Raw genomic sequence first — 52,993 nt, forward strand, 5'->3', positions numbered from 1 at the left:
TGCTGCCCTCGCATTGCTTTACTGATGCGACAACGCTAAGGAAGACCCGGCAGCAACCCCAGCACCGCCGGCGGCTATGTGGACAAGTAACGTGCAAAGGCACGCTTAAGGAGCCGCCGGAGTTCGTGAAAGAATCAGCACATGCCTGAAACTGCCGCCACAGCTGATACACGTACGCCCTCAGGACGCCTGGCCCTTGCCGCGTCACCGGAAAAAATCGCGCTCGGTCCCCTGGACGGCCGGTACCAGTCCGCCGTCGCGCCGCTGGTTGATTACCTGTCCGAAGCTGCGCTGAACCGTGACCGTGTGGCTGTGGAAGTGGAATGGCTCATCCACCTGACCAGCAACAACGTCCTCCCGGGCGCCGGGCGGCTCACCCCGGAACAGGAGGAGCAGCTCCGCGCCATCGTCACCGAATTCGACGCCGCGTCCGTCGCTGAACTGGCCGAAATCGAAGCCGTCACGGTTCACGACGTCAAAGCCGTGGAGTACTACATCGGACGCCGCCTCCCCGGCATCGGCATTGAAAACCTGACGGCCATGGTCCACTTCGGCTGCACATCCGAGGACATCAACAACCTCTCCTACGCCCTGGGAGTCAAGGGCGCTGTGGAGGACGTGTGGCTGCCCGCCGCCCGCGCGCTCGTGGACCAGATCAGCAGGATGGCTGAGGACAATCGCGCCGTTCCCATGCTGTCCCGGACCCACGGGCAGCCGGCCACGCCCACTACCCTGGGCAAGGAACTGGCGGTCATCGCACACCGCCTCACACGCCAGCTGGAGCGGATCGCCCGGACGGAGTACCTCGGCAAGATCAACGGTGCCACCGGCACCTACGCCGCCCACGTTGCGTCGGTTCCCGGCGCAGACTGGCAGCACGTCGCAAAGTCCTTCGTGGAAGGGCTGGGGCTGACCTGGAACCCCCTCACCACGCAGATTGAAAGCCACGACTGGCAGGCAGAACTGTACGCCGACGTCGCGCGTTTCAACCGCATCCTGCACAACGTCTGCACGGACATCTGGAGCTACATCTCCATCGGCTACTTCGCCCAGATCCCCGTGGCCGGAGCCACCGGTTCCTCCACCATGCCGCACAAGGTCAACCCGATCCGCTTCGAGAACGCCGAGGCCAACCTCGAAATCTCCAACGGCCTGCTGGACACCCTGGCCGCCACCCTGGTGACCTCCCGCTGGCAGCGCGACCTCACGGACTCCTCCAGCCAGCGCAACATCGGCGTGGCCTTTGGCCACTCACTGCTCGCCATCTCCAACGTCGCCAAAGGCCTGGAACGCCTGGACGTAGCTGAGGACGTGCTGGCCGGGGATCTCGACACCAACTGGGAAGTCCTGGGCGAGGCCATCCAAATGGTCATGCGCGCGGAGGCGATTGCCGGCGTCGAAGGCATGGAAAACCCGTACGAGCGGCTCAAGGACCTCACCCGGGGCCAGCGCGTGGACGCCGCCCGCATGCAGGAATTCGTGCAGAGCCTGGGCCTTTCAGCCGACGCTGAGGCCCGCCTGCTCGCTCTGACGCCCGGGAAGTACACGGGCATCGCCGACCAGCTGGTGGACCACCTCAAGTAGGCCGGCCGGCAAACATCAAAGGAAGTACGACGGCGGCGCCGGGCTCTGGCGGGCCCGGCGCCTTCGCGTTGCCAGGCCCTGCACGGCGCCGGTCCACGGTCCTGTTGCCGGGGTGCGAAACTGGAGAGCATGAAGCTGCTGCTCATCCGTCATGGACAAACCCCCGGCAACGTCCTTGGCCAGCTGGATACCGCCCATCCGGGGCCCGGGCTCACCGAACTTGGCGAACGGCAGGCCGAGGCCATGGCCAGGTCGCTGGCCAACGAGCCGATCGGCGCGCTGTATGCCTCCACCCTGATCCGCACACAGATCACCGCGGCGCCGCTGGGCAAGCTGCACAGCCTGGACGTGACCGTGCTGGATGGCCTTCATGAGATCGAGGCCGGCGCCTTGGAAAAACTGACAGACCACGAGTCCCACAAGCGGTACATGGGGACGGTGTTCGCCTGGGCGGCCGGGGATCTTGATGTCCGCATGCCGGCGGGGCCGGACGGCCACGCGTTCTTCGACCGCTTCGACGCTGCCATCACCCGGGTGGTGGACCAGGCGGCTCAAGGAAAGCATGAAACTGCAGCGGTAGTCAGCCATGGTGCCGCGATCCGCACCTGGGCCGGGCGCCGGGCGGAGGACGCTGACCACGAGTTCGCCGCACGCCACGTACTGGCGAACACCGGAATCGTCGCCCTGGAAGGCGACCCCGACGCGGGCTGGAAACTGCTCCATTGGGACGGCAGCCCTGTCGGCGGGCTGGCCCTCGCAGATCCCACGGCAGAAGATCCTACCGGTGGGAACGTAGCGGGCCCTTAGCCGTCACGGCTCAGTGCTGCGGGACAAGCCGTGCGGCAAACGCCGCAGCCTCTTCCGCCGTCGGACGTTCCCGGCTGTCCATGGCCGTCAGGGACCGCAGGAACGGCCTCCAGCGGGGCGCCACGACATCAGGAACATCAGGGCTGCGAAGCGTCCTGGCCACCAGGGATTCGATGGCAGTCCCGGGAAACGCCTTGGTCCCGGTCAGCAGTTCCAGGAGGACCAGCCCCAGGGAGTAGACATCCCACGATGGCCGGGCGGCCCCTCCTGCTGCCTGTTCCGGGCTCATGTAGTGCACTGTTCCGGAGGAGATGCCCGGCTCGGGTGCTGAGGCGGCTGCCGCTGTGATTCCGAAGTCGATGATCCGGACAGGACTTCTCCGCAGGCCGCTCAGCATCAGGTTGGCAGGCTTGATGTCGCGGTGGACCAGGCCCTTGGAGTGAAGGTGGGCGAGCGCACTGAACAGCCCGTGGGCCCAGACTGCCACGTCGCCGGGGTTGTGGCTGTTGATCCGGACTGCCTCGGACATGCTGGATCCCAGCGCCAGCTCCTGCACCAGGAACGGCCGCCCGCCGTGCGGTCCGTGGTCCGGCAGGGAACCGTGGGCAATGAACCTGATGATGGAGGGATGATCCAGCGCCGCCAGGATGCCGGCTTCGTTGCGGATCCGCTCGTGCTGCTTGGCTGAGTGCACCGAAGCCATCTTGACGGCCACATCCGGTCCGCCTGCGAGGTCCACGGCCCGGAAGACTTCTGCTGCGGAACCGCGCCCAAGGCGTTCCTTGAGGTAAAAGCGCCCCGCGACGACGACGCTTCCGTCAGGGTTCTCGGCGCGGCGAGGCCGGTGCGCACGTCCCCGTTCCGGGTGTCCCTGTTCGCTGGGTGCGTGTTTTGCGGGAGCCAGGGCGGGCGCGGTCATGGGTGCCGTGGCGGGGCGCAGGCTTCGGCCAGGACTGCCGCTTCATCGGCGGAGTCAGCGGGCAGCCAGGCATCGAGCTGGAATCCGCAGCGGCAACGCCATACCGGCGGCAGTTCGATGAGGACGGCATCGTCCGGCGGAAAGCTGTAACCAGCGCCCACCCGCCCGATGGCAGGAGTGGCAAGTTCCATGGGCGTCCCGCAATGGACTTCGGTAAAAGTGGTCAACGCGCTCACGACTCCCTAAGGAAGAAACTTCAAGGTTGATCGTAAGCTTACATATTACTAGCTAGACTAGCTAGTCCGACTAGTTACTTTTTTGGTGCCCGTCCCTGACGGAGAGGGCATCCGTCATCTGCTGCAGGAAGTCGACCACGACGTGGGCCTGGTCCGCCGTCAGACCTTCGGCAACAGTCATCATCCGGCGGTGCATCGCACCCAGCGTTTCGCGCACCTCCGTGTCGGATTCCACGGTGGGAATGACGACGATGGAGCGGCGGTCGGAGGGGTGGGCCTCGCGGCGGACGTGCCCGCTGGCGACCAGCCTGTCGATCAGCGAGGTGGTGGACGCGCTGGTGATGCCGAGGAATTGGCTCAAATCCTTGGGAACAACCGCCTTCCCGGAAGCCTGCGCGCGGAGGAGGAAGCGTAGCGCCAGGATGTCCGTTTCGCCCATGCCCATGGAGTCCCTGGTGGAACGGCGGACGGCAGTCTCCGCGGCCCGGTAATCGCGCAGTGACTTCAGCACGGCAGCACCGTAATCCAACCGCCCGTCCGGACCGTACCAGTAGCCGGAGCCTTCGTTACCCGTGGAACCCATGGATTGATCTTAGACCAACTGATAAGTAGGCAAGCTAGCAATACAGGCTAAGCGGCCCGTCCACGTTATCCAACCGCTTACGCAGAAGAAACACCCGCGTAACCGCCGGCTTCTAGCCTTTTAATGCATATCCCTTCGGCGAATCGAGGCAGACATGCAGACCAATCCGCGGCTGAACATCCGGCAGGTATCCTGGTCCAACCCTGTGGGCGCCGACCTGCGCCGAGCGCAGCAGGCTGAACTCGATGCGCGCTTTGGTACCCCTGACCACGAACCCGGCACACCGCCGTCGGGCGCTGACTGCGCCGTGTTCCTGGTGGCGTATGACAAGGGATCGGGCCAGCCCGTGGGCTGCGGCGGCCTCCGGCTCCTGGATTCCACCACCGCCGAGATCAAGCGCCTGTACGTCCTTCCCTACACCCGAGGCTCGGGCGTGGCCAGCTCCATCCTGGCCGCACTGGAGGCAGAGGCACACAAACAGGGGATCACCAGGATCAAGGCCGAAGCCGGTTCCGCACAGCCGGACGGCCGCAATTTCTACCAGAACTCCGGGTTTGAGCCGGTCCCGAATTATGGTCCCTATATCGGGGTGGAACACTCCTACTGCTACGCCAAGAGCATTGATGCACGAAGCGCTGCCCACACGGCCATGGCATAAGGGCCGGCGTCACAAGTGCGTAGGGATTCCGCGCCTCGGCTAATCTCGGCCTATGGAAACAGCAGACATCACCTTCCGCACCCGCAAGTGGGTACGTCCTGAGGACCTCAACGCCAACGGGACCCTGTTCGGTGGAAGCCTGCTGAAGTGGATTGACGAGGAAGCCGCGATCTACGCCATCCTCCAGCTGGGCAACGGCAGGGCGGTGACAAAGTACATCTCGGAAATCAACTTCGTCAGCTCGGCCGTCCAGGGCGACCTGATCGAGATGGGCCTGACGGCCACGCGGTTCGGCAGGACATCGCTGACCATGCGCGCCGAAGTCCGCAACATGATCACCCGGCAGAGCATCCTCACCATCGAGGAGATCGTCTTCGTTAACCTGAATCCCTCCGGAAAGCCCGAACCGCATGGCTACACGGAGATCACCTATGACCGCGACCGCATTCCCACCCACCACCTGACCGAAACAGTGACCCAGGACTGACGTTTCACCCGGCGTTCACCCGGACGCCGCCCATCATTCCCTCCACTGGACCACAGTGAACAGCCGGGCTGTTTATCGAATCGATAGCAAAACGGCCCCACATTCCGCCTGCCCGGCTATAGGCTGTGCGGACATGCTCCGGTTCCAGTGCAGAAATGAGTCCTGATCGTGCGTAAATTGCAGTCCTTGGTTGCCGCCGCCGTCGCCGCCGCCCTTCTTGCCGGATGCGGCGGTGCCGCATCTCCGCCCGCTTCCTCCGCAGACGCGTCCTCCGCTCCCGCCGGGGGTTCCGGCGAAACGCTGGTGGTGTACACCAACTCCAACGGCGAAGGCCGCGGCGAATGGCTGACCGCCAAGGCAGCAGAAGCCGGCTTCACCATCGAGATCGTGGGCGCCGGCGGTGCGGATGCCACCAACAAGCTGATTGCCGAGAAGAACAACCCGATCGCGGACGTGGCCTTCGGGTTGAACAACATGTACTTCTCGCAGATCAAGGCCGAAGACGCCCTGGAACCGTACACCCCCTCCTGGGCAGGCGAGGTGGACAAGGAACTGGGCGACGGCGAAACCTACTGGCCCCTGGTGAAACAGGCCATCCTCTTGGGCTACAACTCAGACAAGATCTCCAAGGACTCCGCCCCGCAGGACTGGACGGACCTGTGGACCAAGGATGAATTCAAGGACCGCTACGAGCGCGTGACCGGACTGGGCACCGCCACCGCCCAGCTCGTGTTCGCCGGCATCCTCAGCCGCTACCGGGACGACTCCGGCGACCTGGGCATTTCCGATGAGGGCTGGCAGCAGGTCGAGCAGTACTTCCAGAACGGCAGCCCGGCCGTTGCCAAGACCGACCTTTTCGCACGCATCGCTTCCGGCGAGGTGGACATGGGACAGATGCCGTCCTCGATCATCGCCGAACGGGAAAAGTCCTTCAAGGTGAACGTTGACACGGTCATTCCCTCCGTGGGCGTCCCGCTCGCGGTGGAGCAGATCGCCCTGGTGAAGGGGACCGGGAAGAAGGAGCAGGCGCAGAAGTTCATCGACTGGTTCGGCAGTGCGGATGTCCAGGGTGCGTTTGCCCAGCAGTTCAACTCCATGCCGGTGAACAAGTCCGCCGAAGCGAAGGCCAACCCCGAGGTGGTGGACTTCTTCGCGGACCTCAAGCAGCAGGACATCGACTGGGAGTTCGTGCAGGAGAACATGGGCGCCTGGGTGGAGAAGATCGAGCTCGAGTACATGACGTAGTCCGGTTTCCCGCCGCCAGCTTTCCCGCTCCACCAGACAGGTTTTGCCATGATCCGCTTGGACAACATTGAAGTTTCCTTTGGTGACTTCACCGCCATACCGCACCTGGACCTGCACGTCCGGCCGGGCGAATTCTTCACCCTGCTGGGCCCGTCAGGCTGCGGAAAGACGACGGCGCTGCGCACCCTGGCCGGTTTCATCCAGCCGTCCGCGGGCACTGTCCACGTGGACGGCAAGGACGTCACCCGGCTGCCGAGCGATAAGCGGCAGGTGGGCATGGTGTTCCAGAACTATGCCCTGTTTCCGAGCATGAGCGTGTGGGAGAACATAGCCTTCGGCCTGCGGGTCCGGAAGGAGAAGCAGGCCGACAGTGACCGGCTTGTCCGGGACATTGCCCGCCGGGTGGAACTCAGTGATGAGCAGCTGGCCAAGAACGTGGCCGAGCTGTCCGGCGGGCAGCAGCAGCGGGTGGCCGTGGCGCGGGCACTGGTGCTGCGGCCCAAGATCCTGCTGCTGGACGAGCCGCTGTCCAACCTGGACGCCAAGCTCCGCCACCAGCTCCGGCAGCAGCTCAAGGACCTGCAGAGCGAGTTCGGCATTACCACCGTGTACGTCACCCATGACCAGGACGAAGCCCTGGCCATGAGCGACCGGGTGGCCGTGTTCAACAAGGGAGTGGTGGAGCAGGTGGGCACCCCGCAGGAAATCTACGACCATGCCGGGACGGAGTTCGTCTGCAACTTCATCGGTGACAGCTCCACCCTGACACCGGAGTTCGTGGCCGAAGTGAACCGTCTTTCCGGCGCGCAGCTCAGCACGGAAGCCACCTCGTACCTGCGGGTGGAGAAGGCGTCACTTGCCGCACCTGCCGGCGGCAGCCCCGCCGTCGGACTTCCCGGTACCGTGGTATCCCGCACCTACCACGGCCTGCACAGCCGGTATGTGGTGCGCAGCCACGGCGCGGAGATCCGGCTGCTGGTCAAGGAGGATGGCGGAGCCCACCCGGAACCGGGAACGGAAACCACTGTCTACCTCCAGCCTGCCCATATCCTGCAGTACCACCGGGAAACGGGCGTCGCCCTGAGGCAGCAGGAACGGGCGGTCGTCCTGCCATGAGCAGCGCGTCCGTCCGCGGGATGGTCCGCTCCCCGTTCGTCCTGGTGGTGGGTGTGGTGCTCACCTGGTTCATCGCCGCGTTCCTGGTATGGCCCAACGTCAACGTCCTGATGGCCACGTTCTTTCCGGACGGCAGCTTTTCCGGGCGGGCGGCCGAAAAGCTCTTCTCGTCCCAGCGGGCCATGAAGGCGCTGGGCAACAGCTTCCTGCTGGCAGTGGCCCTGTCCATCACGGTCAACCTGGTGGGCATCTTCATCGTCCTGGTGACGCATTACTTCCGGATCCGGGGCTCGCGGATCCTGTTCCTCGGCTACGCCTCCACCTTCATCTACGGCGGCATCGTGCTGGCCGCGGGGTACAAGTTCATCTATGGGGACAAGGGAATTGTCACCTCGCTGTTGGTGAAGGTGTTTCCCGGCATGGATCCGGGCTGGTTCTCCGGATTTTTCGCGGTCCTGGTGGTGATGACCTTTGCCACCACCACCAACCACATGCTCTTCGTGGCGAACGCGCTCAAGGGCATTGATTACCAGACCATCGAGGCCGCCCGGAACCTGGGCGCCTCCACCTGGACCATCCTGCGCCGGATTGTGCTTCCCATGCTCAAGCCCACGCTGTTCGCCGTGACCATCCTGTCCTTCCTTACTGGGCTGGGGGCACTGAGCGCCCCGCAGGTGCTGGGCGGGCGCGATTTCCAGACCATCACCCCGATGATCCTGACGTTCACCAACAGCCCCACCTCACGGGACCTCGCTGCGCTGCTGGCCGTGATCCTTGGCCTGGCCACCATCCTGATGCTCGCGGTGATGTCCCGGCTGGAGAAGGGCGGTACCTACTTCTCGGTGTCCAAGGTGTCCTCCGAGCTGCAGAAGCAGGAGATCACCAACCCCGCAGCCAACATTGCCGTCCATGTGCTGGCATACCTGCTGTTCGCGGTGTACACGCTGCCCGTGGTGCTGATCGTGCTGTATTCATTCGCGGACGGCGCCGCGATCCAGACCGGCCAGCTCGCCCTGGGCAACCTGACCCTGGACAACTACGTGCGGGTCCTGACCCAGCAGTCCGGGCTGCGGCCGTTCATCGTCAGCGTGGTGTACAGCGCACTGGCCGCGCTCATCGCCGTGGGCGGGCTGCTGTTCGTGGCCCGGCTGCTGCAGAAATACAAAAACTGGGTGGCAACAGCTTTCGAATACCTGCTGCACATTCCCTGGATCCTGCCTTCGGCACTGCTGGCCCTTGGCCTGATCATCAGCTACGACCACCCCAATCCGCTGGTAGGCGGTGCGGTGCTCACCGGCACCACGGTGATCCTGCTGATCGCCTTTGTCACCGTCAAGATCCCGTTCACGCTCCGCATGCTCAAGGCTTCCTTCGCCTCGGTGAACTCCTCGTTGGAGGAAGCGGCGGCCATCATGGGTGCCAGGACGCTGTATGTGTTCCGGCGGATCCTGCTGCCGTTGGTGCTTCCGGCGGCCGCCGCCATCACCGCCCTGAACTTCAACAGCCTGCTGGACGACTACGACACCGCCATCTTCCTGGCCCACCCCCTGGTCCAGCCGCTGGGCCTGGTCATCAAAGCCAACACCGACGGCGCCGAAGGCGTGGCGGGGGTTGCCAACACCTTCGTCTACACAGTGCTCCTGATGGTGATCACCGGCGTCACCATGTATCTCGTCTACGGCCGCTCGAGCAGGGGCAAGTCACGGAAGAAGCGGCTGCCGGCCGTTCCGCCCGCCTCCCCGGTCCCCGGTCCGGGTCTTCCCGGAACCCCGGTATCCACAGAGGATGCCGCACAGCCGGCAGCTCCCGTCCGGTGATCAGTCCGCGGAACCGGTGACGACGGCGGAACGTCGGTTCCGCCGTCGGGCGAGGCTGAGGAGGCGGTCACGCAGGGGCTGGCCACCGTCGGCGAGGGCGACGCGCCCCAGCGCCGAGGATGCCAGGCTCAGGACGCGGGTCCGCAGCCGCCGCTGCCGGTCGTAGGCACGCAGTGCCTGGTCTTCGGGCAGCGTGTTGAGAAGGTCAGCCAGTGTCACCGCGTCCACAAGCGACTCGCAGGCGCCGCGACCCAGGGTGGGGAGCATGGCGTGGGCGGCATCGCCGACGAGCGCGGTCCGCCCGCGGACATAAGAGCCCAGGCGCGGAACTGTCCAGATCCGCTGGACCAGGCATGCTTCGGGAGTGGCTGCGGCCAGCGTACGGCGGATGGCGGGCGCGTGGGTGGCATAGCGTTCCCGGGCCTGTTCCAATGCCGATGCTGTGTCAATCCCGTACGGGCCCAGCCCGGACCGGTAGCTGGCGTACCAGAAGGATCCTCCCCGGGCGGCAGCCATCCCGAACAGGTCGCCGCGGCCCCAGTACTCTCCCACCTCGTCCGGACTGACCGGGGCAGGGAGAGTCCCGCGGAGGGCGAGGTACGGGGTGAGGCGGGCATCCGTTGCGGCGCCCCAGGCCTCCCGGCGAACTGCGCTGTGCACGCCGTCGGCACCGACCACAAGGCTGCCGTCGGCGGGAAGTGACCGGACGTTGCTGGTGATCCGCTGGACGGTTCCCGGGACGGCGCCGTCCAGCAACCGGAGAAGGTCAACCCGGGATATGCCGAACATATCCCCCACGCTGACGGTGACCCACGGCTCACCCTGGGCGTCACGGACGGATCCGCTGCCGATCACCGGGCTGACCGCCCGCGCCTCTTCAAGGATTCCCAGCCGCTCCAGCGCACGCTGGGCGTTCGGCCACATGCCCAGCGCGTTTCCGACAGCGGGCAGTTCGGGGCGCTTCTCATACACCGTCACCTGGAACCGGGCCGGGTCCAGGCAGGCGGCCAGTGCCAGTCCGGCGATTCCGCCGCCAATGATCGAGATGGTTTCCATGCCCGTGATTCTACTACTTTTGTAGTGGATTGCTAGGGGGCAATTAGACTGTGGCCATGCCCGACAGACGCACCGAATTGATGGACGCCGCCCTCGCCGTGGTGGCGGAGAAGGGCATGAAGGGCCTCACCCACCGGGCAGTGGATGCCGCCGCACACCTGCCCGAGGGCACCACCTCCAACTACTACCGGAACCGCGCGGCCCTCGTGGAAGCGGTGCTTGACCGCATGCTGGAGCTGGACGCCGCACTCCTGCAGGACCAGGGCCCCGCCGGTCCGCCGCAGGACATTGAGGAACTGGCAGACCAGCTGGCCACCCTGATGCTGGCGCTGGCCGGGCGGCACGCGGGGCTCAGCCGCGCCCGCCTGGCCATCTCCCTCGACAGGCCCGAGTCAGTGACAGCGGGACATTTCCGGCTGGTGGGCGGCCTGGAGCAGGCCCTCGCAGCGCTGGGAGTGGCGGATGCGCCGGCCCGGGCACGGGACCTGGCGGACTACGGCGACGGCGTGCTGCTGCACCTGCTCACAGTCAGGCGCGGTGAGCGACCGGACGCGGGAGCCATCGCCGCAGCAGTCCGGCGGCTGCTGGCTTAGCGGGCGCCGGGCCAGCCGGTGTAGGCCTCGGCGAGGTAGGCCAGTCCGTGCCGTGAGGAGACGACGGAGTTGAGTTCGCCGAGCTGGCGTGCACGGGAGAAATCGTCGGCGTCGGCGGGGGTGTGGAGCATGGTGGTCATCCAGTAGGAGAACTGCTGCGCCTTCCAGACCCGTTCCAGGGCGCGGTCGCTGTACGCCTCAAGCAGGCGGTCCGATCCGGAGTTGTAATGGGTGTCAAGTCCTTCGAAGAGGACCTTGACGTCATGGATGGCAAGGTTCAGGCCCTTGGCGCCGGTGGGCGGGACCGTGTGGGCGGCGTCGCCCACGAGGAAGAGGTTGCCGTGGCGCATCGGGGTGTGGACGAAGCTGCGGAACGGCAGGACCATTTTCTCGATGACCGGCCCTTCCTTGAGCTCGAAGCCGTTGCCGTTCACGCGGCTGCGGAACTCGGCCCAGATGCGGTCGTCGTCCCAGTTGGCGACGTTTTCCTTGGGGTCGCACTGGAAGTACATCCGCTGCACGGTCTCGGTGCGCTGGCTGATCAGTGCGAAGCCGTTGGACGAGTTGGCGTAGATCAGTTCGTCGGAGCTGCGCGGAGCCTCGGCCAGGATGCCGAACCAGGCGAAGGGGTATTCGTGGAAGTACCACTTGCGGTGCGCCTCGGGGATCTGGAACCGGCAGTGGCTGCGGGATCCGTCGGCGCCCACCAGGAAGTCTGCCTGGATTTCGTATTCCACGCCGTCGGAGTCGGTGAACCAGACCTTCGGCTTGCCTTCGAGGTCGTGGACGGTGGTGTCCGTGACGCTGTACCGGACGTCGCCGCCGTCGGCCGTCCTGCGCGCGGCGAGGTCCAGGAAAACGTCCGTCTGCGGGTACAGCCAGACGGACTCCCCCACCAGGTCCTTGAAGTCGACGCGGTGGCTTTCACCGTTGAAGCGCAACTCAATGCCGTCGTGCCGGTCCCCGTCACGCAGCACCCGGTCCGAGACGCCGCTGTCCACCAGCAGGTTGACCGTCCCGTGCTCCAGGATTCCGGCCCGGACCGTCTCGGAGATCTCCTTGTGGCTGCGGACTTCAATGACGGTGGACTCGATGCCGGCCTTGGCCAGCAGGTGGGACAGCATCAGCCCGGCGGGGCCGGCGCCCATGATGGCCACCTGGGTGGTGATGATCTTGCGTGCTGCCATGATTCTCTCGCTTCGTTGCGGGGCCGCTGGGGCCGGTTCGGTGCGTCTGGCTAACAGTGTGCGCCGCCAGGGGTGACTGTCGTTACATCAATTCCGTTGAATGGTTCCTGGTCAGGAGTCGGCAAGGTTCCGGGCAATGCCGCGGGCGGCTGTCTGCAGGGCGGGCACCAACGCCTGCAGACGCATCTCGCGCAGGGGAACCACGACGCCGAGGGATGCCACCGCGCGTTGCTTGCGGTTCAGCACGGGGACGGCGATGCCCCACGTGTCCGGGTCCACGACGCCGGCCAGCTGGGCGAAGCCCTGATGGGACGTTTCGCTGAGCAGCGCGCGGATGGCGTCCCTGGTGACCTTTCCGTCGGGATCGACGAACTGCTCCAGGTATTGCGCCTGGAGTGCCTTGTCCTGGTGCGCCATCAGCGCCAGCCCCGCAGAAGAGATGTGGACGGGCATCCGCCCGGCCACCTGGGCACGGTTGGCCACGGAGCCCCGCCGGGACAGCCGCTCCACGAAGAGCGCCTCCCAGCCGTCCAGCACGGCGAGGTTCACGTTCTGGTTGAGCACCTGCTGGATGTCCTCCATGAACGGCATGGCCGCCTGGCGCAGGGCAAGGGTTGGGGACGTGCGGTTCACCAGCTCCCACAGCCGCAGCCCCGGACGCACCATGCCCTCAGGCCCCGTCTCCAGGAGTCCATGCCCCGCCAGCTGCCGGACCAGCCGGTGCGTGGTGGTGAGCGGCAGGTCCGCCCGGACCGCAAGGTCGGACAGCTGGAGCGTGCTGACTTCCGGCGGAAAGGCAGAGATGAGCCGGACGATCCGGTCCACCACCGAATCGCCGGACCTCGAATTCGCCACGCAGCACCAGCTTCCGATGAATGGTAGAAGCCTCAGGGTACCGCCCGCCGCTGCAGGCGGCTAGGCCGTCGTCGTGCGTTGACGCACCCGGCGCCACGCTCCCGGGGCAAGCACCACGGCAATCCCGACGGCGGCCCCGATCACCGTTTCGATGATGCGGTCCCGGAGCAGGATGCCGGGCGCCGAAGGCACCACCAGCAGCGTGGAGATCAGTGCCAGCGGGGTGACGAACACCTGGGCCAGCAGGTACTGCCGGATGATGAACATCTCCGCGCCGAACTGGCACAGCGCCATCACGAGCACCGTCTGCCATGGTTGCAGCCCCAGCAGCACGATGCCGGCCAGGATCACCAGGCCCAGCACCGTGCCGATGATCCTTTGGATTCCGCGGCGCACCCGGTGGCGGGTGGTGTGCCCCACGAGCGGAACCACGGCAGCCACCATGGCCCAGTAGTTGTGGCCGAATCCAAGCCGTTCCCCTGCCCAGGTGGCCAGTGCCCCGGCGAGCCCGGCGGCCACCAGGTAGCCAAAGCCTTCCAGCCATGCCGCCCGTTTCTCGTCCGGGGTGCGCCGGATGGGCCGGGGCCTGGCCCACGGCGTGCGGTGGCTGGGGAGCACCCGCGAGGAGAACCCGATCAGCAGGCAGAAGCCGGTGGTGAGGACCGAAACCAGCATGCCCTGCCACAAGGCCGGCTGATTGGGGATGGAGGCAATGGCGGCGAAGGCAAAGATGTGGAACAGCGAACCCGCCGGGCGCAGCCGCAGCCACGAGATGGCAACCGAGCAGGCCCCGGCAACCACGGTGGTGGCGAGGACCAGGAGCCAGGTGGTGGTGGGGACGTCCAGGCCCCAGGCCGCCTCCATCCTCGCCGCGAGGGCAGCCAGGAGGATCACCAGCAACATCAGCAGCCCGGCGCGCAGCTGCAGCGCGAAGCGGATGCCGTGCGGCTCGCCGCGGCCGTAGATTCCGGTGAACGCGCCGAAGGACGCGAAGATGGCGAGGTCCAGCCTCCCCAGGAGGACCAGGATGAAGAGCGGAACGAAAACTCCCACGGCGCATCTCAGGGCAGGGTGGTGGTCCTTGTTGGCGGGAGCAATGCTGAACATCTCAGCGAGCATCTTCACGTGGCAATAGCGCCTTTCCTGCGATACCTGGTTGGACGGGCGGCCGCGCTGACGTTCCTTCACGATCTTACGGCGCCGGCTCCGGAAACTGCCCGCCGCGTTCCCTTGAATGGAATCAGGAGGCAACGCTGCCGAAACAGCACCCGGCGATGCTTATGCCATGACGCCACGCGCACAGCATTCCCCAGCCGCCGAACTGAGCTGTGAAGTCTGCGGCCTGATGCCCGAGCCTCCCAAAACCCGCCTGACCCTGGCCAACGTGGCCGTGATGCTGCCCATCGAACTCCTGGTCCACGCCCTGGTGGTGGATACCCAGCTCCCCTACGTGGCCAAAGTCCTCGTACTGGCCGTCACCGCCACGGTCCTGGTGATCTGGGTGGCGGAGCCGTCCGCTGCCCGGATCCTGCGCGGCTGGCTGCACGCCCCCGCACTCCGCCACCGCCGGAAGCTTGGTACGGCACCGGCTCTGTGGCGGGCACGGACAGTCCTGCGCGACGAGCCGGGGTCGCTGCAGAAAGTCACCAAGGCACTGGCCCGCCTGGACACGAACATCCTGAGCATCCACGTCCATCCGGTGCCGGGCGGGGTGCTGGACGAGTTTGTCCTTGCTGCTCCCGGCTCCGTCAGCGAGCGCGAGTTGCTGGAGGCCCTGCACGAATCCGGCGGCACCCGGGCGCACGTCTGGCCCACCACCGCGCTGGCAATGGCCGACGGCCAGACCAGGGCGCTGAGCCTGGCCGCCCGGATTGCCGACGCCCCGGAGGAGCTTCCCCTGGCCGTGGCGGAACTGCTGCGGGCCCGGATCCTCAGCCCGGCAGAGGCCGTCCTGGAAAAGCACGACGCCGGCACACGCCTGAAGATCCCCACCGCCTGGCACGGGCCCATCATCTTCGTCCGGCCCGGCGAACCGTTCACGCCCGCGGAGTCCGCCCGCGCCCACCGGCTCGCAGAGCTCGCCGAGATCCTGGCGCACCGCCCCGCTGCCTCCCGTCCCAACTAAGTAGCGCCAACTGCCGTTTTGAGGCTCCAAAACGGCAGTTCGCGCTACCCAGTCGAGTGCTACATCCGCAGGGTGAGGGCGGAGGGGACCATGGTCATCAGGACGTGCTTGCCCTGGCCCTCATGGTCGCCGTCCAGCTGGTAGTCGTCGTTGTGCTCCAGGCTGATCTCTACTGACTTGCCCTGGAAGTACTCCACCGCGGTGTCCTTGCCCCGTCCCTTGCCGATGATGCCTGCAAGTACGGAGAGCCAGCCCAGCCGGCCGTGGTGCGGCGCGAGGACCGCGATGTCCAGCAGCCCGTCATCCATCTTGGCGTCCGGGAAGATCTCCAGGCCGCCCTGGACCTTGCCGCAGTTGCCCACCATGACGCTGCGGACGCCCCGGCGCACCACGGTTTGGCCGTCGATCACCACGGTGGCCTTCACGGGTTTGCCGGGAAGGTTGCGGATACCCGCGTCAACGTAGGCGAGCCAGCCCACCTTGTCCTTGAGGTCCTCGTTGGTGTCCGCCATGATGGTGGCGTCGTACCCCACCCCGGCCATGACAAGGAACAGCTGCTCCTCGTCGGGGTCGCTGCGGCGGGCGCGGACCACGTCGATCTTCCGCTCCGTACCGATCAGCGCACCGGCCATGGCGCCGTCGTAATCCGTGACGTCCATGCCAAGATTGCGGGCCAGCAGGTTGCCGGTACCCAGCGGCAGCAGGCCCATCGGGACGTCGCCGCCGGCAAGGACCTCGGCGACGCACCGCACGGTCCCGTCGCCGCCCGCGGCGATGACGATGTCCGCTCCCGCGGCTAGGGCGTCCTTCGCCTGGCCGACGCCCGGGTCTTCCTTGGTGGTCTCGTACCAGAGCGTCTCGCCCCAGCCGTTTTCGACGCAGTGCTTGGCCACCAGGCCCCGCACGTCGATGTCCACCGGCTTGGCGGGGTTCACGATGATGGCGGCGCGCTGAAGCGCGTTGGAGCTGTGGGCGGTCATGGTGTCCTTCGGGCGTTGATCCGGGCGGAGCGGATGATGGTGAAGATCCCCAGGGCCTCAACCGCGGCGATGACAGCAATCATCCAGTACAAACCCTGTGCCGCCACCAGAACCATGCCGAGCAGGCTGGTGGCAATGCTCACGATGACCGGCAGCAGCCAGGCGGGCCGGGACGAACGGCCCGCGGGAGGCGCGTCGGAGATGGTCTGGGGGTCGCTCATGCGGTACGGCTCCTTGGGCTGTTTCCGGTGAATCCTGTTCCTTGCAGGCTACAGCGCCTTGACCGCCCCCAGCACCTGGGCCAGCGAGTCCTTTGCGTCTCCGAACAGCAGTGACGTCTGGGGTTCGTACAGCAGGTCGTTTTCGATCCCGGCAAATCCCGGACGCATAGAACGCTTCAGGAACACCACCTGCCGGGCATCCGCCACCTCCAGGATGGGCATGCCGTAAATCGGCGAGCCGGTGGAGGTCTTCGCCGCCGGGTTCACAACATCGTTGGCGCCCACCACCAGCGCCACGTCCGCGGTCTTGAACTCCGGGTTGATCTCACCCATCTCCTTGAGCGACTCGTACGGCACATTCGCCTCGGCCAGGAGCACGTTCATGTGCCCCGGCATCCGCCCTGCCACCGGGTGGATGGCAAAATCGACGTCGATGCCGCGGGCCTCCAGGGCCTGCGCCAGTTCCGCCGCGGTGTGCTGCCCCTGCGCCACGGCCAGGCCGTATCCCGGGACAATGATCACGCGCTGCGCATAGCCCAGCAGCACGGCCACGTCCTCGGCGCTGGACGACCGGACAGGACGCTCGCTCACGGCGGTGGACCCCGCCGTCGAACCTCCCCGGAAGGCGCCGAAGAGGATGCCTGCCACGCTCCGGCCCATGGCCGCTGCCATGGCCCGGGTGAGGATGGTGCCCGAAGCGCCTACCAGGGTGCCGGCGACCACCAGGAGGACGTTGCCCAGGACCACGCCGGACGCGGCGACGGCCAGCCCGGTGAACGCGTTCAGGAGCGAGATGACGATGGGAACGTCGGCCCCGCCCACGGGCAGCACCAGCAGGACGCCGGCCGCCAGGCCCAGGAGCAGCAGCACCACCGCGAGCGCCGCCGAACCGGTCAGGATGACGCCGACGGCGGTGCCCACGGCGGCGAGCAGCACGGCAGCCATCACCACGGGGAGCCCGGGGAACACCACCGGGCGGGTGGTCATCAGTTCCTGCAGTTTGGCGAAGGTCACCGCGGAACCGGCAAAGGAGACGGCACCCACGAGGAGGGTGAACACGATGGCCAGCCGAACCCAGGGATCGGCCGTGTGGCTGAGTTCCAGAAGCGCCACCAAGGCAGCGGCCCCGCCGCCCACGCCGTTGAAGGCCGCCACCAACTGCGGCATCTGCGTCATTTTCACGCCCCGGGCCACGGGCGCAGCCACCACAGTACCCACCGCAATGGAACCGAGGATCCATGGGATGTTGTCCAGGCGCATGGACAGGAACACCGTGATGACGCCGATCAGCGCGCCGAGCGCGCCGATGAGGTTTCCCCGCCGGGCTGTCCGCGGGGAACTGAGGCCACGCAGCGCCAGGATGAAGAAGACCGCTGCGACGAGGTACAGCAGCGAGGTCCAGACGGGATCGAGGATGCTCACTTGCTGTCCGCCTTCGCCGCGCTCCGGGCAACCTCTTTCTTGGCGTGGAACATGTGGAGCATCCGGTCGGTGACCACGAACCCGCCCACCAGGTTGGCGGTGGCCAGCACCACCGCGAGGAGGGCCACGGCCAGGACCAGGGGATCGGCGGCCTGCCCGGCCACGATGATGGCCCCCACCAGGATGATGCCGTGGATCGCGTTGGCGCCGGACATCAGCGGTGTGTGCAGGGTGCTGGACACCTTGGACACCACCTCGAAGCCAACGAACACGGCCAGGACCGTAATGGTCAGCAGGCTCATTCCGTCCATCAGAGCACCCCTTCCTGCCCAGCCCGGGTTCTGGCGCCGAGGAGTTCCGCCGTGGGCAAGTGCCGGACAGCGCCGTCGTGGGTGAGGCAGGCCCCGGCCACCACCTCATCATCGAAGTCCGGGGTCACCACGCCCTCACGGATCATGAGTGCCAGGAGGTTGGCCACGTTCTTTGCGTAGAGGCGGGAAGCGTCCGAAGCCATCGCCGAGGCGGGGTCCTTCAGGCCCACCAGCGTGACGTGCCCGGCGCCGTCGGCGGTGGGGACGGCGATGTCCTGGCCTGGTACCACGCCCTCCACGTTGCCGCCTGACTCCGCGGCGAGGTCGACGACGACCGAACCGGGGCGCATGCCCTGCACCATCTCGCGGGTCACCAGGAGCGGGGCGCGCCTGCCGGGGACTGCCGCCGTCGTAATCAGCACGTCCGACTGTGCGACGTGCGGTGCCAGCAGTTGCCGCTGTCGCGTGCCGGCATCGGAGCTGAGCTGGCGGGCGTACCCGCCCGCAGCCTCCGCTGTTTCGAGGTCCAGCCGGATGAAAGTGCCGCCCATGGAGGCCACCTCGTCCGCGGAGGCGGGGCGGATGTCGTTGGCGAAGACGCGGGCGCCCAGGCGTTTGGCGGTGCCGATGGCCTGCAGGCCGGCCACGCCGGCACCGAGCACCAGGACGCGGGCCGGCGGAACAGTGCCGGCGGCGGTCATGTACAGGGGAAAGAACCTGGGCAGCCGGATGGCTGCTTCCAGGACGCAGCGGTAGCCGGCCACCAGGGCCTGCGAGCTGAGCGCGTCCATGGACTGGGCGCGGGAGATGCGGGGCACGAGTTCGAGGGCGAACGCCGTGACGCCTGCCTCGGCGAGCGCCTCCACCGTGGGCAGTTCGGACGACGGCGATGCGAGCCCCACAGTCACCGCTCCCCGTTTCAGGGACTTGGCTGTGTCCGGGTCGAGGGGGCGGACGTGGGCCAGGGCGTCCATCCGGGCAAGGTCCAGCTCCGGGACCACCTGCGCCCCGGCCTGGCGGTAGTCGTGGTCAGGATGCCCGGCGGCGGAACCGGCGCCTTCCTCCAGCAGGACTTCCGCGCCCAGGGCGGTCAGTTGCTTCACGGTTTCCGGCGTGGCTGCAACACGCCATTCACCGTCCCGGCGTTCCCGCGGAATGCCCAGTTTCACCCGCTGACTCCCCTCGCAGACAAGTGCGGCGGCGGCCTGCGAAGCCGGGTCCCGGAATTTGTCCGGAGACGGGACCTTCGCGGAGCGGCGCTGCTGCACGTAGTTGGCTAGAGTCTATGGCCCGCACTGCTGCGGCGGGAGTAGGTCAGCGGGCTTGGATGGGAAACAGTTACATTAGGCGCTTCGCCGCTGATGCGGGCGGGACGGCCCGCCGCCAGCCAGCCGGTAGGAATCCTGGAGCAGTTCCCCGAGGAGCCGGGCGTCGATGCGGTCAAGCCGCACCAGCACTAATTGGGGTGAACGCTCGTGGTGGGGTGTCCAGAAGTAGGTGTCCGGCTCGGTCCCGGCCAAGGCTTCGCGCTCCTCCGTCTTGACCGTGAGGACACCGGGTTCCCAGATCCGGGCCATCAGGGTCCTCGCAAACCACGCCGGCTGGCCCCAGCTCAGCCGTTCGGTGACACCCGGCAGCGCGAGCGCGGCTTCCCGGACATCATCTTCCGTGACCACCCTTTACCCCCGGGCGCTGAGATCTGCGGACACAAGTTTGGCCGTGGCCACGATCTCGCGGGCAATCGAGGCCAGGTAGGCATCCCTGTCCGGCTGGGCGGCGACGGACTGCGCCTGCAGGGAGACGTTGACGGCGGCCACTACCTTCGTGGGTCCGTCGTAGACCGGGGCCGCAACGGACATCAGCCCCAGTTCCAGCTCCTGGTCCAGCAGGCACCAGCCCTGGGCCCGGACCGTCTCCAGCTCTGCCAGCAGTTCCGGAACGGTTCCCAGGCCCCGCGGGGTCAGGGGTTTGATGTCAGCCGCGGCCAGGTAGGCGTCCAGTTCTGCCGGCGGAAGATGTGCGAGCAGGACCCTGCCCATCGAGGTGGCGTAGGCCGGGAAGCGGGTGCCCACGGTGATGCCGATGGTCATGATCCGGCGGGTGGTCACCCGGGCGACGTAGGCGATGTCGGTGCCGTCCAGCACGGCCGCGGAGGTGGATTCGCCGAGCTTCAGCGAGAGCTCCTCCAGGTGCGGCTGTGCGAGCTGGGGCAGCGAGAGCCCGGAGAGGTATGCGTAACCGAGCTGCAGGACCTTGGCGGTGAGCGCGAACGTCTTGCCGTCGGTCCGCACGTAGCCCAGCTCCACCAGGGTGTGCAGGAACCGCCGCGCCGTGGCCCGGGTCAGGTCAGTCCTGCCGGCCACTTCCGTCAGGGTCATCACCGGATGGTCGGTGTCGAACGCGCGGATCACGGCCAGCCCCCGCGCCAGCGACTGTACGTACTGGTCGCTGGCTTGCGGGGCGCCCGCTACTGCTGCTTCGGTCATGGTTACCAATCCTAGGGCCGCCGGGTTTCGACGGGCTCAACCACCGGCTGGAGCGGCCTTGAGCGGGACGGGGACGAGTTCCTGGAGTTCCTCGAGGGTGCAGCCGAAGGTTTCGCGGACGCTGACGCCCTCGGGTCCGGTGAGGAACACTGCCTTGTCCGTGTAGACCCGGGTCACGCAGCCCACGCCGGTGAGCGGGTAGGTGCAGGAGTCCACGATCTTGGACGCGCCCTCGCGGGTCAGCAAGGTCATCATGACGAACACATCCTTGGCCCCGGTCGCCAGGTCCATGGCACCGCCGACAGCGGGGATCGCGCCAGGGGCGCCGGTGTGCCAGTTGGCGAGGTCACCGGTGACGGAGACCTGGAATGCGCCCAGGACGCAGATGTCCAGGTGCCCGCCACGCATCATCGCGAAGGAGTCGGCGTGGTGGAAGTACGACGCTCCGGGGAGTTCGGTGACGGGGATCTTGCCGGCGTTGATCAGGTCGCCGTCGATTTCGTCGCCCTGCGCTTCGGGTCCCATGCCGAGCATCCCGTTCTCCGTGTGGAGGGTGATGTCCTGTTCAGCGGTGAGGTAGTTGGACACCAGGGTGGGCTGGCCGATCCCGAGGTTCACGAAGGACCCGGGGGCAATGTCGCGGGCCACCAGGCGGGCCAGGTCGTCGCGGCCCAACGGGGTGGCGGAGGTCTGGAGGGACGTTGCGATGCTCATGTCAGGCCGCCTTCTCGGTGGTGCCCGCCGGGATGCGGACAATGGTGTTGACGTAGATGCCGGGGGTGACCACGGTCTCCGGGTCCAACGCCCCGGTGGGGACGATCTCGGACACCTGCACGATGGTCTGCTTCGCCGCGGCGGCCATGATGGGGCCGAAATTGCGGGCGGTCTTGCGGTAGACGAGGTTGCCCTTGCCGTCCGCCTTGAGTGCTTTGATCAGGGCGACGTCGGCGTGGATTGGTGTTTCGAAGACCTGGCCGCGGCCGTCGATAATGCGGGTTTCCTTGCCTTCGGCCAGCATGGTGCCGTACCCGGTGGGGGTGAAGAACCCGCCGATCCCGGCCCCGGCGGCTCGTATCCGCTCGGCCAGGTTCCCCTGCGGGACGAGCTCCAGCTCGATTTCGCCGGCCTTGTACTTGGCGTCGAAGTGCCAGGAGTCGGACTGCCGCGGGAAGGAACAGATCATTTTCCGCACCCGGCCTTCCTTGATCAGCAGGGCCAGGCCCTGGTCGCCCTGGCCGGCGTTGTTGTTCACCACGGTCAGGTCCGTGGCGCCGCAGTCCATCAGCGCATCGATCAGTTCGAACGGCTGCCCGGCGTTGCCGAAGCCGCCGATCATCACCGTGGAGCCGTCCTTGATGCCGGCCACGGCCTCGTTTACGGAGTCAACAAATGTCAGCATTGCCTAGCCCTTCACGCCAGTAGTTACGTTTTCGAGCACCACGGCCAGGCCCTGCCCGACGCCGATGCAGATCGCCGCGACGCCCCAGCGCTCCCCGGAGGCCTGCAGCGACCGGGCAAGGGTGCCCAGGATCCGGGTTCCCGAAGCACCCAGCGGGTGGCCCATGGCGATGGCGCCGCCATGCCTGTTCACAATCGAGGGGTCGATGCCCCAGGCGTTAATGCAGGCCAGGGACTGCGCGGCGAATGCTTCGTTAAGTTCGACGGCGCCCACCTGCTCCCAGCCGATGCCCGCCTTCGCCAGGGCCTTGTTCGCCGCCTCCACCGGGGCGAACCCGAAGTACTGCGGATCGTTGCCGTGCGCGCCGCGCCCGGCGATGCGGGCCAAAGGCTCCAGCCCCAGCAGCCCCGCGGCACTTTCACTTCCCACCCAGGCCGCGGAGGCGCCGTCGGACAGCGGGGACGCGTTGCCCGCGGTGACGGTGCCGCCCACCTCTGCGCCCTCGGGCTCTGAACGGAACACCGTCTTCAGGGCCGCCAGCTTCTCGGCGGTGGAACCGGGGCGGATGCCCTCGTCCCGCACCAGGTCCGTGCCCGGAACCGGGGCCACCAGGTTGTCGTAGAAACCCTCGTCCCACGCGGCGGCGGACAGGTTGTGCGAGTCCGCGGCGAACTCATCCTGCGCCTGCCGGGTCACCCCGTACTTTTCACGGAGCCGCTCGGTGGCCTCACCCAGGGAAATGGTCCACTCCTTGGGCATCGCCTTGTTCACCAGGCGCCAGCCCAGCGTGGTGGAAGCCAGCGTCATGTCCCCGGCCGGGTAAGGCTTCTCCGTCTTCGGCAGCACCCACGGCGCACGGGACATCGACTCGGCGCCGCCCACCAGCACCAGATCCGCATCACCGGCATTGATCTGGCACGAGGCGATAATCGCAGCATCCAGGGACGAGCCGCAGAGCCGGTTCACCGTGGTGCCCGGGATCGAAACGGGCAGCCCGGCCAGCAAAGTGCCCATCCGGGCGATGTTGCGGTTTTCCTCGCCGGCGCCGTTGGCATTGCCAAACACCACCTCGTCAATCCGCTCCGGATCCAGTCCCGGAGCCCGCTTCACGGACTCCCGGATCACGTGCGCTGCAAGGTCATCAGGGCGGACGGCGGCGAGGCCGGAGCCGAACTTGCCGAAAGGGGTGCGCACGGCGTCGTACACAAAAGCCTGGTTCATGACTGTTCCTCTGATTCTGTCCGGTTCCCCAACCAGGTCGCAGTAAGCGTCGTTATGAGGGCTCAAAACGACACTTAGTGCTACCTAGTTGGGTGGGGTGTGGGTGTCTGTGGCCGCGGGTGCGGTGTCCATGTCGCGGAACACCTGCTGGGCCGTTTTGAAGGCGGTGTTGGCGGAGGGGACCCCGCAGTAAATGGCGGTCTGGAGCAGGATTTCCTTGATCTCATCCCGGCTCAGGCCGTTGGTGAGGGCAGCGCGGATGTGCATGGCGAGCTCTTCCCAGTGCCCGTGCGCCACCATGGCGGTGATGGTGACGGCGGACCGCATCTGCCGGGAAAGGCCGGGCCGGGTCCAGATGCCGCCCCACGCGATCCGGGTGATCATGTCCTGGAAGTCGTCGGTGAATTCGTCCTTGTTGGCGTTGGCGCGGTCCACGTGCGCATCGCCCAGGACTTCGCGGCGGACCACCATGCCGCCGTCGTAGATCTCCTGGCCGGTAGCATCCGGCTGGACAACACCATGCCGCTCCATGCCGCTCATTTCGCTGCCGCCCGGGACTCGGTCCAGGAGATGAGGTTGCGGAGCAGGTCGGCCACGTGCCCGGGGGCCTCGAACGGGGCCAGGTGGGCCACGCCGCTCAGGGTCGCGGCGTTGGCGGTGCCCCCGCCGGCGGTGATGCCCGCGGCAATTTCCTCCGCGAACGACGGCGGCGCAACAGTATCGTCCGCACCGGCCAGGGCCTGCGTGGGGACGCGGATGCTGCCGAGGTCTGCGCGGACATCAAAGGCGGCCAGGGCTTCGCAGCAGAACGCGTAGCTGAAGCGGTCGGCGTCGCGCAGGGCGTGCAGGAGGCGGCTGCTCCGGGCCGGTTCGCGGTCCATGAACCCCTTCGCGAACCAGCGCTCGGCCGAGCCCTGGATCATCACGGGGGTACCCTGGGTGCGGACCGTTTCGGCGCGTTCCAGCCAGCCTTCGGGAGTGCCGAGCTTGGCTCCGGAGCACTGCACGGAGAGGCTCTTGAGACGCTCGCCGTGCTTGATGCCGAGCTGCAGCCCGGTGGCACCGCCCAGGGAAACCCCGGCGTAGTGGAAGGCGGCGCCGGGGGCGATGGAGTCCACGAGGTCCACCACAGCGTCCGCGAGGTCGGCTACGGTGAAGGTTTCGGTTGCGGCCGGCGAGACGCCGTGGCCGGGAAGGTCCCAGGCCACCACGTCGTAATCGGTACCGAGCAGGGTGGCCGCCTCGGTCCACAGGAGGGTGGAGGTGCCGAGGGATGGTCCCGCGACCAGCAGCGGCCTCTCGCCCAGCGCGCGTTGCGGGGACAGCAGCACTGCCTTCAGGGTGGGTTTAGCCACGGTTGGCTCCGTTCGGGGTAGCGGTTGCAAAATCGGCGTAGGCGGCCAGGATGCGGCGTGAAATCCCGCCGGCCTCGCCCAGGTAGCTGGCGGGATCCAGGAGTTCGTCCAGCCGGAGGTCGGGAAGCAGCCCGGCGGGCACGGCCTCGCGGAGCAGTTTGCGGTAGGTGGCGCCCTGTTCCGCCGAGGGTGCCTGGAGGGTCCGGTCCACCACGTCCTGGAGCTGCTGCTTGCCGGTGCGGCCGTCCTTCTCCTCGAGCAGGGGTGAGACCGCGGCGCTGACGCCCTCGGCCAGCAGCAGCGGACCGGCGAGGTCCAGATTGCGGCGCATGGCTTCCGGGAAGACCTGCAGCCCTTCGGTGAGCTCCCGGAGGTGGCCGGCAGCGCCGAGGGTGAGGGCGAGGAGCTGCCGGAGTGCGGGCCATTCGGTGTGCCACGCACCGTCGGGGCGTTCGTCGTTGAAGTTTGCGGCGGCGAGGTGCAGCTGTGCCACCAGCTGCGGTCCCTGCAGCGCCGCGCTGCGAACCAGCACGGACAGCACGGGGTTCTGCTTCTGCGGCATGGCGGAGGAGACGCCGCGGCCCGCAGCCCGCGGCTCGGCCAGCTCGGCCACCTCCGGCCTGCTCAGGAACAGCACGTCCGCCGCGATCTTGCCGAAGGCGTCCAGCACCGACGCCAGGGCATGTCCCAGTGAGGTGACGGCCAGCCGGTTGGTGTGCCACGGCGCGGGAGCGGCGGCGAGGCCCAGCTGGGAGGCAAGCGATTCGGCGAGGGTGAACGGTGTGGCGGGGGAATCGGCGGTCAGGACGGTGCCGGCGGCCAGCGTTCCCGCCGCGCCGCCGAATTGGACCGGCAGCTCCAGGTTTTCCAGCTGGCGGCCGGCCGCGGCCACGCCCTGGAACCATTGGGCGGCCCGGAGCCCGAACGTGAACGGCAGCGAGTGCTGCGTCAGGCTCCTGCCCACGCACAGCGTGTCCGCATGCTGTTCCGCCAGGGCGGCGAGCGCCGCCGTCGTCCGCTTCACGTCGGCGAGCACCGCCCCCACGGTGGTGTGGGCCATCAGCATCAGCGCGGTGTCCAGCACGTCCTGGCTGGTCAGCGAGGTGTGCACAGCCTTCCCCGCACCGATGCCCTCCGTGTCCAGCGCCGTTACGTGCTTGCGGAGGTCGGACAGCAGGGGGATCACGGGGTTCCCGCCGCCCTGGGCGCGGAGCGCCACATCGGCCAGGTCGTAGCGTCCCGCCTCAGCAGCGGAGGCCACGACGGCGGCGGATCCGGCGGGCGCCAGTCCCGCCTTCTCCAGCACCGCGGCCCAGCCGGACTCGACGGCGAGAATCGCCGCCAGCACCGCGCGGTCCCCGGTCAGCGCAGCCACCAGGGGCGACGCCGAGACAGGGCTCAGCAGTCCGGCGTCGCCACCGGCGCCGCTTCCGAAGCTGGCAGGGACGCCGCTGGTCACTGGAAGTCCAGGAAGACTGTTTCGCCCTCACCCTGGAGGCGGATGTCAAAGGTCAGTCCGCCGTCGGGATCCCGCCGGGCGATCAGCGTCTCCCGGCGCTCCGGCTCAAGCGAGGCCAGCAGCGGGTCCTTGGCCAGCGCTTCCTGCTCCTCCGGCAAGTAGATGCGGGTGAAGAGCCGGTTGGTGAGGCCGCGGGCAAAGATGGCCACCGAGATGAACGGCGCGGCGCCCGGCGAGGTGGGGCCGGGGTTGACCGTGGTGAACGTGTACACGCCGGAGTAACCTACGGCGCCGCGGCCCCAGCCCGTGAAGGAGTAGCCGTCACGGTGGAACGAACCGGTCTTCTGGACGATGTTGCCCTGAGCGTCGGGCTGCCAGATCTCCAGGATGGCGTCCGGCACTGTCTCCCCGGCGCCGTCGTAAACGGTGCCCTGGAGGCGGATGGAGCCGGGCGAGCCGGGGGCGAGGAGTTCGTTGTCCTTTTCGAACGGCAGGGCGTACCCATAGAACGGGCCCACGGTCTGGCCGGGCGTGGGGACAAGCTGCGTGGTCTGGTTGCTCATGTTCCTATTCCTCGTCACCCTCTGCGCCCAGCGCTTCGTTCTCGGTCCAGGTCCGCTTGGGCCCGGTCAGGACGATGTCCCAGTTGTAGCCCAGCGCCCATTCGGGCTCGGTGAGGCTGTGGTCATAGTTGGCCACCAGCCGGTCGCGGGCGTCCTGGTCCACGATGGTCTGGTAGATGGGGTCCAGCGGGAACAGCTGGTCCCCGGGGAAGTACATCTGGGTGATGATGCGCTGGGTGAACTCGGTGCCGAACAGCGAGAAGTGGATGTGCGCGGGACGCCAGGCGTTCAGGTGGTTCTTCCACGGGTAGGCGCCGGGCTTGATGGTGGTGAACCGGTAGGAGCCGTCCGGGCCGGTGATGCAGCGCCCGATGCCGGTGAAGTTGGGGTCGATCGGCGCGGGGTGCTGGTCGCGCTTGTGGATGTAGCGGCCGGAGGCGTTGGCCTGCCATATCTCCACCAGTTGCCCGGCTACCGGGCGGCCGTCGCCGTCCAGGACCTTGCCGGCGACGATGATCCGCTCGCCCTGGGGTTCGCCGTTGTGCTGGATGGTGAGGTCCGATTCCAGCGCGTGCACGTCCTGGTGCCCAAAGGCCGGCGAGTACAGCTCGATGGTTTCCGGGTCCGCGTGGTGCAGGCTCTTGGTGGGGTGGCGCAGGATGCTGCTGCGGTACGGCGGGTAGTCCAAGCGGGGCTGGGTCTCGGCCGGGGCACCGTCTTTGAGTGCCCGCTTGTAGGCGTCGGCCAGGCCGTTGATCTCGTCGCTGAGGTCCTGCTGTGTTTCCACGGCGCGGTCCAGCTGCGCGTGTCCTGCCTTGGGTTCGGCAGCCGGTACAAGCTCGTCCGTCTGCGCGGTTGTTTCGTGCGGCATGGCTGGCTCCTTTCTGGTGTTCTGTCTCGTTGGGGAAGGTGTGCGGGTCTGGTGGTCAGTGCCGCTGGAGGGACGCGTGCTGGCGGTGGTCGTACTGGACGGCATGCCGGACCGGGGCGTTGGGGGCCCCGTACCCGTCGTAGTTGCCGCGGCGTTCCACCATCTCGAAGAACACGCTGCCCACGGTGGCGGTGTAGAAGTGCAGGAATTCCCCGCTGGCATCGCGGTCGTACAGGAGGTTGAGTTCCTGCAGGGTGGCCAGGAACCCGGGTTCCAGGTCGAACCGGGCATCGAGGTCCTCGTAATAGTTGGCCGGGATCTGCAGGAACTCCAGGCCCCGCTCCCGGGCGGCACGGGCGGTGGCGACGAGGTTGTCCACGGCGAAGGCGATGTGTTCCTGGTAGGTTTTCCGGACTTCGCTCTGCGCCTGCTGCGCCGGTGCCAGGTTCAGCACCAGCCGCACGGCGCCGTCGGTGGTCTGCATGACCTGTGAGCGGACCAGCCCGCTGGGGCTGGGAACCTCGGCGAAGGGCTGCGGCTCCAGGGCCAGGGCGCTGGTGTAGAAGAGCACGGCTTCGTCAAAGTGCTGCCACGGCTGCGCCAGGTTTACGTGGTCGATGACGGCGCCGGCTCCGCTCGAGGAGCGCTCCAGACCCTCGCCGAGCTCACCGGCCTGCCCGAATTCCGCAGTCCAGGCGGCGGTGCCGTCCGGGCTGCCCTGGCACAGGAAGATTTCGGTGGAGTCCGGGGCCGAGATGCCCTGGAACACTTCCTCGTCGGCCTGGACCTTGCGGGCCACCACCGGCGCCTTGAGCTGCTGGGCCCGGGCGGAGGCAATGACCGGCGAATCGACGTCGAAGCCCAGCGCGGCGATGGCGGGTTCGGCATGCGAGGCCGCCTGCTCGTTGATGATCACGCGGGCCTGGCCCATGGTCCAGAGCTGGACGTCCTTGGTGCGGTGCCGGCCCTCGAATGCGAAGCCGAGCTGGCCCAGGAGCTTTTCGAGCTGCGCGGTATCGTCCGCCTTCACCTCGGCGAAGTTGAAGCCGGCCGGTTCGTTCACCTTGGGCAGGGTGGCCAGTTCCATGGGATACCGACGGCGGATGGCGGCACTGCCGCCCCCTTCGGCTTCCGCCGCGGCGGCGAGCCATTTGGCGCTTTGTTCCTCCAGCCAGATCAGCGAGCGCATGGCGTCCACGGCGGTACGTTCGACATCGGACTGGCGGAAGACGTCGTTGAAGACCTCCAGGGAGACCGGGCCGGTGTAGCCGGCGCGGACCACGTGGCCCATGAATTTGGCGAGCTCGAACTGGCCCTCGCCCGGAAACACGCGGTAGTGGCGGCTCCAGGAGAGAACGTCCATGGTGAGTTTCGGGGCATCTGCCACCTGGACGAAGAAGATCTTGTCCGCGTTGATGTCCTCGATGGGCGCCGTATCCCAGTCGCGGGACAGGATGTGGAAGGAGTCCAGGCAGGTCCCAAGGTTGGGATGGTCCACCATCTCCACCAGGCGGTAGGCGTGCTCGTAGTCGTTGACGTACTTGCCCCAGGCCAATGCTTCGTAGGCCACCTTGATGCCGTGGTCGCCGGCCAGCTCGGCAAGCTGCGCCAACTGTGAGGCCCTGAGTCCGTCGTCGTCAATGGTTGCCGTGGCAACGTTGGAGCAGACCAGGATGGTGTCCATGCCAAGGCGGGACATCAGCCCGAATTTTGCCTCGGCCCGCCGGAGGTTGGCCTTGAGCAGGTCCGGGGTGACGCCGTCGAAATCGCGGAACGGCTGGTAGAGGTCAAGGCCAAGGCCCAGGTCCGCGGCCATCTTGCGGACGTCCTCGGGGCTGAGGGTGGAGGTGACCAGGTCCTGCTCAAAGATCTCGATGCCGTCGAACCCTGCAATGGCGCAGGCCTGCATCTTTTCCTTCAGCGTGCCGGAGAGGCAGACGGTGGCGATTCCGGTGCGCATCAGGCTGCCACCTCCTCGGCGGCCACGAGTTCCAGGAAATGCGAGCGCATGCGTTCCGGATCCGGTTCCAGTCCGGTGAAGATCCGGAAGGCGTCGGCGGCCTGGCCCACTGCCATCCGGCCTCCGTCCAGCACGGCGCAGCCCTTGGCCCGGGCGCCCCGGACCAGTTCGGTGTCGATGGGGCGGTAGACGATGTCCGCAACCCAGTGCCTTGCTTCCAGCAGGCCAAGGTCCAGCGGGACGCCGGGGTGCGCGGCCATGCCCACGGGGGTGCAGTGCACCAGGCCGTCGGTGAGCGGCATCAGCTGCGGCAGCTCCGCCGTCGTATGGGCTGTGACGGTGCTGTCCGGGAAGAAACCGGCGAGTTCGGCGGCGCGCTCGGCGGCGCGCTCAGGAGCCACGTCCACCAGGTCGAGTGCCTTGACGCCGGCGGAGAGCAGGGCGTAGGCGACGGCTGAACCGGCACCGCCGGCACCGAGCTGGACCACGCGGTCCAGCTTCGCGCCGGGCAGGCCGGAGGCGAGGGCGGCTCCGAAGCCGGAGAAGTCGGTGTTGTGGCCGATGAAGCGGCCGTCCTCGATCACCACGGTGTTGACGGCGCCAAGTTTCAGGGCGTCCGGGGAGATGACATCCAGGTACTGCAGGACCAGCTGCTTGCAGGGGTGGGTGATGTTCAGTCCGTTGAAGCCGAGGGTGCGGGCGTTCTGGAGCAGCTGGCCGACGGATTCGCCCGGCAGGCGGAGTTCCAGGAGGTCGATGGGGCGGTAAAGGTAGCGCAGGCCCTGCACATCACCTTCGCGTTCGTGCATGTAGGGGGTGAGTGACGGCGTCACGCCATCGCCGACCAGTCCCACGAGGTAGGACTCAGTTCGATTACTCATCCGTGCAGCTCCTTTGATAACGGCACCGGAAGCGGACGTCCGCGCGTGGCGGAAGGTGCGGTTCCGGTGTTGGAAATAACAGTACAACAATTGTTCATCTATCGCACTAGCGTTCGTAATGCGAACAGTTAGCGTTGCGGCAGCCGTGCGGCCAGCTCCGCGGCAGCGTCCTGCAGCAGCGGCACGTGCGCTTCCAGTGCCTCCAGGCTCAGGCGGAAGACCGGAACCGCAGTGGCCAGGGAGGCAAAAGCATGGCCCTGGCCATTCAGCAGGGGCACGGCAACGGCGCGCATGCCGGCCTCGTTCTCCTCGTCCATCACCGCGTAGCCCCGGCGGCGCGTGCGTTCAATCTCGTCGCGGAACAGCTGCCTGTCGGTGATGGATTTGTCGGTCAGTGCCTCGAGCGGCAGCTCCGCCAGCAGCCGCTCGCGCTCCGCATCCTCCGCGAAAGCCACCAGGGCCTTGCCCACGGCGGTGGTGGAGAGGGAGCCCAGATGCCCGGGGTCGGAGGTGACGCGGAAGATCTGCGGGCCGTCCACCTTGTTGACGGTGAGGTGATGGTTCCCGTCGCGGACGCTCAGAATGGTCGCCTCGCCCGTCTGCTCGGTCACGCGCCGCAGCACGGGCATGGCCGTGCCGGCAAAGCCGTGGTGGTTTGAAACCCGCTGGCCCAGCTGGAAGATCCGCAGCCCAAGATGGTAGCGGCGGCCATCGGGTTCATAATCCACGAACCCGTCCCGGGCCAGCGAGCCAAGGAGCCGGTAGGTGGTGCTGAAAGGCAGCTCCGCGCGGCGTGAGATCTCCGCCGCGCTGGCGCCCCGGGGCTCATCCCCCAGGAGGACCAGGAGGCTCAGCGCCTTGCCCACCATGTCAGTACGGTCGGCCTTTTTCCCTGCCGCCCCGGACTCGCCGGCTTCAGCGGGAACATCATCGGCCACTGTGGTTTGGTTCACACTCATAACTCGATGTTGCCACAATGTGAGAGCTATTTCTAGATCGTGATTATTTTCTTGACAGGTGACAGTCCTCACAGCCATCATTGCTGTATCGCACAAGCAGCTCTCACCATGCGGCTACTTGTCCCGGATCTACTGTTCGATCCAGCGCATAGCGCCCCCCGCCCGCACCCAGGCGGCTGCGACCAAGTTTTAAATTCGCGACAATGTCGTCACACAAAGGAACTCCATGAGCCAGACACTTCCGTCCGCCGGAGCGGGCACCGCCACCCATGGCGGGACGCCCAAGAAGGCGGCCCTCGCCAGCTTCCTGGGCAGCGCCGTCGAATACTACGACTTCTTCATCTTCGGCTCCGCAGCCGCGCTGATCTTCCCCACCGTCTTCTTCCCGGACGCTGATGCCAACGCCGCCATCATGTCCTTTGCAACCTTTGGTTTCGCCTACGTGGCGCGCCCCGTGGGCGCCGTGATCCTGGGCCACTTCGGCGACCGGGTGGGCCGGCGGAAAGTCCTGATGTTCACCCTGCTGCTCATGGGTGCCTCCACGTTCCTCATCGGCTGCCTGCCCGACTTCAACACCGTGGGCTGGTGGGCTCCGGCACTGCTGGTGCTGGCGCGGCTCTGCCAGGGCCTTTCCGCCGCCGGCGAGCAGGCCGGCGCGTCCTCCATGACCCTTGAGCACGCCCCGGACAACCGCCGCTCCTTCTTCACCTCCTGGACCCTCACCGGCACCCAGGGCGGCCAGATCCTCGCAGCCCTGGTCTTCATCCCCGTCCTCGCCCTCCCGGACGAGATCAAGTACGGCATCGGCTGGCGCATCCCGTTCTGGCTCAGCGCCGTCGTGGTGGTTGTTGCCTTCTTCATCCGCCGCACCCTGCACGAGCCCCCCGCGTTCGAGGAAGCCCAGAAGTCCGCCCAGATCTCAAAGCTCCCCGTGGCCGACCTCCTCAAGGCCCACTGGCGCGACGTCCTGCGCGTTATCTGCTGCGCCTTCATCGCCGCCGTTTCCACCGTGTTCGGCACCCTCGCCATCAGCTACGCCAAGACCGTTGCCGGCGTTGACGGCACCACCACCCTCTGGCTCGTGGTGGGCGCCAACCTGGTGGCCCTGGGCACCCAGCCACTGTTCGGCATGCTGGCGGACAAGATCGGACGCAAGCCGGTGTTCATCTACGGCGCGCTCTCCAGCGCCGCCCTCACCCCGCTATTCCTGCTCAGCCTCGAATCCGGCAGCGTCCCCCTGATGTTCCTCGCCGCCATCGGCTTCTTCTCCTGCGGTTACGCCGCCTCCAACGCCGTCTGGCCGTCCTTCTACGCCGAGATGTTCAGCACCAAGGTCCGCTTCTCCGGCCTGGCCATCGGCACCCAGCTGGGCTTCCTGATGGCAGGCTTCGCACCGGCCATCGTTGCAGCCATGGGCGGCATCAAGCCCGGCGGCTGGGTCCAGATCAGCGTCTTCACCGCCGTCATCTGCTCCATCGCGGCCATCTCGGCCCTTACTGCCAAGGAAACCTTCAAGGTTCCCACCCAGCAGCTCGGCCTGAAGTAGGCCGCCGGCGCGTACCTTCCCGCCCGGTTGCTTTCCGAAAGCCCGCCGTTCCGCCTGCACTGGCCCAGGAACGGCGGGCTTTCGCGTGTCCGGGCCGCCGGCCGGGTGGGTACCAACCGGGCAGGAAGGTACGACGACGGGTGGCAGGCGGAGCCGCGGCCTCACCTTCCCGCCGCTGAACAGGCACGTCATCAGATTCTCCAATTAGAGGCAGGGAAGGCTACCCTAAGTAGTCCCCTCTTTTTCCTGCCCTTCCCCGGGGCGGCCCTGCTAGGCGGTTTCTGTGCGTTCCTTCCTTCGTCCCCGCGTCCTCGTGGCAGCCCTGGCCACCCTTACGCTGGCCGGCTGCGGCTTCAGCGGCAACCAGGCCCAGCCTGCGCAGAGCACTGCAGCCGCGGACACCAGCCAGCGGATTGTGGTGGACAACTTCCGGGCACCGGTAGCCAACTGGGCCGTCGAATCCGACGCCGCCTACATCCTTTCCCTCTCCGGCTGCCTCGAAACCCTTACCAAATACGACCAGGCCGAGGGCAAAGTAGTTCCCTTCCTGGCCACAGAATGGAAGCAGAGCTCCCCGCTGGACTGGGACTTCAGCATCCGGCAGGACGTTTCCTTCCAGGACGGCACCGCACTCACAGCGGAGTCCGTAGTGGCCGCACTGAACCACGTCCTGGACGCCAAGGTGCCCGCCCGCGCCTTCAACCGCACCATGATCAGCAGCGTCACCGCGCTGGACGCCACCACCGTCCGGGTGAGCACCCCCGCCGAGAACCCCCTGGTCCCGTACCGCCTGGCCAGCGTCAACACCGGCATCCTGGCCCCCGCTGCCTACAAGGACGCCGAAGTGAACCCGTTCGGCCACTGCACCGGCCCCTTCACCCCGGTGTCGGAAAAGGCCAAGCAGTCGCTGACGCTGGACCGCAATGAAAACTACTGGGGCGGCGACGTCCAGCTGGCCGGCGCAGAAATCAGGTTCATCACCAACGGTGCCACCCGCGCCGCGCAGGTGCAGACGGGTGAAGCGGACATCTCCCTGTCCATTCCCGTGGCCAGCCTCGCCGCCCTGAAGAGCGCTCCGGGCGTCACCGTGCTGGGTGCCGATTCGCCGCGCACCGCCACGCTGTACATGAACAACGGCCGCGCACCGCTGGACAACGTCGATGTCCGCAAGGCGATCCGGGACTCCCTGGACCTGGATGCCCTGGCTGCAAGCGTCTACGAAGGCGCTGCCCTTCCCGCCACCGGTCCGTTCGCGCCGTCCGAGCCCTGGGCCGGCGAAGGCCAGGAGAAGCACAAGCAGGATCTCGACGAAGCCCGCAAGCTGCTGGCGTCCGCCGGCTACACCGCGGATCGTCCATTGGAAATCATCGCCATCGTGGAGCGCGCGGAATTCGCCGACGTTGCCGCAGTCATCCAGGAGAACCTGAAGAACATTGGCATCCCGTTGTCCATCCAGGCCAAGGAATACGCCTCGGCGGAACCGGACGTCATGGCCGGCAACTACGACATGCTTCTCAGCCAGCGGAACCGGCTGATCGACATCGCGGACCCCATCGGTTTCCTCACCGCGGACTACACCTGCAAGGGCACCTACAACCTGAGCCACTTCTGCGATGGGGAGTACGACAGGATCATCGCCGAAGCTGCCACAACCATTGATGCCAACGAACGCTACAAGCTGTACGCGGAAGCAGGCCGGATCCTCAAGGACAAGGCGGTCAACGCCTGGCTCGTGAACGAACAGGCCACCGACGCGGTCCGCACCAACGTCCTCTCCTACGTCCAGGACCCGCTGTCCCGCTACGTCCTGACGGCGAACACGGCAAAGTCCGCCTCCTAGTCCTCCGGGATACACCGCATGCTGCAGTTCATCACCAAACGGACCGCCACCCTGCTGGCCGCCGTTGCCGTGTCCTCCTTTGCGGTGTTCCTGATCCCCTACGTCACCCCGGGCGATCCTGTCCGGAAGATCATCCGCTCGCGGGTGGCGGGGGATGCGGTGGATGAGTCGGCTGTCCGGGGCCTCGCCGAGAGCCTGGGCCTGAACGACCCCCTGGCCGCGCAGTACCTCCGCTGGCTGGGCGATTTCTTCACCGGCGACATGGGGCTGTCCTTTGTCAGCCGGACTCCCGTGGCGGAGCAGGTGCTGCCGGCACTGACCGTCACGTTGAGCCTGGTGGCCATGTCGCTGGCGCTGGCCGCGGCGGTGGCCCTTCCGCTCGGCATCATCTCCGGGCTCCGGCCGGGCAGCATGGCGGACAAGGCAATTACCGCCGTCACGCAGGCCTTCATTGCGATGCCGGAATACTGGGTGGCGCCCGTCCTGGTCCTGGTGTTCGCCCTCAAGCTGTCCGTGCTGCCCACCGCCGGCTGGAACGACCTCTCATCGGCTGTGCTTCCGGCCCTGACCCTGGCCCTGCGGCCCATCAGCTTCTTCACCTCCGCGGTCCGTGCCGGAATCATCGACGCCGCCGGTGCCGACCACGTCGCGGCGGCCCGGGCGCGCGGCCTGAGCCATGCACAATCCATCCTGCGGCACGTCATTCCGAACGGACTGGTGCCCCTGTCCACCCTCTTCGCCGTGTGGTTCGCCGGGCTGTTGGGCGGTTCGGTGATCGTGGAGGTGATCTTCGCCGTGCCGGGCATGGGAAGGCTGCTCTTTGACTCCGTGATCAACAGCGATATCCCGCTCGCCCAGGGCGGGGTGGTAGTGGTTGTGGCCCTCGCCGTCGGCGTGACCACCCTGGCGGACTTCGTCCACCGCTTCCTCAGCCCCACAGTGGGAGACTCCCTTGCGTAGCCGGAGCATAGTCACCACCCTCGCCGCGGCAGTCCTTGCCCTGATCGTCCTGGCGGTGCTGCTGGCGCCGTGGATCTCGCCCTACCCGCCGGCGCAGCAGAACCTGGCGCAGCGCCTGGCTGCGCCCTCGGCCGCGCACTGGCTGGGCACGGACAACCTGGGACGGGACACCCTGAGCCGGATCCTGGAGGGCGGCCGGTTCTCCATGTCGGTGGCCGCACTGGCCACCGTGCTGACCTGCCTGCTGGGGGTGGCGGTCGGAATCGTCAGTGCGCGGCGGCGCGGCTGGGTGGATGAATTCCTGACCCGCACCAATGACGTCCTGCTCGCACTGCCGGAAATGGTGGTGGCGCTGTTCATCGTGGCTGCGCTCGGCACCGGGTTCGGTCCCCTGCTGCTGGCGCTCACGGTCACAGGCTGGACGCCCTTCGCCCGGCTGGCCAGGACCCTGGCCTATGACATCTCCGCCCGCGGCTTCGTGGACGCCGCACGCGTGGTGGGCTGCACGCCGTCGTTCATCATTTTCCGCCATGTCCTGCCCCACCTCGCCGCCCCCGTCCTGGGCCAGGCGACGCTGCGGTTCGGGCACCTGCTGATCAGCGTGGGCGCCCTCTCCTACCTGGGGCTCGGTGTCCAGCCGCCGCAGTCCGACTGGGGCTCCATGCTGGCCGCCGCCCAGCCCTTCGCCGACCGCGCGCCGCTCGGCATCCTTGCCCCGGGCCTTGTCATCTTCACCGTGGCCCTCTGCGTCACGCTGCTGGGCCAGCGCGCGGCGCGCATGGCAGCCGCTCCCCTGCTGATTCCGGCGGCGGCAGACGCATGAGCACGCCGCTGGTCCTCGAGGACCTGGAAGTCAGCCTGACAAGGGACGACGGCGGGCGGCAGGGAAGGCCGCTGCTGTCCAGCGTCTCGCTGTCCGTGGATCCGGGCGAGTTCGTGGCGCTGGTGGGCAGTTCAGGATCGGGCAAGACCCTGACCGCCATGTCCTGCCTCCGCCTGCTCCCGCCGCAGCTGGAGATCACGGTCGGTTCCATCCGGCTTGACGGCCTTGACCTGGTACGGGCCACGGAACCGGAGCTCAATACGGTCCGCGGGGGCCGGCTGGGAATGCTGTTCCAGCAGCCCAAGCGGATGTTCAACCCGAACCGGACCATCGGCCACCACCTTCGGGAGCCCCTGCGCCTTCATGGCGGGCTCCGCGGGCCGAAGGCCAGGGCCAAGGCAGTGGAGCTGCTCGAGGAGGTGGGCTTTTCCGATCCCGTCAGGGGGTTCCGCGCCTACCCCCACCAGCTCTCCGGCGGCATGGCACAGCGCGCCATGACGGCCCTGGCACTGGCCGGGCAGCCGGAGATGCTGCTGGCCGATGAGCCGACGTCCGCCCTGGACAAGGTGCTGGAACGCCAGGTCCTGCAGCTGCTGGACCGCGAACGCCGGGAACGCGGGCTGGGAATCCTGTACATCACCCACAACCTCGCCTCGGTGGCCGCCTACGCGGACAGGGTCCTGGTCATGAATGCGGGCAGCATTGTGGAGGCAGGCCCGGCCCACGAGCTGCTCATCCGGCCGAAAACCGCGTACGCCCGGGATCTCCTGGCGGCAGCGCAGCTTGCCCCGGAGTCCCGGCGCCGTCCGTCCTCGGCGGAGCGTGATGTCCTGGTCCTGGACGGCGTGGGCAAGCGCTTTGGTCCGCGGCGGAAGCCGGGCGGCGCCGCGCTGGACGACGTCTCCCTGTCCCTCCGCCACGGCGAAATCCTGGGCGTGCTGGGCCAGTCAGGTTCGGGAAAAAGCACGCTGGCGAAAGCCATTGTCGGCCTCGACGCTGCCAGCGCCGGGACCATTACCCGGCAGCTGGACGGCGCCGAAGCCCAGCGGCCCACGGCCGTCCAGCTGGTGTTCCAGGAACCGCACAGTGCCTTTGACCCCAGGATGACGCTGCGGGCCAGCCTGCGGGCGCCACTGCTGCCGCGCCGCGGGCTGACACCCGCCCAGCGGGAGGAGCGGATCGCCGCCGCCCTGGCCGAGGTGGAGCTGGACGCCGGGCTGCTGGACAAACGCCCCGGCCAATGTTCCGGCGGACAGCTTCAACGGGCCACCATTGCGCGCGCCCTGCTGCTGGAGCCGCAGGTCCTGATCTGCGACGAAGCCACCTCGGCACTGGACGCACTCACGCAGCGGACCATCCTGAACCTGCTGCTGCGGCTGCAGCGGGAGCGCAACCTGTCCCTGATCGTGATCTCCCACGACATGGATGTGGTGCGGTACATGTGCGACAGGGTTGCCGTCCTGCTCGAAGGCCGGGTGGTGGAGGTGGCCGAAACGCGTGACTTCTTCGCGGCACCCCGGCACCCGCACAGCCGGTCCCTGGTGGCAGCCTCCATCCCCTGCCGTGCGGACGGCCTGTGGACCATGCTGGACGCCCGGAACCATGCCGCACGGGCGGGGCTGGAGCGGCAGGCCGCGGAAGGCTAGGACCGGCCGGTCGCCAGCACCGACGCCAGGTCAAAGTTGACGGGCTCCTCCAGCTGCGCGTATGTGCAGGACTCCGGGTCCCGGTCCGGCCGCCAGCGGTTGAACTGCGCCGTGTGGCGGAACCGGTCACCCTCCATGTGGTCGTACCGGACCTCCACCACGAGCTCGGGACGCAGCGGCACAAAGGACAGGTCCTTGCCGGCGCTCCAACGGCTGCCCTCGGCGTTGCGCGGCGTCCGCTCACCCTCTTCCTGCTTGCCCCACGCCCAGGGGTGGCCCTCGAAATCCGTGACCAGCGGCTGGAGCTGTTCGTACAGTTCCTTGCGCCGCTTCATGGGGAAGGCGCCGATGACGCCCACACTGGCCAGGCCGCCGTCGTCCTTGTACAGGCCCAGCAGCAGCGAACCGATGCTGTCCGGGCCACTCTTGTGCACCCGGTAGCCTGCCACCACGCAGTCCGCGGTGCGCTCGTGCTTGATCTTGAACATCACGCGCTTGTCCGGCTGGTAGGTGCCGCCCAGGGGCTTGGCCACAATGCCGTCCAGGCCTGCCCCCTCGAACTGGCTGAACCATTGCCCCGCGATGTCCTTGTCAGTCGTCGCGGCGGTGAGGTGGACCGGGGCCTTGCTGCCCGCGAGCGCCTTCTCCAGCGCCGCCCGCCGTTCAGCGAATGGCCTGCCCGTGTAGTCGTCGTCCCCCAGCGCCAGGAGGTCGAACGCCACGAAGGAGGCCGGTGTCTGCCCGGCCAGGAGCTTGACCCGGCTGGCCGCGGGATGGATGCGCTGCTGCAGGGCGTCGAAATCCAGCCGGTCCCCTGAGGCGCCCACCAGCACGATCTCGCCGTCGATCACGCACCGTGGCGGGAGGTTCTCCTTCAGCGCCGCCACCAGCTCGGGAAAGTAGCGGGTCATGGGCTTTTCGTTGCGGCTGCCGATCTCCAGGTCGTCACCGTCACGGAAAATGATGGACCGGAAGCCGTCCCATTTGGGCTCGTAGCTGAGGTCGCCCTCCGGGATGCCGCTGACGGACTTGGCGAGCATGGGCGGGACGGGCGGCATCACGGGAAGTTCCATGCTGCCCATTCTTGCCCGGCGACCGCCCTTCACGGAACCCCGCAGGTGGCCGTGTCAGCGGCTCAGCCGGCCAGCAGCCAGACGATCAGGACCAGCGCCGGCGCGGCGGCCGCCGTCGAGAGGAGGATGGTCTCCCGTGCCACCGCCCCTCCCCGGCCGTACTTGCTGGCGAAGAGGAACGCGTTCTGGGCGGTGGGCAGCGCGGCCATGAGCACCACGCCCAGGAGCATCTGCTGGTCCAGGTTGAACAGGAAGCGCCCGACGACGAACGCCACCGCCGGCATCACCAAGGACTTGAGTGCCGTGGCTGTAAGGATCTCCGCCGTATGCCCGCCGCTTTTCAGCATGCGCGTGCCGCGCAGCGACATTCCGAATGCCAGCAGCACCACCGGCACGGCGGCTCCGCCCAGGAGGGTCAGCGGTGCCATCACCGGCTCGGGAAGCTCCACGTTGAAGGCAGCGAGGACCACACCCAGGAGGGAGGCGATGATCATGGGGTTCCGGAACGGCTGGGTGAGCAACAGCCGCGGCGAGAAGCGGCCCGCGGCAGAAAGATCCAGCAGCGTCAGGACCAGCGGGGCCAGCAGGAGCAGCTGGACCAGCAGCACCGGTGCCACCGGGGTTGCGTCGCCCAGGGCGTAAAGCGTGATGGGAATGCCGATGTTGTTGGCGTTGACATAGGAACTCGCCATGGCGCCAATGGCCGTTTCCGCCAACGAACGGCGGAACCACAGGCGGCTGACGATGACGTACAGCAGGGCGGTGGCCGCGGCCGTGATCAGCGCGAGCGGCACGTAGGCGGAAAAGACCACCGAGATGTCCGATTCCAGCACCACCGTGAAGAGCAGGACGGGATTGGTGATGAAGAAGGCGGTCCGCGTCAGCGCCGACACCGTCGCCTCGCCGCCCAGCCCGCAGCGCGCGGCAAGATATCCCACGGCAATAACGACGCCGATCACCGCCAGCCCGATCAGCACGCCGCCCATCCGAGGCACTTCCTTCCCGTCTTTCCGCCTCCCGCCGGGAAGGCGGAAAGGCAGTACTACAAGTTACAAACTTATCCGACAAGCAGGCTCGCGCCGGCACCGCTGGACCCGGGCCCTCGACACGGCACCACTACGGACGGTAGAGGTTAACGATGGTTACCCTCGGTTTTCACGCATCGCATGAACAGATCAGTCCCGGCCAGTTGCTCAAGGACGTCCAGCACGCGGAGCGCGCCGGCTTCGATGCCGCCATGTGTTCGGACCACATTGAGCCCTGGTCCGCACGCCAGGGGCATTCGGGCTTCGCCTGGTCCTGGCTGGGCGCCGCCTTGGCCACCACCAATTTGAGGTTCGGGGTGGTGACGGCACCGGGCCAGCGCTACCACCCGGCCATCATCGCCCACGCCTCCGCCACGCTGTCCAGCATGTTCCCGGACCGGTTTTGGTTCGCGCCCGGCAGCGGGGAGAACATGAACGAGCACATCACCGGTGACGGATGGCCCGCAAAGGATGTCCGCCAGCGGCGCCTGGAGGAGTGCGTGGACGTGATCCGCCGCCTCCACCGCGGCGAGGAGGTCACCCACCGCGGGCTGGTGACCGTGGAGCAGGCACGGATCTGGGACGTTCCGGAGAATCCGCCGCCGCTGATTGCTCCCGCTGTCAGCGTGGACACCGCCCGCCGTGCCGCCGCCTGGGCCGACGGCCTGGTCACCGTCAATCAGCCGGCCGCGAAACTACGGGAGGTGCTGGCCGCGTACCGGGACAACGGCGGGCGGGGAAAGGCGGTGCTGCAGGTCCACCTGTCCTGGGCGCCGCGTGAAGCTGACGCCGCCGCCATCGCCCTGGACCAGTGGCGGACCAATACCTACGATCCGCCCATCCCCTGGGACCTGCCCACGGCCGGGCACTTCGACCTGGTGGGCGAACACGTCACAGAGGATCAGGTCCGCAAGACCGTGAACGTGTCATCGAGCCTGGACCAGCACGTTGAGTGGCTGGCGGAGTACGCCGGGCTGGGCTTCGACGAGCTGTACCTGCACTTCGTGGGGCAGGAGCAGGCTCCCTTCATCGACGCGTTTGCGGCGGAGGTCCTGCCCCGGCTGCGCGCAGCCGGTGTCCCGCAGCTTGCCGGTGCCTCCAGCGAACCGGCCGCCGGGGCGTCCGCATGAGGATCGCCGAGACTTCCGACCTCTGGTGGAAAAACGCTGTCATCTACTGTCTGGACGTGGAGACATTCTTTGACGACGACGGCGACGGCCTGGGTGACTTCGCGGGCCTCACCCAGCGCGTGGACTACCTGGCCGCCCTGGGCGTGACGTGCATCTGGCTCATGCCGTTCTACCCGTCCCCCGACCGGGACGACGGCTACGACGTGACCGACTTCTTTGGCGTGGATCCCCGGCTTGGCACGCTGGGAGACGTGGTGGAGTTCATCCGGGCCGCCAAGGACCGCGGCATGCGCGTAATTGCCGACTTCGTGGTCAACCACACCTCGGACCAGCACCCATGGTTTGTCGAGGCACGGAAATCAACCGACAACCCGTACCGGGACTTCTATGTGTGGCGGAAGGACACTCCCCCGGACACGTCCTCAGAGGTGGTGTTTCCCGGGGAGGAGGACTCCCTCTGGACGCAGGATGAGGCCACCGGAGAGTGGTACCTGCACATGTTCGCCAAGCACCAGCCGGACCTCAACGTCACGCACCCCGGGGTCCGTGACCAGATCGCGAAGGCCATGGGGCTCTGGCTGGAACTGGGGCTGGACGGTTTCCGGCTGGACGCCGTGCCGTTCTTCCTGGAGACCCGGGGCCAGCCCAAGGACGAGGCGGCCAACCTGGATCCGCACGAATACCTCGCCGCGCTGCGCAGCTTCGTCAGCCGGCGCAACGGCAGTGCGGTGCTCCTGGGCGAAGTGAACCTGCCGTACAGGGAACAGGTGGAGTACTTCGGCGGGCCGGAGGGCAATGAGTTGAACATGCAGTTCGACTTTATGTCCATGCAGCACATCTACCTGTCGCTGGCCCGGCAGGACGCCCGTCCGCTCGCGGAAACGCTCAAGAGCCGCCCGCCGCTCCACCCGGACAACCAGTGGGCCATGTTCGTGCGCAACCACGATGAACTGACGCTGGACAAGCTCAGCGACGGCGAGCGGGAAGAGGTTTTTGCCGCCTTCGGGCCGGAGAAGAACATGCAGATCTACGGCCGTGGCCTGCGGCGGCGGCTCCCCCCGATGCTCGGCGGCGACCAGGAGCGCCTCCGGATGGTGTATTCCCTGATGTTCTCCCTGCCCGGCACCCCCGTGCTGTTTTACGGCGAAGAGATCGGCATGGGCGAGGACCTTCGGCAGAAGAGTCGTGCTGCGGTACGTACGCCCATGCAATGGACCAGCGAAAAGAACGGCGGATTCTCCACCGCAAAGGCCTCCGACCTGGTGGCACCCCTGGCCAGGGACGAGTACGGGCCGGAGCTCGTCAACGCCGCAGCCGCGAAGCGGGATCCGAACTCGCTGTTCAACTTCATGTCCACCCTGATCCACCGGTACCGCGAATCCCCGGAACTGGGGTGGGGGGAGTTCGCCGTCCTCGACCAGCCCGAACCCGCCGTGTTTGCGCATACGTGCAGTTCCGACGGCGGCATGCTGGTCCTTTTGCACAACCTGGGCGAAGGCGCGGAAAACATCCATGCCTGCCTCAGCCCGCCGGACGGCTCCGGGCGGGGGTACAGGGACGCTGTCCTGCTGGACCTGTTCGACGGCGACAATATTCCCCTGGAGCCCGACGGCAGCTTCAGCGTCAAGCTGGAACGCTACGGCTACCGCTGGTACCGCCTGCACCGGAAAGGCGACCGGCTGGCTCCCTAACGCTCCGGCACTTAACGGGGACGCCCGACGTCGGCCTTTATGAAAAGATCAACCATGCGCGCCATGCAACACTCCAGCAAACTCCAGAACGTCCGGTACGAACTCCGCGGGCCCATCCTCCAGGCTGCCAAGAACATGGAGGCCGAGGGGCACCGGATCCTCAAGATGAACCTCGGGGACACCGCCCCGTTCGGACTGGAGACGCCGGAGTCCGTGGTGGTGGACATGATCCACCACCTGCGGGGCGCGCAGGGCTACAGCGATTCCAAGGGCATCTTCTCGGCCCGGACGGCCATCTCGCAGTATTACCAGACCCGGGGCCTGATGCAGATTGGCGTGGAGGACATCTTCATCGGCAACGGCGTCAGCGAGCTCATCTCCATGTGCCTGCAGGCGTTCATGGAGAACGGGGACGAAATCCTGGTCCCCGCACCGGACTATCCCCTCTGGACGGCCGCCGTCACCCTGACAGGGGGCGTGCCCGTGCACTATCTCTGCGACGAGGCCGAAAACTGGTGGCCTGATATGGCCGACGTCGAGGCCAAGATCACCAGCCGCACCAAGGGGATCGTGATCATCAACCCCAACAACCCAACCGGTGCCGTGTACCCCCGGCACGTGCTGGAGCAGTTCGCGGCGCTGGCCCGGAAGCACAACCTGGTCCTGTTCTCGGACGAGATCTACGAAAAGGTGCTGTACGAAGACGCCCAGCACATCCACACCGCATCCGTGGCCGAGGACGTGTGCTGCCTGACGTTCAGCGGCCTGTCCAAGGCCTACCGCATGCCCGGCTACCGGGCGGGCTGGGTGGCGGTCACCGGGCCGCTGGCCGCCACCGCCGCCTACCGGGAGGGCCTGGAGCTGCTGGCGTCCCTGCGGCTGTGCCCGAACGTTCCCGCCCAGCACGCCATCCAGACGTGCCTTGGCGGTTATCAAAGCATCGAGGCGCTGGTCCAGCCGGGCGGGCGGCTGCGGGAACAGCGGGACCTGGCGTTCAAGCTCCTCACGGCCATTCCCGGCGTTACCTGCGTCCCGGCGTCGGGGGCCATGTACCTCTTCCCCCGCCTGGACCGGGACCTGTACCCGATCGCCAGCGACGAACAGTTCGTCCTGGACCTCCTGCAGGAACAGAAGATCCTGGTCTCCCACGGCTCGGCGTTCAACTGGCCGGCGCCGGACCACTTCCGGTTCGTGATCCTGCCGTCGGTGCTGGACATCGAGGAGGCAGTGGGCCGGATCTCCACGTTCCTGTCCGGCTACCGCAACCGCGCGGCGGCCTAGCCGGAGCGCTGCCTGCGGGCGTCGGCCAGCCGAAGCAGGGTCCCGGCTTCCGCCACGATCAGGTCCTGGGTGGAGGCGGAAACGGTGACGCTGCGCCTGCTGTCCTGCTCCTGGTTCCGGATGCCGACGGCGATGGCGCTCATCAGGTCCGCATCCTCCGCAGTGGCAAGGTCACTGCCGATGAGCTGGACCAGCACCTTCAGCCCGGCCAGCCGGCGCTGCGGATCAGCGTCGTTGAGGGCGGAATCAATGGCCCACTGCGCGCGTTTCCACCACTGGTCCCGCCGGTCTGCCCGGTCCCGCTGCCGGTACGCCAGGAAGGCGACCAGCACCACACCGAACGTTGCCAGCGGCGCCAGCGCCGCCGCAGCCAGCACCGACGTCCAGATCCCCTGCACGATCTCCATGGGACTACCTTAGGGGCCGCCCGCGCCGGCCCCGCGGACAACTGCCGTGCCGGAGAAACACCGCCGGTTCGAAGAACTAACCGGTACCTAACCGCGGGGAAACCAGCACGCAACATTGCCCGGCCACACTGGTAGTGCAGGCAAGAGCCGGCACCAGCCCCAGCCAGGAGGCCCCGCCATGATGAAGAAAGCGACCACGCATGTAACCAGAGTCCGCGCCCTGGACCAGCTCCACCGCGGTGATGAAATCGAAGCCCGCCTTTCCGTTGGGCCTTCCTACGACGATGTGGTGATCCGCCGCGGCAGCGTCCAGGAAACGGCGCCGGGCATCGGCGTCGTCTGGATCATGGACCGGGTCACGGGCCTGCGGAAAGCGATCAATACGGACGAATGCAGCGTGTGGCGGGTCGCCTGAGGCCGGCCGCCTTTAAACCTTTCCGGGGCACTACACACCGCGGAGGCGGGCGCAGTCAGTAAGGACTGCCCGCAACCGCGGCGGAGTGGCGCTCAGCCGCCGGCCACCGACTGGATGATCAGCACCTCCTGGCCCGGCACTACCTCGGTGTCCAGCCCCCGCAACCGCCGCACCTCATCGCCGTCCACGTAAACATTGACGAAGCGGCGCAGCGCGCCCGTTTCGTCGCGCAGCCGCCTGGCAAGCACCGCGTAGCCGGAGGTCACGGAATCCAGCAGCTTTTCCACCGTCATCGGCCCGTCGGCGGGCGCAGTCAGTACGGACTGCCCGCCGGCCAGTGGCTGCAGGACGCCGGGAAGCACCACCGTGATGTCAGGCACCGGCCACCGCTGCGGCCCGCACGCAGAGAACGTCCGGCAGGTGGGCTGCCACTTCCCTGAACTTTTCGCCCTCGTCAGCACTTGCGTAGACGCTGCCGCCGCGCGTGCCGAAGTACACGCCGGCAGGCTCCGCCGTGTCTACCGAGGCAGCGTCGCGCAACACGCTGTTGTACTCCGCCGTGGGCAGCCCGGAGGACAGCCGAGTCCAGGTGGATCCGGCGTCGTCCGTGCGGTGGACGGCGAGTTCGCCGTCGGGGGGAATGCGTTCCCCGTCTGCTTTCAGCGGCACAACCCAGGCCGTTCCCTCGCGGCGCGGATGGGTCAGCATCACAAAACCGAAGTCGGCCGGCAGCCCGTCGGCTATCGAGGTCCAGGTGTCCGCATTGTCGTCGGTGCGGTACACGCCGTGGTGGTTCTGCGCGTACAAGCGTCCGTCCACCGCGTGGTCCGCCGCGATTTTGTGGACGCATTGGCCGAACTCGGGGTTGGGGTCCGGCATGAAGTAGGCGGAGATCCCCTTGTTGCGGGCCTCCCAGGAGGTGCCGCCGTCGAGCGAGCGGTACACGCCGCCGGTGCTCATGGCTACGTGGACCGTTTCCCCGGCCGGGTGGACCACAATGGAATGGGCGGCCGCGCCGCCGTAGCCTGCACCCCATTCGCTGCGGTGCGGATGGTCCCACAGGCCCCGGTTCAGTTCGAAGTGTTCGCCGCCGTCCGTGGACTTCCACACCGAGATGGGTTCCGCTCCTGCCCACACCACTCCCGGACGGGAATCGGCATCGGGATAGATCTGCCAGATGCGCTCCAGCGCGGCGCCGGTGTCCTCCGGAAATTTGATGGCGCCCTGTTCCGGCTCGGACCAGGTGGCACCGAGATCATCGGAGTGTGCAACGGTGGGACCCCAATGCTCGTTCCGGACGCCCACCATGATCCGGGTGCGGCCGTCCCTGGTGTCAATCCCGATGCTGGGAACCTCGCTCATGAGGAAATGCGGGCCGGTAAACGACCAGTCGCGCCGGTCCTGGCTGGTGGCCAGCCACAGCCCTTTTTTGGTGCCGATCGCTAAGACAAAACTCTCTGCGGTTGCCATGCCCACCATGCAACCACCGCGGTGGGCTGCCCGCAACGACTTTTGGCTAGTCCACGAACTCCGACTGCGTCTCGATAAAGTCCCAGTCGTCCTCCGTCAGCACCGCTGCCGGATTGTCCGGGTGGGGCCCGCCCGCTTCGGCGATACCCTGCAGCACCGGAAGCGGCAGTTCCTCCGCACGAAGGTTCTCCCGCAGCCATTCCTTGGTCTCAAGATCCAGGTCCAGCCACCACATGTAGATTTCCATGACGTCCACGCACCCTTTCGTTTGCTTCAACGTTAGGCGCGGCGCTTTTCGTGGACAAGGCTCATCCTGCCCGGCAAGTAGCCCGGGCCAATGTTCGGGTACGCACAAGTAGCCGGGCCTCCGGACGCAGGCAAAAGACGAGTACTTCCTACTGGCGACCGGCCCCCGCCGTCGCTCCTAGCCTGAAACCTCAAGCAAGCTGACCGTGTGCTGGGGCATCGGCGTCACCGCTGGCCCTCCTCAACATGGTCCGTTTCACGTCACACTGGGGAGAAGAATTATGAAACGCACCATCATCACTGCGGGGGTGTTGGGGCTGGGACTGGTCGGCCTGACCGCCCCCGCCATGGCAGCATCCGACAACCTCAGCCTCTGTCACGCGAAAGCAGGGGGCGGTTACACCTCCAACAACATTGACGATTCCGGGCTCCATGGCCACGATCATCACGGCGATGACATCATCCCGCCCAATGAGCACTTATGGGGCGGACAGAACTGGGACGCTGCCGGGATCGCAATCCATGCCGGCGGTTGCGTTGCCGCCGCCGTCGTAGTGCCTCCGGTCGTCGTGCCGCCGGTTATGCCTCCTGTGGTGGTGCCGCCAATCGTCGACGAGCAGCCGCCCGTCGTCGAACCTCCCGCCGTCACGCCGGTGGTGGATCCGCCTGTTGAGGTGCCGGCCGTCGTCGTTGAACCGCCCGCAGGCGCTCCGATTGCCAATCCTCCGGCTGCTGCCGCGCCTGCGTCCGGTGCCGTGGTGGTTCCCGCGCAGCCGGCCGCCGCCGCGCCGCAGGCAGCTCCGCGTGCTGCGGCAACCGCAACCAACAGCCTCGGAACCAACCAGGGGTACAACGCCCAGACTGCGGTCGGCGGCGCTGAAAGCTCCCCTGCGTGGCTTGGCGGGCTCGGTGCGCTGATGGCTGCGGGCGCGGCTGTGGCATTGCGCCGCCGTTCCGGCTCCTCCATGGCGAACTGACTCCGGCCGTGCCGCAGCCAGCGGCCACCTGACAAGGAAGGCGTTCCGCCAGTGCCCGGCGGGACGCCTTCCTTCCTTTTCATTCCGATGACAAAGATGAGGAGCACAATGTCCCGGGAACGCAGCCGGCACTCCGCCCAGGTCCGGACCCGCTGGCGCCGCTGGAACCGCGGCGACCTCGCCATCCTGCTGTGCGGCGTCCTTGCCTTCCTGTCCATCACATTCGGCGGGCCGCTGCTCCAGCTGACCCAACCGGCCGCCGTCGGCAGCTCAGCGCCCACTGCCGCCGAAGCGCAGTCTTTGGAGCCGGCGCCCATCGCGGTAACCGACCCGCCGGAAGGAACGGTTGCTGCCCCGGTTGCTCCCGCGACGCCGGCGGAAGGCACGACGGCGGCACCGCCTGTGCAGGAGCCGGCCCTTCCAGCGGCGGCAGCCCCGGTACGCATCCGCTATCCGTCTGCGGGCTTCGATGTGCCGGTGCACCCTTTGCAACCTGACAGTGCCGCACAGGCGAGCCAAACGATTGTGCCGCCCGAGACGAAGGACGGTTACTGGCTTACACCGTTCGGGATGCCCGGAGCCGGGTCGGCCAACACAACCTATGTGATCGGCCATAGCTGGGATGGCGCCGAGGCGCCCTTCAACCACCTCAGTTCCGCCGCCGCAGTGGGCCACCGCTTCGACGTCGACACCACGGCCGGAACCATGACCTACCAGGTGGAGAACGTCACGACGTACCTGAAGTCCAGCCTGAAGGACAGTCCTGTCTGGGACATCGTGCCCAACCGCCTGGTCCTCATCAGCTGCTACACCGAGGACCCGTGGGGAAAGAACGTGGTGGTGACGGCCTCACCTGCGGTTTCTTAAGGAATCGAGGTTCCGTACCTGTTCAGCGGTCTGTCACCGGGCGGACAATGGGCTATGACATCCGAACGATTCAGCGGCACGGCCCCGCTGCTGGTGGGGATCATGCCCCAGCAGCACCCGGAGGTCCTGCAGACCGCGGCGGTCCTCGCCGCCCGGTTGGGCACACCGCTGGTGTGCGCCTACGTGGATGAAGCCAGCTACCTGGTGGAATGGGACCCGGCGCGCTCAGCACACCGGCTTTCCCTGCACCCGGATGCTGACGATGATGACATCCGCGCCCTGACAACCGGACTGAAGGCGGACGTCCAGTCCGCGGTGGAAAAGGTGCCCTCCGGGAGCGGCAGCGTGGAGTGGACGCTCCGCACGCTTTCCGGCGATCCGGCCCGGGCATTGGGCCGGTTGGCGGCGGAAACCAACGCGCCGATGATTATTGTCGGTACTTCGGAGCGCGGCTTCTCCCATCGCCTCTCGGAAGCGCTGAACGGATCGGTGGGGGCCTGGCTGAGCCATCACCAAAGCAGGCCGGTACTGGTGGTCCCGTACAAAATGCCCGCCCACGAGGACCGGGCTTAAGCACTGCCGGGACCGCTTTTCAGGCCCTCGAATAATAAAGCGAAAGTAGTTATTCGCAGTGCTGGCGGAGGGCGCTACCAGCCAGTAAGCTGATTCAAGCAGGCCGGATCCACCTGAGGTGGATCCCGCGTTTGCCCAAAAGCTGCTCCGGAGTGCGTATCCCCCAATAACGCACTCCGGAGCTTTTTTGTGCCCAGAGCCGGTGACCCCCCGCATACCCCCAGGGGGTACTTGCCCTTATACCCCCAAGGGGTATAACGTGGACGTATGAACCCTACGGAAGAAGCAGTCGCCGCGCCCGAGGCGGACTCCGCACCGGACCACGGGTACACCGGCAATAAGGAAGCCTACCTCCGGCGCCTGAAGCGCATTGAAGGCCAGGTGCGGGGAATCGCCCGGATGGTGGATGAGGACAAATACTGCATCGACATCCTCACCCAGGTCTCCGCCGTCACCAAGGCCCTGCACGCCGTCAGCCTGGGCCTGGTGGAAGAGCACATCGGCCATTGCGTGGTGGGTGCCGCCTCCGAACCGGACCCGGCCGCCCGCGCCGAAGCCATTGATGCCAAAGTCAAGGAAGCTGCCGACGCCATCGGCCGGCTGCTTCGCTGAAGCTACCCCCAACGCCATCGCCGGCTACCGCCGGCCAGACCCAAAGGAGCCAGCCATGAGCACCACCTCCCCCACCACCACAACCGTCAGCGTCTCCGGAATGACCTGCGGCCACTGCATCTCGGCGGTCAGTGAAGAACTCGAAGCCCTCGCGGGGGTGGAAGCCGTGGACGTCGAACTCAATGCCGGCGGCATCTCCACCGTCACCATCACGTCCGCGCAAGAGCTTTCGCCCTCCGAAATCGGCGAGGCGGTGGCAGAGGCCGGCTACCTGGTCATCGCCAACGAAGCCTAGAAAGGTCCCGGGACAACGGACATGAGTTCCCAGGAACTGCTCCACCCGCCGGGCAACCGGGTGGTGGAGCTGGATATCGAGGGCATGACCTGCGCCTCCTGCGTCAACCGCGTGGAAAAGAAGCTCGGCAAACTCGACGGCGTGCAGGCCTCAGTCAACCTCCCGCTGGAATCCGCCCACGTAACGGTGCCCCCAGGAATCACCGACGAGCAACTCACAGCCACCGTTGAAGCCGCGGGCTACAAGGCAAAAGTCCGCCAGCCGCACCGTCCAAGCCAAAGTGCCGGCCAGGCCACCGATGCCCCAGAAGTAGTACCTGCCGCCGAGGACCACATGGCCCACGCCGCTGCATCACGGCTCCAGCCCCGCCTGATTTTGGCTGCCGTCCTGACGGTGCCCGTGTTCCTGGTCTCCATGTTCCCGGCATTCCAGTTTCCGCACTGGGGCTGGGTGGCGGCTGCCCTGGCGCTGCCGGTGGTGACGTGGGCGGCCTGGCCCTTCCACCGGGCAGCCGCCATCAACGCGCGGCACCTGGCCTCGACCATGGACACGCTGGTATCCATCGGTGTTGCCGCGGCATACCTGTTCTCCGCCTGGCAGCTGTTCCTGGATCCGCGCATGACCGAACACCCGGGCATGGAGGGGATGGAGACCGGTGGCCTGTACTTCGAGGTAGCGGCGGTGGTCACCACCTTCCTGCTGCTGGGCCGGTACCTGGAGGCCACCGCCAAGCAGAAGGCAGGCGACGCCCTGCAGGCCCTCCTCAACCTGGGCGCCAAGGATGCCGCCGTGCTGCGCGGCGGCATGGAACACCGAATCCCGGCGGACCAGCTCCAGGTGGGTGACGTCCTGGTGGTGCGGCCCGGCGAAAAAATTGCGACCGACGGCCTGGTGGTCGATGGGCATTCGGCGGTGGACGCGTCCCTGGTGACAGGTGAGTCAGTACCGGTGGAAGTGGGACCGGACAGCCCCGTGACCGGCGCAACCATCAATACCTCCGGCAGGCTGCTGGTCAAGGCAACACGGGTCGGCTCAGAAACCACCCTGGCGCAGATGGCACGCCTCGTGTCCCAGGCGCAGACCGGCAAGGCACCCATCGCACGCCTCGCCGACCGCATCAGCGCCGTCTTCGTTCCGGTGGTCCTGGCCGTCGCCGCGGCCACCTTCCTGCTGTGGCTCCTGCTGGCCGGCCCGGACCTTGCGGACGGGCTGCGGCCCGCGTTCACCGCCGCCGTCGCCGTCCTGGTCATCGCCTGCCCCTGCGCCCTGGGGCTCGCCACTCCCGTGGGCCTGCTGACGGGCACGGGACGGGGTGCGCAGCTGGGCATCCTCATCAAGGGACCGCAGGTCCTCGAGGACACCCGGTCCGTGGACACCATCCTGCTGGACAAGACCGGGACCGTGACCACGGGCATCCTCGCCGTTGATGCCACAGTGGCATTCGAGGGCTTCCGGGAAGATGAGGTCCTCCGGCTGGCCGGAGCCGTGGAATCGGCATCGGAGCACCCGGTGGCCCACGCCATTGCGGCAGCGGCCAGGGCCGCACAGGCAGCGGACGACGGCGGTTTCCTGCCTCCGGTGCAGAACTTCCGTTCCGCCCCGGGCGGCGGAGTGTCGGGGATCGTGGGCGGGAAGCTGGTGACCGCCGGCAGGACCGGGTGGCTGCAGCACAACGGCATAACGCCCGCCAGTAGTCAGCAGGCGGTACTGGCGGCAGCGGAAGCCGCCGGTGCCACCGCCGTCTGGGTTGCCGTGGATGGGACTCCTGCCGGCATCATCAGCCTGCGGGACACCATCAAGGAAGGCTCGGCCGCAGCGGTGGCCAGGCTAAAGCAACTGGGGCTGCGCCCCATCCTGCTGACGGGTGACAACGCCGCAGTGGCCGCCCAGGTGGCGGCCGCCGTCGGCATCGATTCAAAGGACGTCCATGCCGGTGTCCTGCCGGAAGGGAAAGTCGAGGCGGTCCGCACACTGCAGGCCCAAGGCGCCACCGTGGCCATGGCCGGTGACGGCGTGAATGACGCTGCCGCCCTGGCCCAGGCGGACCTCGGCATTGCCATGGGTTCCGGAACGGACGTGGCCATCGAGGCCGCCGACCTGACGGTGATGGGCAACGACCTCGCGCAGGTGGCCCAGGCCATCGAGCTGTCCCGGAGGACCCTGGCCACCATCAAGACCAACCTCTTCTGGGCGTTCTTCTACAACGCCGTGGGCATCCCGGTAGCCGCACTGGGGCTGCTTAACCCCATGATCGCCGGCGGCGCGATGGCAGCCAGTTCCGTCCTGGTGGTGGCCAACTCACTGAGGCTGCGCAGCTTCGGAAAGCAACAACAGGGCGCGGCAAAAAACTAGTCAGGCCGCGCCGTACCGCACTGCGGCGCGGGCCTTGGCTTTGGCTGCCTCGGTTTCCCGGTCCTTGGGAGGCGCCTGGGAGACCAGGGAATCCAGGAGGTGCTGGGTGATGTGGGCGATCTCGTGCACCGCCTCCTCGAAGGCTTCCTGGTTGGCCTTGGAAGGCTTGGTGCTGCCGCTGACTTTCCGCACATACTGCAGCGCTGCGGCGTGCACTTCCTCGGAAGTGGCGTGCGGCTCGAAGTTGTGGAGGGTTCGGATATTCCGGCACATAAGGCCATGCTAGGCTCTGGAGCGCCTGGGATCGACCCCTCGCGTTGACTCGTTGAAAACCTCCGCGTAGACCGATTCGTTGCCTCATTTGAAAACCTCCGCGTAGCGGCGTGGTTCTCGGGAGCGGCACCGGAT

At 67.2% G+C, this 52,993-nt stretch carries 56 protein-coding genes; 24 read left to right on the forward strand and 32 right to left on the reverse strand.

From position 1 onward, the window contains the following. The first annotated feature begins 141 nt into the window (after positions 1-141). Together purB and B5520_RS15790 are read left to right on the forward strand one after the other, a co-directional pair. Positions 142-1,584 carry an adenylosuccinate lyase gene (gene purB, locus B5520_RS15785; protein ID WP_079598031.1) on the forward strand — a complete coding sequence of 481 codons (1,443 nt, stop codon included), beginning with the start codon at positions 142-144 and terminating at the stop codon, positions 1,582-1,584. Between the two features lie 129 nt (positions 1,585-1,713). Continuing rightward, the gene (locus tag B5520_RS15790) at positions 1,714-2,391 is read left to right on the forward strand and encodes a histidine phosphatase family protein (RefSeq protein WP_079598032.1); all 678 of its coding nucleotides are present in this window, start codon (positions 1,714-1,716) and stop codon (positions 2,389-2,391) included. A 10-nt stretch (positions 2,392-2,401) separates the two neighbouring features. Here the strand turns inward: B5520_RS15790 and B5520_RS15795 are convergent, their stop codons facing one another. The 3 genes from B5520_RS15795 to B5520_RS15805 all read right to left on the reverse strand — a co-directional run bounded on the left by B5520_RS15795 (position 2,402) and on the right by B5520_RS15805 (position 4,129). Continuing rightward, positions 2,402-3,310, reverse strand: coding sequence for a serine/threonine-protein kinase (locus B5520_RS15795; protein ID WP_079598033.1), 909 nt, complete (start codon positions 3,308-3,310; stop codon positions 2,402-2,404). Next, positions 3,307-3,546, reverse strand: a complete 240-nt coding sequence (locus B5520_RS15800) for a hypothetical protein (protein ID WP_139386247.1) — start codon at positions 3,544-3,546, stop codon at positions 3,307-3,309. The genes B5520_RS15795 and B5520_RS15800 overlap by 4 nt, the downstream gene beginning before the upstream one ends. A gap of 70 nt (positions 3,547-3,616) precedes the next feature. Continuing rightward, positions 3,617-4,129: a MarR family winged helix-turn-helix transcriptional regulator gene (locus B5520_RS15805; RefSeq protein WP_079598035.1), complete on the reverse strand. Its 513-nt coding sequence runs from the start codon at positions 4,127-4,129 to the stop codon at positions 3,617-3,619. 154 nt (positions 4,130-4,283) lie between these two features. Between B5520_RS15805 and B5520_RS15810 the strand changes: the two genes are divergently transcribed. The 5 genes from B5520_RS15810 (at position 4,284) to B5520_RS15830 (ending at position 9,452) form a co-directional block, all read left to right on the forward strand. After that, positions 4,284-4,787 (forward strand): GNAT family N-acetyltransferase, encoded by a 504-nt coding sequence (locus tag B5520_RS15810; RefSeq protein ID WP_079598036.1) that lies wholly within the window; start codon positions 4,284-4,286, stop codon positions 4,785-4,787. A gap of 52 nt (positions 4,788-4,839) precedes the next feature. After that, on the forward strand, positions 4,840-5,274 hold the full coding sequence (locus B5520_RS15815) for an acyl-CoA thioesterase (protein WP_079598037.1): 435 nt from the start codon (positions 4,840-4,842) through the stop codon (positions 5,272-5,274). A 168-nt stretch (positions 5,275-5,442) separates the two neighbouring features. Continuing rightward, positions 5,443-6,519 carry an extracellular solute-binding protein gene (locus B5520_RS15820; protein ID WP_079598038.1) on the forward strand — a complete coding sequence of 359 codons (1,077 nt, stop codon included), beginning with the start codon at positions 5,443-5,445 and terminating at the stop codon, positions 6,517-6,519. A 48-nt stretch (positions 6,520-6,567) separates the two neighbouring features. Then, positions 6,568-7,635 (forward strand): ABC transporter ATP-binding protein, encoded by a 1,068-nt coding sequence (locus B5520_RS15825; RefSeq protein ID WP_079598039.1) that lies wholly within the window; start codon positions 6,568-6,570, stop codon positions 7,633-7,635. After that, positions 7,632-9,452, forward strand: coding sequence for an ABC transporter permease (locus tag B5520_RS15830; RefSeq protein ID WP_079598040.1), 1,821 nt, complete (start codon positions 7,632-7,634; stop codon positions 9,450-9,452). Before B5520_RS15825 ends, B5520_RS15830 begins: the two co-directional genes overlap by 4 nt. Here the strand turns inward: B5520_RS15830 and B5520_RS15835 are convergent, their stop codons facing one another. Beyond that, on the reverse strand, positions 9,453-10,508 hold the full coding sequence (locus B5520_RS15835; RefSeq protein WP_079598041.1) for an FAD-dependent monooxygenase: 1,056 nt from the start codon (positions 10,506-10,508) through the stop codon (positions 9,453-9,455). Between the two features lie 56 nt (positions 10,509-10,564). Between B5520_RS15835 and B5520_RS15840 the strand changes: the two genes are divergently transcribed. Beyond that, positions 10,565-11,101: a TetR/AcrR family transcriptional regulator gene (locus tag B5520_RS15840; RefSeq protein WP_079598042.1), complete on the forward strand. Its 537-nt coding sequence runs from the start codon at positions 10,565-10,567 to the stop codon at positions 11,099-11,101. On the opposite strand, the gene B5520_RS15845 is transcribed toward B5520_RS15840, so the two are convergent. The 3 genes from B5520_RS15845 to B5520_RS15855 form a co-directional block, all read right to left on the reverse strand. Beyond that, positions 11,098-12,288 carry a 4-hydroxybenzoate 3-monooxygenase gene (locus B5520_RS15845; RefSeq protein ID WP_079598043.1) on the reverse strand — a complete coding sequence of 397 codons (1,191 nt, stop codon included), beginning with the start codon at positions 12,286-12,288 and terminating at the stop codon, positions 11,098-11,100. The genes B5520_RS15840 and B5520_RS15845 overlap by 4 nt on opposite strands. A gap of 111 nt (positions 12,289-12,399) precedes the next feature. Further along, positions 12,400-13,143, reverse strand: coding sequence for an IclR family transcriptional regulator (locus tag B5520_RS15850; protein WP_079598044.1), 744 nt, complete (start codon positions 13,141-13,143; stop codon positions 12,400-12,402). A gap of 60 nt (positions 13,144-13,203) precedes the next feature. After that, positions 13,204-14,268, reverse strand: coding sequence for an FUSC family protein (locus tag B5520_RS15855; RefSeq protein WP_079598045.1), 1,065 nt, complete (start codon positions 14,266-14,268; stop codon positions 13,204-13,206). Between the two features lie 160 nt (positions 14,269-14,428). Here B5520_RS15855 and B5520_RS15860 point away from each other — a divergent pair, with 160 nt between their 5' ends. After that, complete coding sequence (locus B5520_RS15860) at positions 14,429-15,268, forward strand: ACT domain-containing protein (RefSeq protein WP_079598086.1); 840 nt, start codon at positions 14,429-14,431, stop codon at positions 15,266-15,268. Between the two features lie 59 nt (positions 15,269-15,327). On the opposite strand, the gene B5520_RS15865 is transcribed toward B5520_RS15860, so the two are convergent. From B5520_RS15865 to B5520_RS15950, 18 genes are all read right to left on the reverse strand, one after another. After that, positions 15,328-16,248 (reverse strand): diacylglycerol/lipid kinase family protein, encoded by a 921-nt coding sequence (locus tag B5520_RS15865; protein ID WP_079598046.1) that lies wholly within the window; start codon positions 16,246-16,248, stop codon positions 15,328-15,330. Next, entirely contained in the window at positions 16,245-16,469 is a 225-nt protein-coding gene (locus B5520_RS15870; protein WP_079598047.1) for a hypothetical protein, read from the reverse strand. The genes B5520_RS15865 and B5520_RS15870 overlap by 4 nt, the downstream gene beginning before the upstream one ends. 48 nt (positions 16,470-16,517) lie before the next feature. Beyond that, complete coding sequence (locus B5520_RS15875; RefSeq protein ID WP_079598048.1) at positions 16,518-17,891, reverse strand: NAD(P)(+) transhydrogenase (Re/Si-specific) subunit beta; 1,374 nt, start codon at positions 17,889-17,891, stop codon at positions 16,518-16,520. Then, positions 17,888-18,202 carry an NAD(P) transhydrogenase subunit alpha gene (locus B5520_RS15880; RefSeq protein WP_079598049.1) on the reverse strand — a complete coding sequence of 105 codons (315 nt, stop codon included), beginning with the start codon at positions 18,200-18,202 and terminating at the stop codon, positions 17,888-17,890. Before B5520_RS15880 ends, B5520_RS15875 begins: the two co-directional genes overlap by 4 nt. Continuing rightward, complete coding sequence (locus B5520_RS15885) at positions 18,202-19,371, reverse strand: Re/Si-specific NAD(P)(+) transhydrogenase subunit alpha (protein WP_079598087.1); 1,170 nt, start codon at positions 19,369-19,371, stop codon at positions 18,202-18,204. The genes B5520_RS15880 and B5520_RS15885 overlap by 1 nt, the downstream gene beginning before the upstream one ends. Positions 19,372-19,545: 174 nt before the next feature. Continuing rightward, positions 19,546-19,878: an MmcQ/YjbR family DNA-binding protein gene (locus B5520_RS15890; protein ID WP_079598050.1), complete on the reverse strand. Its 333-nt coding sequence runs from the start codon at positions 19,876-19,878 to the stop codon at positions 19,546-19,548. A gap of 3 nt (positions 19,879-19,881) precedes the next feature. Continuing rightward, positions 19,882-20,688 carry an IclR family transcriptional regulator domain-containing protein gene (locus B5520_RS15895; protein WP_079598051.1) on the reverse strand — a complete coding sequence of 269 codons (807 nt, stop codon included), beginning with the start codon at positions 20,686-20,688 and terminating at the stop codon, positions 19,882-19,884. Positions 20,689-20,724: 36 nt separating this feature from the next. Then, a complete protein-coding gene (locus B5520_RS15900; protein ID WP_079598052.1) occupies positions 20,725-21,402 on the reverse strand; it encodes a 3-oxoacid CoA-transferase subunit B in 678 nt (225 codons plus the stop codon). Position 21,403: 1 nt separating this feature from the next. Beyond that, positions 21,404-22,087, reverse strand: coding sequence for a 3-oxoacid CoA-transferase subunit A (locus B5520_RS15905; RefSeq protein ID WP_079598053.1), 684 nt, complete (start codon positions 22,085-22,087; stop codon positions 21,404-21,406). 3 nt (positions 22,088-22,090) lie between these two features. Then, positions 22,091-23,308: a thiolase family protein gene (locus B5520_RS15910; RefSeq protein ID WP_079598054.1), complete on the reverse strand. Its 1,218-nt coding sequence runs from the start codon at positions 23,306-23,308 to the stop codon at positions 22,091-22,093. 84 nt (positions 23,309-23,392) lie between these two features. Next, positions 23,393-23,848 (reverse strand): 4-carboxymuconolactone decarboxylase, encoded by a 456-nt coding sequence (gene pcaC, locus B5520_RS15915; protein ID WP_079598055.1) that lies wholly within the window; start codon positions 23,846-23,848, stop codon positions 23,393-23,395. Then, on the reverse strand, positions 23,845-24,663 hold the full coding sequence (locus B5520_RS15920; RefSeq protein WP_079598056.1) for an alpha/beta fold hydrolase: 819 nt from the start codon (positions 24,661-24,663) through the stop codon (positions 23,845-23,847). Before B5520_RS15920 ends, pcaC begins: the two co-directional genes overlap by 4 nt. Then, positions 24,656-26,122 carry a lyase family protein gene (locus tag B5520_RS15925; protein ID WP_079598057.1) on the reverse strand — a complete coding sequence of 489 codons (1,467 nt, stop codon included), beginning with the start codon at positions 26,120-26,122 and terminating at the stop codon, positions 24,656-24,658. Before B5520_RS15925 ends, B5520_RS15920 begins: the two co-directional genes overlap by 8 nt. Further along, positions 26,119-26,685, reverse strand: a complete 567-nt coding sequence (gene pcaG / locus B5520_RS15930; protein ID WP_079598058.1) for a protocatechuate 3,4-dioxygenase subunit alpha — start codon at positions 26,683-26,685, stop codon at positions 26,119-26,121. The genes B5520_RS15925 and pcaG overlap by 4 nt, the downstream gene beginning before the upstream one ends. Positions 26,686-26,689: 4 nt before the next feature. Next, complete coding sequence (gene pcaH / locus B5520_RS15935) at positions 26,690-27,556, reverse strand: protocatechuate 3,4-dioxygenase subunit beta (protein ID WP_079598059.1); 867 nt, start codon at positions 27,554-27,556, stop codon at positions 26,690-26,692. A gap of 55 nt (positions 27,557-27,611) precedes the next feature. After that, a complete protein-coding gene (locus B5520_RS15940) occupies positions 27,612-29,516 on the reverse strand; it encodes a bifunctional sugar phosphate isomerase/epimerase/4-hydroxyphenylpyruvate dioxygenase family protein (protein ID WP_079598060.1) in 1,905 nt (634 codons plus the stop codon). Beyond that, positions 29,516-30,397, reverse strand: coding sequence for a shikimate dehydrogenase (locus B5520_RS15945; protein WP_079598061.1), 882 nt, complete (start codon positions 30,395-30,397; stop codon positions 29,516-29,518). The genes B5520_RS15940 and B5520_RS15945 overlap by 1 nt, the downstream gene beginning before the upstream one ends. A gap of 128 nt (positions 30,398-30,525) precedes the next feature. Continuing rightward, positions 30,526-31,356, reverse strand: a complete 831-nt coding sequence (locus B5520_RS15950) for an IclR family transcriptional regulator (protein WP_176156888.1) — start codon at positions 31,354-31,356, stop codon at positions 30,526-30,528. Between the two features lie 226 nt (positions 31,357-31,582). Here B5520_RS15950 and B5520_RS15955 point away from each other — a divergent pair, with 226 nt between their 5' ends. The 5 genes from B5520_RS15955 to B5520_RS15975 all read left to right on the forward strand — a co-directional run bounded on the left by B5520_RS15955 (position 31,583) and on the right by B5520_RS15975 (position 38,171). After that, the gene (locus tag B5520_RS15955) at positions 31,583-32,902 is read left to right on the forward strand and encodes an MFS transporter (RefSeq protein ID WP_079598062.1); all 1,320 of its coding nucleotides are present in this window, start codon (positions 31,583-31,585) and stop codon (positions 32,900-32,902) included. Between the two features lie 283 nt (positions 32,903-33,185). Beyond that, complete coding sequence (locus tag B5520_RS15960; protein WP_079598063.1) at positions 33,186-34,742, forward strand: ABC transporter substrate-binding protein; 1,557 nt, start codon at positions 33,186-33,188, stop codon at positions 34,740-34,742. Between the two features lie 18 nt (positions 34,743-34,760). After that, on the forward strand, positions 34,761-35,702 hold the full coding sequence (locus B5520_RS15965) for an ABC transporter permease (protein WP_079598064.1): 942 nt from the start codon (positions 34,761-34,763) through the stop codon (positions 35,700-35,702). After that, on the forward strand, positions 35,695-36,525 hold the full coding sequence (locus B5520_RS15970) for an ABC transporter permease (protein ID WP_079598065.1): 831 nt from the start codon (positions 35,695-35,697) through the stop codon (positions 36,523-36,525). Before B5520_RS15965 ends, B5520_RS15970 begins: the two co-directional genes overlap by 8 nt. After that, positions 36,522-38,171 carry an ATP-binding cassette domain-containing protein gene (locus B5520_RS15975; protein WP_079598066.1) on the forward strand — a complete coding sequence of 550 codons (1,650 nt, stop codon included), beginning with the start codon at positions 36,522-36,524 and terminating at the stop codon, positions 38,169-38,171. The genes B5520_RS15970 and B5520_RS15975 overlap by 4 nt, the downstream gene beginning before the upstream one ends. Here the strand turns inward: B5520_RS15975 and B5520_RS15980 are convergent. Continuing rightward, positions 38,168-39,244 (reverse strand): ATP-dependent DNA ligase, encoded by a 1,077-nt coding sequence (locus B5520_RS15980; protein ID WP_079598067.1) that lies wholly within the window; start codon positions 39,242-39,244, stop codon positions 38,168-38,170. The two genes, B5520_RS15975 and B5520_RS15980, sit on opposite strands and share 4 nt — an antisense overlap. 62 nt (positions 39,245-39,306) lie before the next feature. Next, positions 39,307-40,230: an AEC family transporter gene (locus B5520_RS15985; RefSeq protein WP_079598068.1), complete on the reverse strand. Its 924-nt coding sequence runs from the start codon at positions 40,228-40,230 to the stop codon at positions 39,307-39,309. A gap of 152 nt (positions 40,231-40,382) precedes the next feature. Here B5520_RS15985 and B5520_RS15990 point away from each other — a divergent pair, with 152 nt between their 5' ends. From B5520_RS15990 to B5520_RS16000, 3 genes are read left to right on the forward strand one after another with little or no spacing between them, the layout of a single operon-like run. Continuing rightward, positions 40,383-41,399, forward strand: coding sequence for a TIGR03885 family FMN-dependent LLM class oxidoreductase (locus B5520_RS15990; protein ID WP_079598069.1), 1,017 nt, complete (start codon positions 40,383-40,385; stop codon positions 41,397-41,399). Continuing rightward, positions 41,396-43,090 carry an alpha-amylase family protein gene (locus B5520_RS15995; protein ID WP_079598070.1) on the forward strand — a complete coding sequence of 565 codons (1,695 nt, stop codon included), beginning with the start codon at positions 41,396-41,398 and terminating at the stop codon, positions 43,088-43,090. Before B5520_RS15990 ends, B5520_RS15995 begins: the two co-directional genes overlap by 4 nt. A 54-nt stretch (positions 43,091-43,144) precedes the next feature. Then, positions 43,145-44,371 carry a pyridoxal phosphate-dependent aminotransferase gene (locus B5520_RS16000; protein WP_079598071.1) on the forward strand — a complete coding sequence of 409 codons (1,227 nt, stop codon included), beginning with the start codon at positions 43,145-43,147 and terminating at the stop codon, positions 44,369-44,371. Here the strand turns inward: B5520_RS16000 and B5520_RS16005 are convergent. Then, positions 44,368-44,778 carry a hypothetical protein gene (locus B5520_RS16005; protein WP_079598072.1) on the reverse strand — a complete coding sequence of 137 codons (411 nt, stop codon included), beginning with the start codon at positions 44,776-44,778 and terminating at the stop codon, positions 44,368-44,370. The genes B5520_RS16000 and B5520_RS16005 overlap by 4 nt on opposite strands. Before the next feature lie 178 nt (positions 44,779-44,956). Between B5520_RS16005 and B5520_RS16010 the strand changes: the two genes are divergently transcribed. Further along, positions 44,957-45,193, forward strand: coding sequence for a hypothetical protein (locus B5520_RS16010; RefSeq protein ID WP_079598073.1), 237 nt, complete (start codon positions 44,957-44,959; stop codon positions 45,191-45,193). Between the two features lie 92 nt (positions 45,194-45,285). Here B5520_RS16010 and B5520_RS16015 read toward each other — a convergent pair whose 3' ends face one another. Genes B5520_RS16015 through B5520_RS16025 form a run of 3 tightly spaced genes read right to left on the reverse strand, consistent with a single transcriptional unit; the run spans position 45,286 to position 46,910 of the window. After that, on the reverse strand, positions 45,286-45,573 hold the full coding sequence (locus B5520_RS16015) for a MoaD/ThiS family protein (RefSeq protein WP_079598074.1): 288 nt from the start codon (positions 45,571-45,573) through the stop codon (positions 45,286-45,288). Further along, on the reverse strand, positions 45,566-46,672 hold the full coding sequence (locus tag B5520_RS16020) for a glycosyl hydrolase (protein WP_079598075.1): 1,107 nt from the start codon (positions 46,670-46,672) through the stop codon (positions 45,566-45,568). The genes B5520_RS16015 and B5520_RS16020 overlap by 8 nt, the downstream gene beginning before the upstream one ends. 37 nt (positions 46,673-46,709) lie before the next feature. Then, positions 46,710-46,910, reverse strand: coding sequence for a hypothetical protein (locus B5520_RS16025; RefSeq protein WP_079598089.1), 201 nt, complete (start codon positions 46,908-46,910; stop codon positions 46,710-46,712). Between the two features lie 280 nt (positions 46,911-47,190). Here B5520_RS16025 and B5520_RS22790 point away from each other — a divergent pair, with 280 nt between their 5' ends. The 6 genes from B5520_RS22790 (at position 47,191) to B5520_RS16055 (ending at position 52,585) form a co-directional block, all read left to right on the forward strand. Further along, positions 47,191-47,886: a hypothetical protein gene (locus B5520_RS22790; protein ID WP_254865598.1), complete on the forward strand. Its 696-nt coding sequence runs from the start codon at positions 47,191-47,193 to the stop codon at positions 47,884-47,886. Between the two features lie 108 nt (positions 47,887-47,994). After that, a complete protein-coding gene (locus tag B5520_RS16035) occupies positions 47,995-48,753 on the forward strand; it encodes a class F sortase (protein WP_079598076.1) in 759 nt (252 codons plus the stop codon). 54 nt (positions 48,754-48,807) lie between these two features. Beyond that, positions 48,808-49,326 (forward strand): universal stress protein, encoded by a 519-nt coding sequence (locus tag B5520_RS16040; protein WP_079598077.1) that lies wholly within the window; start codon positions 48,808-48,810, stop codon positions 49,324-49,326. Between the two features lie 267 nt (positions 49,327-49,593). Beyond that, on the forward strand, positions 49,594-49,938 hold the full coding sequence (locus B5520_RS16045) for a metal-sensitive transcriptional regulator (protein ID WP_079598078.1): 345 nt from the start codon (positions 49,594-49,596) through the stop codon (positions 49,936-49,938). 55 nt (positions 49,939-49,993) lie between these two features. After that, positions 49,994-50,233 carry a heavy-metal-associated domain-containing protein gene (locus tag B5520_RS16050; RefSeq protein WP_079598079.1) on the forward strand — a complete coding sequence of 80 codons (240 nt, stop codon included), beginning with the start codon at positions 49,994-49,996 and terminating at the stop codon, positions 50,231-50,233. 21 nt (positions 50,234-50,254) lie between these two features. Next, positions 50,255-52,585: a heavy metal translocating P-type ATPase gene (locus tag B5520_RS16055; protein WP_079598080.1), complete on the forward strand. Its 2,331-nt coding sequence runs from the start codon at positions 50,255-50,257 to the stop codon at positions 52,583-52,585. On the opposite strand, the gene B5520_RS16060 is transcribed toward B5520_RS16055, so the two are convergent. After that, positions 52,586-52,858, reverse strand: coding sequence for a DUF2277 domain-containing protein (locus tag B5520_RS16060; protein ID WP_079598081.1), 273 nt, complete (start codon positions 52,856-52,858; stop codon positions 52,586-52,588). Positions 52,859-52,993: the final 135 nt, after the last annotated feature.

It is taken from the genome of Arthrobacter sp. P2b (assembly GCF_900168295.1).
Classification (GTDB): domain Bacteria; phylum Actinomycetota; class Actinomycetes; order Actinomycetales; family Micrococcaceae; genus Arthrobacter.

Bases quoted from the DNA above. Each gene is read 5' to 3' on its own strand.
- B5520_RS15985 (WP_079598068.1), bottom strand. From the start codon at position 40,230: ATGGGCGGCGTGCTGATCGGGCTGGCGGTGATCGGCGTCGTTATTGCC.
- B5520_RS15950 (WP_176156888.1), bottom strand. From the start codon at position 31,356: ATGAGTGTGAACCAAACCACAGTGGCCGATGATGTTCCCGCTGAAGCC.
- B5520_RS16040 (WP_079598077.1), top strand. From the start codon at position 48,808: ATGACATCCGAACGATTCAGCGGCACGGCCCCGCTGCTGGTGGGGATC.
- B5520_RS16005 (WP_079598072.1), bottom strand. From the start codon at position 44,778: ATGGAGATCGTGCAGGGGATCTGGACGTCGGTGCTGGCTGCGGCGGCG.
- B5520_RS15835 (WP_079598041.1), bottom strand. From the start codon at position 10,508: ATGGAAACCATCTCGATCATTGGCGGCGGAATCGCCGGACTGGCACTG.
- B5520_RS22790 (WP_254865598.1), top strand. From the start codon at position 47,191: ATGAAACGCACCATCATCACTGCGGGGGTGTTGGGGCTGGGACTGGTC.
- pcaH (WP_079598059.1), bottom strand. From the start codon at position 27,556: ATGCCGCACGAAACAACCGCGCAGACGGACGAGCTTGTACCGGCTGCC.
- B5520_RS15825 (WP_079598039.1), top strand. From the start codon at position 6,568: ATGATCCGCTTGGACAACATTGAAGTTTCCTTTGGTGACTTCACCGCC.
- B5520_RS15815 (WP_079598037.1), top strand. From the start codon at position 4,840: ATGGAAACAGCAGACATCACCTTCCGCACCCGCAAGTGGGTACGTCCT.
- B5520_RS15905 (WP_079598053.1), bottom strand. From the start codon at position 22,087: ATGCTGACATTTGTTGACTCCGTAAACGAGGCCGTGGCCGGCATCAAG.
- B5520_RS16020 (WP_079598075.1), bottom strand. From the start codon at position 46,672: ATGGTGGGCATGGCAACCGCAGAGAGTTTTGTCTTAGCGATCGGCACC.
- B5520_RS15900 (WP_079598052.1), bottom strand. From the start codon at position 21,402: ATGAGCATCGCAACGTCCCTCCAGACCTCCGCCACCCCGTTGGGCCGC.
- B5520_RS16050 (WP_079598079.1), top strand. From the start codon at position 49,994: ATGAGCACCACCTCCCCCACCACCACAACCGTCAGCGTCTCCGGAATG.
- purB (WP_079598031.1), top strand. From the start codon at position 142: ATGCCTGAAACTGCCGCCACAGCTGATACACGTACGCCCTCAGGACGC.
- B5520_RS15870 (WP_079598047.1), bottom strand. From the start codon at position 16,469: ATGAGCGACCCCCAGACCATCTCCGACGCGCCTCCCGCGGGCCGTTCG.
- B5520_RS15895 (WP_079598051.1), bottom strand. From the start codon at position 20,688: ATGACCGAAGCAGCAGTAGCGGGCGCCCCGCAAGCCAGCGACCAGTAC.
- B5520_RS15965 (WP_079598064.1), top strand. From the start codon at position 34,761: ATGCTGCAGTTCATCACCAAACGGACCGCCACCCTGCTGGCCGCCGTT.
- pcaC (WP_079598055.1), bottom strand. From the start codon at position 23,848: ATGAGCGGCATGGAGCGGCATGGTGTTGTCCAGCCGGATGCTACCGGC.
- B5520_RS15795 (WP_079598033.1), bottom strand. From the start codon at position 3,310: ATGACCGCGCCCGCCCTGGCTCCCGCAAAACACGCACCCAGCGAACAG.
- B5520_RS15940 (WP_079598060.1), bottom strand. From the start codon at position 29,516: ATGCGCACCGGAATCGCCACCGTCTGCCTCTCCGGCACGCTGAAGGAA.
- B5520_RS15845 (WP_079598043.1), bottom strand. From the start codon at position 12,288: ATGGCAGCACGCAAGATCATCACCACCCAGGTGGCCATCATGGGCGCC.
- B5520_RS15865 (WP_079598046.1), bottom strand. From the start codon at position 16,248: ATGACCGCCCACAGCTCCAACGCGCTTCAGCGCGCCGCCATCATCGTG.
- B5520_RS15880 (WP_079598049.1), bottom strand. From the start codon at position 18,202: ATGGACGGAATGAGCCTGCTGACCATTACGGTCCTGGCCGTGTTCGTT.
- B5520_RS16045 (WP_079598078.1), top strand. From the start codon at position 49,594: ATGAACCCTACGGAAGAAGCAGTCGCCGCGCCCGAGGCGGACTCCGCA.
- B5520_RS16000 (WP_079598071.1), top strand. From the start codon at position 43,145: ATGCGCGCCATGCAACACTCCAGCAAACTCCAGAACGTCCGGTACGAA.
- B5520_RS15945 (WP_079598061.1), bottom strand. From the start codon at position 30,397: ATGAGTAATCGAACTGAGTCCTACCTCGTGGGACTGGTCGGCGATGGC.
- B5520_RS16060 (WP_079598081.1), bottom strand. From the start codon at position 52,858: ATGTGCCGGAATATCCGAACCCTCCACAACTTCGAGCCGCACGCCACT.
- B5520_RS15805 (WP_079598035.1), bottom strand. From the start codon at position 4,129: ATGGGTTCCACGGGTAACGAAGGCTCCGGCTACTGGTACGGTCCGGAC.
- B5520_RS16025 (WP_079598089.1), bottom strand. From the start codon at position 46,910: ATGGAAATCTACATGTGGTGGCTGGACCTGGATCTTGAGACCAAGGAA.
- B5520_RS15910 (WP_079598054.1), bottom strand. From the start codon at position 23,308: ATGAACCAGGCTTTTGTGTACGACGCCGTGCGCACCCCTTTCGGCAAG.
- B5520_RS15980 (WP_079598067.1), bottom strand. From the start codon at position 39,244: ATGGAACTTCCCGTGATGCCGCCCGTCCCGCCCATGCTCGCCAAGTCC.
- B5520_RS16010 (WP_079598073.1), top strand. From the start codon at position 44,957: ATGATGAAGAAAGCGACCACGCATGTAACCAGAGTCCGCGCCCTGGAC.
- B5520_RS16055 (WP_079598080.1), top strand. From the start codon at position 50,255: ATGAGTTCCCAGGAACTGCTCCACCCGCCGGGCAACCGGGTGGTGGAG.
- B5520_RS15995 (WP_079598070.1), top strand. From the start codon at position 41,396: ATGAGGATCGCCGAGACTTCCGACCTCTGGTGGAAAAACGCTGTCATC.
- B5520_RS15790 (WP_079598032.1), top strand. From the start codon at position 1,714: ATGAAGCTGCTGCTCATCCGTCATGGACAAACCCCCGGCAACGTCCTT.
- B5520_RS15830 (WP_079598040.1), top strand. From the start codon at position 7,632: ATGAGCAGCGCGTCCGTCCGCGGGATGGTCCGCTCCCCGTTCGTCCTG.
- B5520_RS15840 (WP_079598042.1), top strand. From the start codon at position 10,565: ATGCCCGACAGACGCACCGAATTGATGGACGCCGCCCTCGCCGTGGTG.
- B5520_RS15860 (WP_079598086.1), top strand. From the start codon at position 14,429: ATGACGCCACGCGCACAGCATTCCCCAGCCGCCGAACTGAGCTGTGAA.
- B5520_RS15810 (WP_079598036.1), top strand. From the start codon at position 4,284: ATGCAGACCAATCCGCGGCTGAACATCCGGCAGGTATCCTGGTCCAAC.
- B5520_RS16035 (WP_079598076.1), top strand. From the start codon at position 47,995: ATGTCCCGGGAACGCAGCCGGCACTCCGCCCAGGTCCGGACCCGCTGG.
- B5520_RS15990 (WP_079598069.1), top strand. From the start codon at position 40,383: ATGGTTACCCTCGGTTTTCACGCATCGCATGAACAGATCAGTCCCGGC.
- B5520_RS15955 (WP_079598062.1), top strand. From the start codon at position 31,583: ATGAGCCAGACACTTCCGTCCGCCGGAGCGGGCACCGCCACCCATGGC.
- B5520_RS15975 (WP_079598066.1), top strand. From the start codon at position 36,522: ATGAGCACGCCGCTGGTCCTCGAGGACCTGGAAGTCAGCCTGACAAGG.
- pcaG (WP_079598058.1), bottom strand. From the start codon at position 26,685: ATGAGCAACCAGACCACGCAGCTTGTCCCCACGCCCGGCCAGACCGTG.